The 45817-nt window shown below is 68.3% G+C and carries 47 protein-coding genes and 1 pseudogene; 22 read left to right on the top strand and 26 right to left on the bottom strand.

The genetic code is table 11. The annotated features are described in order from the left end of the window. Positions 1 to 97 precede the first annotated feature (97 nt). Together CH341_RS04415 and fcl are read left to right on the top strand one after the other, a co-directional pair. Entirely contained in the window at positions 98 to 1354 is a 1257-nt protein-coding gene (locus CH341_RS04415) for a hypothetical protein (protein WP_146604368.1), read from the top strand. 91 nt (positions 1355 to 1445) lie between these two features. Next, positions 1446 to 2411, top strand: coding sequence for a GDP-L-fucose synthase (gene fcl / locus CH341_RS04410; protein ID WP_111417815.1), 966 nt, complete (start codon positions 1446 to 1448; stop codon positions 2409 to 2411). A gap of 127 nt (positions 2412 to 2538) precedes the next feature. Here fcl and CH341_RS04405 read toward each other — a convergent pair whose 3' ends face one another. Continuing rightward, the gene (locus CH341_RS04405; protein ID WP_111417814.1) at positions 2539 to 3516 is read right to left on the bottom strand and encodes an NAD-dependent epimerase/dehydratase family protein; all 978 of its coding nucleotides are present in this window, start codon (positions 3514 to 3516) and stop codon (positions 2539 to 2541) included. Positions 3517 to 3734: 218 nt separating this feature from the next. Here CH341_RS04405 and galE point away from each other — a divergent pair, with 218 nt between their 5' ends. From galE to CH341_RS04380, 5 genes are all read left to right on the top strand, one after another. After that, entirely contained in the window at positions 3735 to 4727 is a 993-nt protein-coding gene (gene galE / locus CH341_RS04400) for a UDP-glucose 4-epimerase GalE (RefSeq protein WP_111417813.1), read from the top strand. Positions 4728 to 4901: 174 nt separating this feature from the next. After that, the gene (locus tag CH341_RS04395; RefSeq protein ID WP_111417812.1) at positions 4902 to 5573 is read left to right on the top strand and encodes a ParA family protein; all 672 of its coding nucleotides are present in this window, start codon (positions 4902 to 4904) and stop codon (positions 5571 to 5573) included. A 157-nt stretch (positions 5574 to 5730) separates the two neighbouring features. Next, positions 5731 to 6603, top strand: coding sequence for a M23 family metallopeptidase (locus tag CH341_RS04390; protein WP_245430875.1), 873 nt, complete (start codon positions 5731 to 5733; stop codon positions 6601 to 6603). A 141-nt stretch (positions 6604 to 6744) separates the two neighbouring features. Further along, positions 6745 to 7146 carry a hypothetical protein gene (locus CH341_RS04385; RefSeq protein WP_111417810.1) on the top strand — a complete coding sequence of 134 codons (402 nt, stop codon included), beginning with the start codon at positions 6745 to 6747 and terminating at the stop codon, positions 7144 to 7146. 43 nt (positions 7147 to 7189) lie between these two features. Then, positions 7190 to 7498 (top strand): hypothetical protein, encoded by a 309-nt coding sequence (locus CH341_RS04380; RefSeq protein ID WP_111417809.1) that lies wholly within the window; start codon positions 7190 to 7192, stop codon positions 7496 to 7498. Positions 7499 to 7560: 62 nt separating this feature from the next. Here the strand turns inward: CH341_RS04380 and CH341_RS04375 are convergent, their stop codons facing one another. The 4 genes from CH341_RS04375 to CH341_RS04360 all read right to left on the bottom strand — a co-directional run bounded on the left by CH341_RS04375 (position 7561) and on the right by CH341_RS04360 (position 10592). Continuing rightward, positions 7561 to 8217 (bottom strand): hypothetical protein, encoded by a 657-nt coding sequence (locus CH341_RS04375; RefSeq protein ID WP_111417808.1) that lies wholly within the window; start codon positions 8215 to 8217, stop codon positions 7561 to 7563. Between the two features lie 394 nt (positions 8218 to 8611). Further along, entirely contained in the window at positions 8612 to 9106 is a 495-nt protein-coding gene (locus tag CH341_RS04370) for a hypothetical protein (RefSeq protein WP_111417807.1), read from the bottom strand. Next, complete coding sequence (gene flgJ / locus CH341_RS04365) at positions 9103 to 9477, bottom strand: flagellar assembly peptidoglycan hydrolase FlgJ (protein WP_111417806.1); 375 nt, start codon at positions 9475 to 9477, stop codon at positions 9103 to 9105. Before flgJ ends, CH341_RS04370 begins: the two co-directional genes overlap by 4 nt. After that, positions 9477 to 10592, bottom strand: coding sequence for a flagellar basal body P-ring protein FlgI (locus tag CH341_RS04360; RefSeq protein ID WP_111417805.1), 1116 nt, complete (start codon positions 10590 to 10592; stop codon positions 9477 to 9479). The genes flgJ and CH341_RS04360 overlap by 1 nt, the downstream gene beginning before the upstream one ends. 221 nt (positions 10593 to 10813) lie before the next feature. Between CH341_RS04360 and CH341_RS04355 the strand changes: the two genes are divergently transcribed. Both CH341_RS04355 and dksA read left to right on the top strand, forming a co-directional pair. Beyond that, complete coding sequence (locus CH341_RS04355; RefSeq protein WP_111417820.1) at positions 10814 to 11233, top strand: flagellar assembly protein FliX; 420 nt, start codon at positions 10814 to 10816, stop codon at positions 11231 to 11233. 299 nt (positions 11234 to 11532) lie between these two features. Next, positions 11533 to 11949 carry an RNA polymerase-binding protein DksA gene (dksA, locus tag CH341_RS04350; protein WP_111417804.1) on the top strand — a complete coding sequence of 139 codons (417 nt, stop codon included), beginning with the start codon at positions 11533 to 11535 and terminating at the stop codon, positions 11947 to 11949. 93 nt (positions 11950 to 12042) lie between these two features. On the opposite strand, the gene CH341_RS04345 is transcribed toward dksA, so the two are convergent. The 3 genes from CH341_RS04345 to CH341_RS04335 all read right to left on the bottom strand — a co-directional run bounded on the left by CH341_RS04345 (position 12043) and on the right by CH341_RS04335 (position 15001). Then, a complete protein-coding gene (locus CH341_RS04345; RefSeq protein WP_111417803.1) occupies positions 12043 to 12393 on the bottom strand; it encodes a hypothetical protein in 351 nt (116 codons plus the stop codon). Between the two features lie 145 nt (positions 12394 to 12538). Then, positions 12539 to 13273, bottom strand: a complete 735-nt coding sequence (locus tag CH341_RS04340) for a superoxide dismutase (protein WP_111417802.1) — start codon at positions 13271 to 13273, stop codon at positions 12539 to 12541. Positions 13274 to 13420: 147 nt separating this feature from the next. Continuing rightward, positions 13421 to 15001, bottom strand: a complete 1581-nt coding sequence (locus CH341_RS04335) for a tetratricopeptide repeat protein (RefSeq protein ID WP_111417801.1) — start codon at positions 14999 to 15001, stop codon at positions 13421 to 13423. Positions 15002 to 15459: 458 nt separating this feature from the next. Here CH341_RS04335 and greA point away from each other — a divergent pair, with 458 nt between their 5' ends. Then, entirely contained in the window at positions 15460 to 15942 is a 483-nt protein-coding gene (gene greA / locus CH341_RS04330) for a transcription elongation factor GreA (protein WP_111417800.1), read from the top strand. A gap of 226 nt (positions 15943 to 16168) precedes the next feature. On the opposite strand, the gene CH341_RS04325 is transcribed toward greA, so the two are convergent. Continuing rightward, on the bottom strand, positions 16169 to 20080 hold the full coding sequence (locus CH341_RS04325; RefSeq protein ID WP_111417799.1) for an ATP-binding protein: 3912 nt from the start codon (positions 20078 to 20080) through the stop codon (positions 16169 to 16171). Positions 20081 to 20197: 117 nt separating this feature from the next. Next, a pseudogene (locus tag CH341_RS35715) lies at positions 20198 to 20296 on the bottom strand (IS5/IS1182 family transposase); the annotation flags it as partial. 138 nt (positions 20297 to 20434) lie between these two features. Between CH341_RS35715 and CH341_RS04315 the strand changes: the two are divergent. The 4 genes from CH341_RS04315 (at position 20435) to CH341_RS04300 (ending at position 24108) form a co-directional block, all read left to right on the top strand. Continuing rightward, a complete protein-coding gene (locus tag CH341_RS04315; RefSeq protein ID WP_111417798.1) occupies positions 20435 to 21181 on the top strand; it encodes a class I SAM-dependent methyltransferase in 747 nt (248 codons plus the stop codon). 336 nt (positions 21182 to 21517) lie between these two features. Then, entirely contained in the window at positions 21518 to 22501 is a 984-nt protein-coding gene (locus tag CH341_RS04310; protein ID WP_210208179.1) for a Bug family tripartite tricarboxylate transporter substrate binding protein, read from the top strand. A 151-nt stretch (positions 22502 to 22652) separates the two neighbouring features. After that, on the top strand, positions 22653 to 23306 hold the full coding sequence (locus CH341_RS04305; protein ID WP_111417797.1) for a nucleoside deaminase: 654 nt from the start codon (positions 22653 to 22655) through the stop codon (positions 23304 to 23306). 58 nt (positions 23307 to 23364) lie between these two features. Further along, positions 23365 to 24108: a methyltransferase gene (locus CH341_RS04300; protein WP_111417796.1), complete on the top strand. Its 744-nt coding sequence runs from the start codon at positions 23365 to 23367 to the stop codon at positions 24106 to 24108. An 11-nt stretch (positions 24109 to 24119) separates the two neighbouring features. Here CH341_RS04300 and CH341_RS04295 read toward each other — a convergent pair whose 3' ends face one another. Then, positions 24120 to 24506 carry a hypothetical protein gene (locus tag CH341_RS04295; protein WP_146604367.1) on the bottom strand — a complete coding sequence of 129 codons (387 nt, stop codon included), beginning with the start codon at positions 24504 to 24506 and terminating at the stop codon, positions 24120 to 24122. Positions 24507 to 24692: 186 nt separating this feature from the next. On the opposite strand from CH341_RS04295, the gene CH341_RS04290 reads away from it, so the two are divergent. Continuing rightward, a complete protein-coding gene (locus CH341_RS04290) occupies positions 24693 to 25124 on the top strand; it encodes a hypothetical protein (protein ID WP_111417794.1) in 432 nt (143 codons plus the stop codon). Positions 25125 to 25354: 230 nt separating this feature from the next. Then, positions 25355 to 27046 carry a methyl-accepting chemotaxis protein gene (locus CH341_RS04285; RefSeq protein ID WP_111417793.1) on the top strand — a complete coding sequence of 564 codons (1692 nt, stop codon included), beginning with the start codon at positions 25355 to 25357 and terminating at the stop codon, positions 27044 to 27046. A 31-nt stretch (positions 27047 to 27077) separates the two neighbouring features. Here CH341_RS04285 and CH341_RS04280 read toward each other — a convergent pair whose 3' ends face one another. The 5 genes from CH341_RS04280 to CH341_RS04260 all read right to left on the bottom strand — a co-directional run bounded on the left by CH341_RS04280 (position 27078) and on the right by CH341_RS04260 (position 30688). After that, a complete protein-coding gene (locus CH341_RS04280) occupies positions 27078 to 27986 on the bottom strand; it encodes a haloalkane dehalogenase (RefSeq protein ID WP_245430874.1) in 909 nt (302 codons plus the stop codon). A gap of 11 nt (positions 27987 to 27997) precedes the next feature. Then, positions 27998 to 28612: a TetR/AcrR family transcriptional regulator gene (locus CH341_RS04275; protein WP_111417791.1), complete on the bottom strand. Its 615-nt coding sequence runs from the start codon at positions 28610 to 28612 to the stop codon at positions 27998 to 28000. Between the two features lie 113 nt (positions 28613 to 28725). After that, complete coding sequence (locus CH341_RS04270) at positions 28726 to 29286, bottom strand: cache domain-containing protein (RefSeq protein ID WP_245430873.1); 561 nt, start codon at positions 29284 to 29286, stop codon at positions 28726 to 28728. Between the two features lie 31 nt (positions 29287 to 29317). After that, positions 29318 to 29929: an acetate uptake transporter gene (locus CH341_RS04265; RefSeq protein ID WP_111417789.1), complete on the bottom strand. Its 612-nt coding sequence runs from the start codon at positions 29927 to 29929 to the stop codon at positions 29318 to 29320. 516 nt (positions 29930 to 30445) lie between these two features. Next, positions 30446 to 30688: a DUF2442 domain-containing protein gene (locus tag CH341_RS04260; protein WP_111417788.1), complete on the bottom strand. Its 243-nt coding sequence runs from the start codon at positions 30686 to 30688 to the stop codon at positions 30446 to 30448. Positions 30689 to 30830: 142 nt separating this feature from the next. On the opposite strand from CH341_RS04260, the gene CH341_RS33585 reads away from it, so the two are divergent. Beyond that, complete coding sequence (locus CH341_RS33585; RefSeq protein WP_146604366.1) at positions 30831 to 31601, top strand: hypothetical protein; 771 nt, start codon at positions 30831 to 30833, stop codon at positions 31599 to 31601. A 161-nt stretch (positions 31602 to 31762) separates the two neighbouring features. Here the strand turns inward: CH341_RS33585 and CH341_RS04255 are convergent, their stop codons facing one another. The 3 genes from CH341_RS04255 to parE form a co-directional block, all read right to left on the bottom strand. Beyond that, complete coding sequence (locus tag CH341_RS04255; protein ID WP_170149466.1) at positions 31763 to 32239, bottom strand: DUF2199 domain-containing protein; 477 nt, start codon at positions 32237 to 32239, stop codon at positions 31763 to 31765. Positions 32240 to 32519: 280 nt separating this feature from the next. Next, entirely contained in the window at positions 32520 to 33071 is a 552-nt protein-coding gene (locus CH341_RS04250) for a GNAT family N-acetyltransferase (RefSeq protein WP_111417786.1), read from the bottom strand. Positions 33072 to 33203: 132 nt separating this feature from the next. Beyond that, entirely contained in the window at positions 33204 to 35294 is a 2091-nt protein-coding gene (gene parE, locus CH341_RS04245; protein ID WP_111417785.1) for a DNA topoisomerase IV subunit B, read from the bottom strand. 209 nt (positions 35295 to 35503) lie between these two features. Here parE and CH341_RS04240 point away from each other — a divergent pair, with 209 nt between their 5' ends. From CH341_RS04240 to CH341_RS04225, 4 genes are all read left to right on the top strand, one after another. Then, positions 35504 to 36847 (top strand): S8 family serine peptidase, encoded by a 1344-nt coding sequence (locus tag CH341_RS04240; protein ID WP_111417784.1) that lies wholly within the window; start codon positions 35504 to 35506, stop codon positions 36845 to 36847. A 13-nt stretch (positions 36848 to 36860) separates the two neighbouring features. Further along, positions 36861 to 37148: a hypothetical protein gene (locus CH341_RS04235; RefSeq protein ID WP_111417783.1), complete on the top strand. Its 288-nt coding sequence runs from the start codon at positions 36861 to 36863 to the stop codon at positions 37146 to 37148. Between the two features lie 175 nt (positions 37149 to 37323). Beyond that, the gene (locus tag CH341_RS04230; protein ID WP_425376147.1) at positions 37324 to 37872 is read left to right on the top strand and encodes a DedA family protein; all 549 of its coding nucleotides are present in this window, start codon (positions 37324 to 37326) and stop codon (positions 37870 to 37872) included. A gap of 136 nt (positions 37873 to 38008) precedes the next feature. Next, positions 38009 to 39004 (top strand): MBL fold metallo-hydrolase, encoded by a 996-nt coding sequence (locus tag CH341_RS04225; protein WP_111417782.1) that lies wholly within the window; start codon positions 38009 to 38011, stop codon positions 39002 to 39004. Positions 39005 to 39206: 202 nt separating this feature from the next. Here the strand turns inward: CH341_RS04225 and CH341_RS04220 are convergent, their stop codons facing one another. After that, complete coding sequence (locus CH341_RS04220) at positions 39207 to 39557, bottom strand: helix-turn-helix domain-containing protein (RefSeq protein WP_111417781.1); 351 nt, start codon at positions 39555 to 39557, stop codon at positions 39207 to 39209. After that, complete coding sequence (locus CH341_RS04215) at positions 39554 to 39943, bottom strand: type II toxin-antitoxin system RelE/ParE family toxin (RefSeq protein WP_245430872.1); 390 nt, start codon at positions 39941 to 39943, stop codon at positions 39554 to 39556. Before CH341_RS04215 ends, CH341_RS04220 begins: the two co-directional genes overlap by 4 nt. A gap of 228 nt (positions 39944 to 40171) precedes the next feature. On the opposite strand from CH341_RS04215, the gene argC reads away from it, so the two are divergent. Further along, positions 40172 to 41230 carry an N-acetyl-gamma-glutamyl-phosphate reductase gene (argC, locus tag CH341_RS04210; RefSeq protein ID WP_111417779.1) on the top strand — a complete coding sequence of 353 codons (1059 nt, stop codon included), beginning with the start codon at positions 40172 to 40174 and terminating at the stop codon, positions 41228 to 41230. A 53-nt stretch (positions 41231 to 41283) separates the two neighbouring features. On the opposite strand, the gene CH341_RS04205 is transcribed toward argC, so the two are convergent. The 5 genes from CH341_RS04205 to phaC form a co-directional block, all read right to left on the bottom strand. After that, positions 41284 to 41700, bottom strand: coding sequence for a hypothetical protein (locus tag CH341_RS04205; protein ID WP_111417778.1), 417 nt, complete (start codon positions 41698 to 41700; stop codon positions 41284 to 41286). A gap of 251 nt (positions 41701 to 41951) precedes the next feature. Next, entirely contained in the window at positions 41952 to 42350 is a 399-nt protein-coding gene (locus CH341_RS04200; protein ID WP_111417777.1) for a type II toxin-antitoxin system VapC family toxin, read from the bottom strand. Further along, positions 42347 to 42598: an AbrB/MazE/SpoVT family DNA-binding domain-containing protein gene (locus CH341_RS04195; protein WP_111417776.1), complete on the bottom strand. Its 252-nt coding sequence runs from the start codon at positions 42596 to 42598 to the stop codon at positions 42347 to 42349. Before CH341_RS04195 ends, CH341_RS04200 begins: the two co-directional genes overlap by 4 nt. Before the next feature lie 107 nt (positions 42599 to 42705). After that, entirely contained in the window at positions 42706 to 43395 is a 690-nt protein-coding gene (locus CH341_RS04190) for a CBS domain-containing protein (RefSeq protein WP_111417775.1), read from the bottom strand. Positions 43396 to 43623: 228 nt separating this feature from the next. Continuing rightward, positions 43624 to 45399, bottom strand: a complete 1776-nt coding sequence (gene phaC, locus CH341_RS04185; RefSeq protein WP_342634997.1) for a class I poly(R)-hydroxyalkanoic acid synthase — start codon at positions 45397 to 45399, stop codon at positions 43624 to 43626. Positions 45400 to 45817: the final 418 nt, after the last annotated feature.

Raw genomic sequence — 45817 nt, 5'->3', positions numbered from 1 at the left:
AGGGCTTCATCGACGCCGAAACCCTCCTCCGTCTCGCCAAGCGATACGAAAAGACAAACTACGGCGCATACCTCAAAAGAGTCGTGGACGTCGATCAGTGACGTCGCTGACGGGCCGTGCGGCCGCAGCCGCACACGGCGTGGCCGGATCGAGGGCGACGTCTGATCCGTGTGCCGGGAGAGAGGACCGGGCGCTCCTCGCCGTCCTGATTCCGTTTCTTCTCGTCGGGCTGCCATTGTGTCGTCTCGGGTATGGAGCAGACAACGACTCCTACCTGATGCTCGACGCCGGTCTCTCGACCTGGGTCGAGGGCGTGCCCACGATGTCGCGGCATCCCGGCTACTGGCTCTACGAGCTGCTCGTCTTTTTGCTCGATCGTCTCGGGGGCGCGTCGGCCGTGAATCTGGCCACGCTCACCGTCTCGACCATGGTGCTGTGGCGTCTGTGGCGCCTCGCCGAACCGGTGCCGATTTCCTGGCGCGTGCCGCTCCTGCTCTGTTTGGCTCTGAATCCGTGGTATTTGGCGGCCTCCACCAGCGCGATCGACTACAATTATGCCCTTCTCGCAGTGATCGTCTCGGTCGAGGCCGCCTTGCTGGAACGTCCTCTGCTGCCCGGGCTGTTCGGCGCGATGGCGCTCTGGTTTCGGCTCGGCTCGGTTTTCCCGATGCTCGGAGCGTTCGCGGCTCTGTTCCTCTCCGGGCCGGATCGACGTTCGCTTTACAAGACAGCGATCGGTGCGACCGTGTGCATCCTGTTGGGCGGCTCGCTCTATGTCGCATCATGGATGGTCTCGGGTCGGAACCTGTCGTTCCTGCAGGCGCATGCCGGGCCGGAGGAGATGTGGTCGGCCACGATGTGGCTCGGCCGCGTGCTCTACAAGCCTCTGGGACTTCTCGGGCTGCCCGCCACCCTTTTTGCTGCTGCGCTCGTGGTTCTCTGGTGGAGTGACGTGGCGGGGCTGGTGCGCACCACGGGGGCGGAGCGCCGGCTGTGTTTCGCGGCGGCCGGTGTCGCCGCGGGGGTGGGGTCGCTTTATCTGCGCTATCCGATCGAGACCAGTTACCTGCTCCCGGCGCTCGCCTTCGGGCTTGTGCTGTTCGGCGTCGCGTCGCGTGGCCGGCCTCCGGTCTTCGGCTGGGTGCTGCTCGGCCTGGTCGTGCTCGGAAACATCGTGGTCGTTCAACTCGCCGCGCCCGACCGTCCCGGAAGTGCGACGTCCGCGCGCCTGGATTTCAGGTTGGCACCCGGCGTCCTCGTCACCGATGTCCGGGACCGGATCGCCCTGATCGGATGCCGCAGCTTCTCCTGCTGGCTGGGACGTCGCGCGACATCTCCGGACGCGCGGTCGTAGCGCATTCTTCGCGTTGCAGTGCAGGGCTCGTGATGATAAAAGTGATAATAATGATATAGTCGTGTTATCGCAGTGACGGAATCCCCCGGCCATGCTGGACAGCAGCCACTCCCTCGTCGGAACACGAATATGGGTCGCCGGCCACGCCGGCATGGTCGGATCCGCGCTGGTGAGGCGGCTGGCGAGCGAGCACTGCACGGTGCTGACGGCGGACCGGGCCGTCGTCGACCTCACCCGACAGGTCGACGTGGAGAACTGGCTCCGCGCGGCGCGGCCCGACGTGATCGTCCTGGCCGCCGCCAAGGTCGGTGGGATCCTGGCCAACAGCTCCTATCCGGCCGACTTCATCTACCGCAATCTCGCCATCGCCACCACGGTCGTCGAGGCGGCACATCGCATCGGCGTGCAACGACTGCTCTATCTCGGCTCGTCCTGCATCTATCCCCGGGGGGCGCCCCAGCCGATCACCGAGGAGGCGCTGCTCACCGGGGCGCTGGAGCCGACCAACGAGTGGTACGCCGTCGCGAAGATCGCGGGCATCAAGCTCACCCAGGCCTATCGGCGTCAGCACGGCCGCGATTACATCGCCGCGATGCCGACGAACCTCTACGGGCCGGGTGACAGTTTCGATCTCTCGAACGGCCACGTGCTGCCGTCCTTGATCCGGAAGGCCTGGGAGGCGCGCCAACGCGGCGACCGCGACCTGGTGATCTGGGGGACCGGAACGCCGCGCCGGGAGTTTCTTCACGTGGACGATTGCGCGGACGCGCTCGTGCACCTCCTGAAGACCTATTCGGGTGATCTTCATGTGAATGTCGGCTCCGGCGTCGACGTCACGATTCGCGAACTCGCGGAGCTGGTCGCCGCGACCGTCGGCTTCGAAGGCCGCGTGGTCACCGACCCGACCAAGCCCGACGGCACCCCGCGCAAGCTGATGTGCTCGGCACGCCTGGCCGCGCTCGGCTGGCGCCCGCGCATCTCACTCGAGGAGGGGATCCGGTCGACGGTCGCCTGGTTTGTGAAGTCGTCGAGGGCTCCGGTCCCGGTGGATGCGTGACTGCGGTGCTCAGGACGAAATCCGGAGCGCCGCGTGACGGGAGGCGACAGCGCGGCCCCATCGCCGGTGGCGACCCCCGCCTCGCGGCTGCCGAGACGGCCGTGCTGTCGTCCTCTTGTCCCTGCCGTCAGGGCATGACGCTCTCTCGCTGCATCATCGCAACCTGCGATGCGATCCACGGATAGGTCGCGGCGAGACCGCGCCGCAGCGGCCACTGGGCGCGCCAGCCGAGCGACTCGATTCGGCGATTGCTGAAGTTGCGCGACTGCACCCCGACAGGACCGTCGACATGGCGGATGCGGATGCGCTTGCCGGCGATCTCGGCGGCTGCCGTCACCAACTCGTCCACCGTGACGTATTCGGGGTTCCCGATGTTGACGGGCCCCTCCAGGTCCGATTGCGTGAGGCGGAAAATTCCATCGACCATGTCGTCGACGAAGGTGTAGCTGCGGATCGCCGAGCCGTCGCCCCAGACCTCGACCTCGCCGCCGTCCGCCGCGCGGGCGACCTTGCGGCAGATCGCGGCCGGCGCCTTCTCGCGGCCACCCTGCCAGGTTCCTTCGGGGCCGTAGCAGTTCTGGAAGCGGGCGATTCTGACCTGCATTCCGTATCGCCGCGCATAGGCCAGCGCGATACGCTCGGAATAGAGCTTCTCCCAGCCGTACTCGTTGTCCGGTTGCGCCGGATAGGCGCCGCTTTCGGTCATCTCTGGCTCGCCGGTCGCCATGTCGCGATAGACGCAGACCGAGGACGAATAGAAATAGCGCGGCACGCCGAGGCGGGCCGCCGCATGCGTCATGTGGACGTTGACCAGCACATTGTTGTGCATGATCTCGCACTCGGCGCTGTGGATGAATCCCATGCCGCCCATGTCGGCGGCGAGCTGATACACCTCGTTCGGGATCCCGCGGGGAGTCCGCAACGCCTCGATGCACTGGTCGGGGTCACGAAGGTCGAGCCGGCGGAACTCGTCGGCCGCCGTGGGGTCGAACTCGGGCGTCTTGAGGTCGACGCCCCGGACCCAATAGCCTTGGCGTTTCAACCGTTTGACGAGGTGACTGCCGATGAATCCGCCGGCCCCGCACACGACTGCAGTTCTGACCATCCTCGCTCCGTTTCGTCGGGCGCCCGGCATCGTCCGTACGCTGGTGTGTCGGTAAAGACACGCTTCGCATCATCAATAACATAACATGGTTCGATTGGTGATAGTGTGAGATCGTCGCGCAAGAGCGGATTTGGTATGTGGTCGGGAACTGCACCCCCCGGCGCGTCGTGCGCTCGATGGTGCACGTATCCAGCATTCATGATCGAGGTCGAGAACGGATGAGCATTCTCGTGACCGGCGGCGCCGGGTATATCGGCAGCCACATGGTACACGCCCTGGTGGACGCCGGAGAGCGGGTCGTGGTCCTCGACAATCTGTCGACCGGGTTCCGTTCCTCCGTTCCGCGGGAGGTGCCTCTGGTGGAAGGCGACACGGGCGATGCCGGGCTGGTGTCGCGGCTGATCGCCGAGCACGGGGTCGACGCGATCATCCACTTCGCGGCCTCGATCGTGGTCCCGGAGTCGGTCGCCGAGCCGCTGAAGTACTATCGCAACAACACCGCGAATTCCCGCAGCATGATCGAATGCGCGGTGCGAGGTGGTGTGAAGCATTTCATTTTCTCGTCGACCGCCGCGGTCTACGGCAATCCGACGCGCGTTCCGGTCGCGGAGGACGACGTCTTGGCGCCGGTGTCGCCCTACGGGTCGTCCAAGCTGATGACGGAGATCATGCTGCGCGACGCGACGGCAGCGCACGGTCTCGGCCACGTGGTGCTGCGCTACTTCAACGTCGCGGGTGCGGACCCGCTGCTGCGGACCGGCCAGTCCACCAAGAACGCGACGCATCTGATCAAGGTCGCGGTCGAGACGGCGCTGGGCCAGCGTGGCAAGATCGACGTCTTCGGTACGGATTACGCAACTCCGGACGGCACCTGCGTGCGGGACTACATCCACGTGTCGGATCTGGTCGCTGCACATGCGGATGCGCTTCGCTACCTGCGGGCCGGGGGCGCGCCGGTCACGGTGAACTGCGGCTACGGGAGGGGCTTCTCGGTTCTCCAGGTGATCGAGACCGTGAAGCGGGTGGCGGGCGTGGATTTCCGGGTCGATCTGGCGCCGCGCCGGCCCGGCGATCCGGCCTCGATCGTCGCGGCTTGCGATCGCGCCCGCGAGTTGCTCGGATGGCAGCCGCGCCACGACGATCTGCAGACGATCGTCGAGCACGCGCTGGAGTGGCAGAAGAGGCTCGCGACCGCCGCCGCCGGACGATAAGCTCATCCTTGCCGAAGCGGCCTTGCCGCTATGGCAGGACGCGCATCGCTGCGATCGTCGAGTTGGACCGCTGGACTGGAACCGCCTGCGGGCGATACGGTATACGACCGTCATGACGAGCAACCATCACGGACTGTTCCGCTGACCGCGCATCCTTCACACGAGATCGGTCGGATGGCCGGCAAGCCTTATGTGATCGCGTTCGCGCAGGGGAAGGGCGGGGTCGGCAAGACGACCATCGCCGTCTCGGTGGCGTCCGAGCTGCGGAAGCGCGGCGCCGCGCTCGCTTTGGTCGATGCCGACCCGCAGGGGTCGGCCTGCCGCTGGGCGGAGGTCGGCAAGCTCGGATTTCCGGTCTGGCGCATTCCGCTCGACGAGCGGCCTGTGCCGACCTGGGTCGCGCAGCTGCAGCGCGTCACCTCGCGTCTGGTCCTGATCGACTCCGCGCCGAACGATCGCGCGCTCGGCGCCTGTGTGGCGCTGGCCGACACCGTGATGGTGCCGTGCGGTCCGTCGGGCCTCGATCTCGATGCCACGTTCAGGACGATCGGAATCATCCAGGAGGTGCGTCGCAGGCGTCCGAATGCGATGCGCGTGATTCTCATCCCCAACCGGGTCGATCTGCGCACGCTCGAGGGACAGCAGATCTCCGAGGAGTTGAAGGCCACGGGTGAGACCGTCTGCGCACCGATCGGCAGCCGCACGGCCTTCGTCCGTGCTTTCACGACCGGACACGCCGTCAACCAGTTCGCGCCGGGGAGCCCGGCCGACCGCGACATTCAGGCGCTCTGCAATACGTTGGAAAGCGTGACCCGGTCGAAGCCCCGGGAAGTCAGGCATGCCTGACGAACGGGGACGCACGGTGTCGCCGAGTTCCCGCCGGCTGCGCCGGGCGATCCTGCTGATCGTGGTGTCGTGGTGCGCGGTCGCTCGGGGGGCTTCGGCCGACGAGCCGCCGCGGCTCGTCCTGCCGGTCGCCTGTACGCTCGGTCGAACCTGCGTGGTGCAGAACTTCGTCGATCATGACAAGGGCCCGGACGTGCGTGACTACGCCTGTGGCCGGCGCGCTTACGACGGCCACGACGGAACCGACATCCGCGTCCGGACACGGCGTGAGATGGAGGCGGGCGTGGACGTGGTCGCGGCGGCGAAGGGTCGCGTGGTTCGGACGCGCGACGGCATGGCCGACACGGTGGGACGGCCGAAGGAGAATGAACTCCAGGGCCGCGAATGCGGCAACGGCGTCGCCCTGGATCATGGTGCCGGCTGGGAGACACAGTACTGTCACCTGGCCCGCGGCAGCGTGGCGGTGAAGTCGGGCGACCAGGTGGAGCCGGGCGCCCGTCTCGGGCGCATCGGCATGTCGGGTCGGACCGAGTTTCCTCACCTCCACTTCACCGTCCGGTTTCGCGGCAAGGCCGTCGATCCGTTCGCATTCGGTGCGGCCGAGGGCGCGTGCAGCGGCGGGCAGGCGCTCTGGCGGCCCGGGTTGGAAGAAGACGTCGCGTATCGGCCCGGTGTGGTTCTCGATGCCGGCTTCAGCAGTGCGCCCGTGACGCTGCAGGCGGTCGAGGCCGGCAGTATTGCCGATGCACCACTGCGCCCGGTCTCGCCGGTTCTCGTCGCCTATGTCCGTGCGATCGGACTTCGCGCCGGAGATGTACAGCGCATCACCGTGCTGGGACCGGACGGAGAGATCCTGGTCGACAACACGGCCGAAGCGCTCGACCGCGACAAGGCGCAGTCTCTCCTGTTCGCCGGAAGGCGGCGCACCGTCGAACCATGGCGGGAAGGGGCCTACACGGCGACCTACACGGTCCAGCGCGACGGCCGGATCGCTGTCGAGCACCGGTTCGACACGCGCCTCGCGCCGTAGACCTCGCGACGCGATCGCGAGCCGCCGCGGTCGGGCGGAACATGTCGCCGTATCATTCATTCATCCTGCGACGTCACGCGCCGGGAGGCGACATCCCAGGTTGATTGTCGATGGTAATGCTATCGTGTATGATGTGAAACGATGAGGTATCATTCGCAGCGCATCTCGCGCCTCGCCCGTCTCCTGTTCGTCGTGCTCGCGGCGGTGGCTGCGATGGACGGATATGTGGGGCTGCGATTCGGCTGGGCCGACGAGCCCGGCCTCCGCCGCAGCCTGCCGGGCGGGACCTCCCGCGTCCTCGCTGTTGCGACGACCACGGTCAGCGAGCCGGACGACGAGTGGTCCGATGCTCCGGCCGGCCCTCTTCGATGGTCCTACGTCGAAACGGGTGGCGGCGACGAGCGGCCGATGCTGCGGAGCGCGGCGCTTCCGCGGATGGGGGAGCCGGATGGGCGCACCGTCCGCATCACACGGCCGCCCGCCCGTGGACCGCCGGCCCGGAGTGCCGACCTCGTCCGCCGAACCTCTTCATCATTCATCTGACGCGTGTCTTCGGTACGGAAGTCAGCGTCGTGGAAGAACCACCATGCGCACACAGACTCGCAAAGGACAGGCTCACAAGGAGCAGGTCACCATCGCGGCGCTCCTCAATCTGATCCGTCTCATGGGAGCCGAGCTCGTGGTCGCTGATCCGCGCGACATCCCTCGGCTCGAAGCGGCCGTCCGGCGCAAGATCGGGCGGATCGATCTGTCCGCCTTTCCGCCCGAGGTCGCCCAGGCCGGCCTCGCCGAGGCGCGCGCGCTCGTCGATCGAACCCTCGCGGCTGTCCGGCAGCAGACGTTGCGGCGCTGCGAGGCGAGCCGCAAGACGGCGCAGCGTCGGCGCCTCAACTGACATCCTCGAGAGCCGGACGCCCGGTCCGTCGGGCGACCGGCTCCGGCCGCTGGGATAGTCGTTCAGCGCGCCTGTGAGGAGAGTGCGGCGGGCTCGATCTCGAGAGGGCAGGGCGCCGCGTGGAGCGTGATCCTGAGCCTGAAGCCGGTCGACTTCGTTTCCGCATCGATCGCCAGTGCTGCGGTCGGGGGAAGGCCATCGAGCGCCTTGCGCTCGATGATCTCGTCGCTCGGCAGCCGCATGCCTCTTTGCCGGACCTGGGCGAGCAGCAGGCCGGCTCCGTGCTCCGGCTGAGCCTCGATGTCGACGACACCGATCTTCGGCAGGCCCCTCTCGCGATGGCAACGCTGGTCCTCCCAGGCGACGGTGTCCCGGCCACCGGCCGCGACATCGAGGTCGGGCCACTCGGCTCCAGCCACGCCGAAGAATCGGGAGTCGATCGCGTGGTCGGAGATCCGGATTCTCACCCTCAGACGAAGTTTCGACGTAGCTGCCGTCGCTGTCGCGGGACGCGCGGCGACGGCCGCCGTCACCCAGTGCCGGACCCCGAGGGTCGCTCGGCTGTGATCCGCCTCGGCATGCGCCTTGTCTGCCACAAGCCCCAGTGTGACCAAGCCCGCGACGGCGAGGCGGATGGAGCGGGCGTTCGGAGAGGCGCCGGGCCCGGCCGGCGAGCCGTTCAGCGGCACACCCGCGGCCGGACGGTCCGCGGCCCGCATGTGGGGACGGCTGCCTTTGCGCACCCCGCCACGTCCCGGACACACGGCGTTCGGCGCCAGCGATATCCGTAAGGGTAGGGCTGCGCCCAGAACGAAGCGAGCTCGACGTCGGCGGTTGGGAGAGGAGCCAGCGGAAGAGCGTGCGCCGGTGCCGTCGCGGCCACGGCACAGGCGAGGAGAACGGCGGGCAGGATCGTCCGGAGCATGAGCTGACCTCGGCGTCGGAATGTCGGGCCCGACAGGCCCGAGCATTCACATGTGATAGGCAACGCCGACGATAACATCAGCGGCGCGCAAATTCACCGGCCGTCGTCGGGGATGGTCTACCGGATGCCGCGTGGCGATCGGCCCCGAGTAGACGGGGCGCGCCGTCGATGGTTCGTGGGGCCACGTCTTACAGAGTCCGGCACACCGACAGCGGTCGGGCGGTGCGAAGATCGACCGCGGGCGTGCGGCCGGAGGCGCCGTAGGTCTGTGGCGTGGCTGTCCGGGTCATCTCTCCGGCGACACCCCGCACGATCCCTTCGGACACCGCATGCGCCGTGGCGAGCGCGGTGAGGTTGCGCTGCAAGCGGCCCTGGAAGGCCGCATGGCGGGCCTTCACGCTGTCCAGCTCGCCGCCGAGCTCGGACCGCAGCTTCGGAAGGCTGTCGCGCAGGCGGAGGCTATCGGAGAGATAGCGCCGGGCGTAGCCGGTCTTGGTCTGTGCCAGGCGTGCGACCTCGGACAGCCGGCCGGCTCGGACCAGCCGATCCTCCTCCTCGATCACCTCGGCCAGCGCCGCGATGGTCTGGTCGAGCATGCGGATCACGTCGCGGGCTTCGTCGGCGGAGGTGATCGTGCGGGGAGCCGTGTCCCGGGACTCGGCGGTGGTCGAGGCTTGGGTCATTGGATGCTCGTCTTGGTTTGAGCGGCGGAGCGGGCTTCCTGCTGGCTCAGGAGCGTCGAATAGACGTGCTTGGCGAGGCCGATGCCGCCGGCCTTCGCGAAATTCTTCGAGTATTCGTCGACCAGCATGGAGCGCCACACGCCGGTGCTCTGCGAGTTGCCGAGCGGGCCGTCCTCGCCGATGCTGGTGAACATCGTCTGCATCATCGAGTTGAGGAACATCGCCTCGAAGTCCTGGGCCTGCGACCACGCCTTCTCGGCGGACGTCTGCGGCGCCTTGTGCGGCATCACGGAGCTGGACGGCAGCGTGCCGGTGCGGGCGCCGTCGAGCAGCATGGCCCCGGCCGCCGGAAGGCTCGTGGCCGATGTCATCACATCACCTCCAAATCGGCCTGGATCGCGCCGGCCGCCTTGATGGCCTGCAGGATGGCGATCAGGTCGCGCGGTCCGATACCGAGAGCATTGAGCCCGTCGACGAGCTGCTGCAGCGAGATGCCTTCGCGCACCACCGCGAGCTTACGGCCGTCTTCGCTGACCCCCACGGAGGTCCGGGGGACGACCTGGGTGCGGCCGCGCGAGAACGGGGCCGGCTGGCTCACCTCCGGCGATTCCGAGATCGTGACGGTGAGGTTGCCCTGGGCCACCGCGACCGTGGAGACGCGAACGTCGCGGCCCATCACGATGATGCCGGAGCGCTCGTCGACGATGATGCGGGCGAGCTGGTCTGGATCGACCTGGAGCTGCTCGATCTCGGTGAGCATTGCGACGACGTTGCCGGTGTACTCCTTCGGCACGCCGAGCTGGACGGTCGAGGGGTCGATCGGCTCGGCCACCGGCATGCCGAGGAAGTCGTTGATGGCGGCGGCGATTCGCTTGGCGGTAGTGAAGTCCGGATTGCGGAGTGCCAGGCGCACCTGGGTGAGCCGGTTCAGTGCGAACTCGATCTCGCGCTCGATGATGGCGCCATTGGCGATGCGGCCGACGGTCGGCACGCCGCGCGTGATCTTCGCCGCTTCGCCCTCGGCCATGAAGCCGCCGATGGCGAGCGAGCCCTGCGCCACCGCATAGACGTTCCCGTCGGCGGCGAGCAGCGGGGTGATGACGAGGACGCCGCCCTGCAGGCTCTTGGCATCGCCGAGCGCCGACACCGTGACGTCGACCCGCGTGCCCTGGGTCGAGAAGGGCGGCAGATTCGCCGTCACCATCACGGCCGCGACGTTGCCGGTGCGCAGGGTCTGGCCGCGAATGTTGACGCCGAGGCGCTCGAGCATCGCCTGCAGGGACTGCTTGGTGAAGGGCGAGTTGTTGATCGTGTCGCCGGTGCCCTGCAGACCGACCACCAGGCCGTAACCGATCAGCTGGTTCTGGCGCACGCCCTCGACATTGGCGAGGTCCTTGATACGCGAGGTGGCGCCCGCCGGCGGCCCTGCGAGCAGGGTCGCGGCCAGGACGATCGCGGCCAGTGCGGTAGTCAGGATTGCCCGCATCGCTTGCTCCTCGGACGGCGTGACGCAGTCCCTGTAGCGAGGAGCGTGCCAGTCGCAGCGCTGGTGAGTCGCGTTGAGATATCGAGAGAATTTTACGCGTGCGGCCGGCGCCCGGGGCAGGAAAGGGCGGTCGGCACGGTCGACCCGGCAGGAATTGCCGGGCCTTTACGACCCGTTAACCATTGCGGCGCTCAATGGGCCGGCTCGGAGGAATCGTCGCCATGCGCATCACCGGACCCAATGGAACGACCACCACCGGCTCCGCGTCGTCGGTGCGCCGCACCGGATCCGGCACCTTCATGCTTCCGGACTCGTCGGGTTCGCCGGCGCCGTCCGCCACGGCGGCGTCGCGGCCGCTCACCGGGATCGACGCGCTCATCGCGCTTCAGGGAGTCGAAGATCCGGCCGAGCGACGCCGGCGTGCCGTGGTGCGCGGGAGGTCGGCCCTCGATATCCTCGACGAGATGAAGCTGGCGCTGCTCGCCGGCAATCTGGACCCGAACATCCTGGCCCGGCTCGGCGCCATCGCGGCCGGACTGAAGGAGAGCACCGGCGATCCGGGGCTCGACAGCGTCCTGGCCGAGATCGAGCTGCGGGTCGAGGTCGAGCTCGCCAAGATGAAGCCCCTCAGTCGGTTGTGAGGTCCACGGGCGACGACCGCTCGGCCCTGGGCGTCGCGCGGCGAGGATTCGGCCTCCGGTCGCATGGCGCCGCCGAGCGACCGACGCCGGTATCGAGCGGCAGTGCGACGGGGTGGGATCTGCCGCCGACCCCCGTCCCGGCGGCGTATACTTTGATCTTCGATCGCGGGCGGAACTAATCCAATCTGTTGTTGTCGTTATGTCGCAACGCTTGTATATAGCGTGCCGATCAGACGATGAATCGACCAGAGAAGTCGACGAGGAAGGAAACGGGACGGCCGCGTGGGAGTGAGCGTGTCATGCGCCTGGAGACCAACGGGATATATAGGCCTACGGACAAAGAACCCTTCATGAATGAGCGGCAGCGCGAGTACTTTCGTAACAAACTGCTTGCTTGGAAGGACGATATCTTGCGGGAAGCGAAGGAAACACTTCAGCACCTGCAGGACGAGAACCAGAATCACCCGGACCTCGCCGACCGTGCATCCTCGGAGACCGAGCGTGCGATCGAACTCAGGGCGCGTGACCGCCAGCGCAAGCTGATTGCGAAGATCGACGCCGCGCTGCAGCGCATCGAGGACGGGACCTACGGCTACTGCGAGGAGACCGGCGAGCCGATCTCCATCAAGCGGCTCGAGGCCCGGCCGATCGCCACCCTGTCGCTGGAGGCGCAGGAGCGGCACGAGCGGCGCGAGCGGGTCTACCGCGACAACTGAGGTCGTGCTCCGGCGCGACCGATCGCCCGATCCCGGACGCCTCGCCGCTCGGCGGGGCGTTTTGCTTTTACGAACAACGCGTTCGCGGCTGGATCAGGGCCGCGGCCGGTAGGGACGGACCCGCACGGTGGGGGCCCGGCCGACGCGGCGCGGCGCCACGTAGCCGGGCGTCGCGATGGTCGGATCGATGAACGTCACGGTCGCGGTCGAGGGGATCGCGCCCGGGGCGCGGACGCAGCTCTTGGCCGGAACGCAGGTTCCGTCGGGGCCGCAGATCGGCCGGCAGTAGGTGAACGGCTGGGCGTAAGTGTAGTCGTAGGTGCCATAATAGTGCCGGTAGTCGCAGAACGGGGCGCAGCCGGCGGCGGTCTGGGCGGCGGCGGCGCCGGGCAGTGCGGCCGGCAGCAGGAGGCCGAGCAGGGCGGCGGCCAGGACTCTCGACATCGAAACCTCGCTGATTCGCGGGGAGCGGACCGAACCCACCCTGTTTAAAGCAGTTTTCGCCGAAGTGGGACTCGTGCGTCGCCGGTTCGAGCGAGAATCGTGCGGGCCCGCGCCCCGGCGCGAGGCCGGGACGCAGGCTCGATCGTCAGATCGCGAGAGAACCGGCCTTGGCGGCGGCGTAGCGCTCGCCGACCTTCGACCAGTTCACCGTGTTCCACCAGGCGGCGAGGTAGTCGGGACGCCGGTTCTGGTAGGTGAGGTAGTAGGCGTGCTCCCACACGTCGTTGCCGAACAACACCTTTTTGCCCTCCATCAGGGGCGTGTCCTGGTTCGGCTTGGATTCGAGCGCGAGCTTGCCGTCGGGCGTCACGGTGACGAAGACCCAGCCGGAGCCGAAGACGCGGGCGCCCGCGCCGTTAAAATCGCTCTTCAATTTGTCGAAGCCGCCGAGATCCCGGGTGATCGCCTCGGCCAGCGGGCCGGACGGCGCGCCGCCGATGGAGCCGCTGCCGCCGGGGCCCATCACCTGCCAGAACATCGTGTGATTGGCGTGGCCGCCGCCGTTGTTGCGCACCGCCGTGCGGATCGACTCGGGCATCTCGGACAGCTTGGCCAGGATGTCTTGCAAAGGCATTGCAGCCACTTGGCCGTGATCCTTCACGGCCGCATTGAGGTTGTTCACATAGGCCTGGTGATGCCGGTCGTGGTGGATTTCCATCGTCTTGGCGTCGATATGCGGCTCCAGCGCATTCGCCGGATAGGCCAGGGGATCCAGGCGGAACGGGCCGGCGGCGGCCTGGGCGAGCCCGAGTCGGGGCGCCAGAACGGTCGCGGCGACGATGCCGGTCCCGACGAGAAAGCTTCGACGATCCAAGAACATGGGGGTCTCCTGAAGGATTCGTGGGCGATCCGGCGCGGCGGCGGGCCGGCAGTCGCGGCGTGCAGGCTAGCGGGTCGGCCGCGCCCCCGCGAGGGCTTCCGGGGGCTCACACCGAAGCGTGATCGGGGGCAAATACTGGCCGTCGGATCAAGGGGTTGCGAGACCTTGGACAGCGTCCCGCACGGCCCCTGCGATACTGGTCCAGTCGCCGATCCGGGGTTGTCGGAACAGGGTCGCGGTCGGGTACCAGGGCGAATCCGGGCGTCCGGACAGCCACCGCCAGTCCGAAGAAAACGGCAGCAAAATAAAGACCTTATGACCCATCGCCCCGGCCAGATGGGCGACCGCGGTGTCGACCGAGATCACCAGGTCCAGGGCCGCGATGGCGGCCGCCGTGTCGGCGAAGTCGCGCAGCGTCTCGCCGAGCCGCAGGAGCTGCGGACAGCGCTCCAGCACGGTCTCGTCCTCCGGCCGCAACTCCTTCTGGAGGCTCACGAATTGCACCCCGTCCAGGGCCAGCAGGGGGGCCAGCGTCGACAGCGGGATCGAGCGGTGGCGGTCGTTGGCGAAGCCCGGATTGCCGGCCCACACGAGGCCGACCCGCAGCCGCGGCCCGCCTCGCCGCTCCCTTGCCGGCTCCCTTGCCACCCCCTTGCCGCCCCCTTCGCCGCCCCCTTGGCCACCGGCGCCGGTGGCGAGGCGCGCGGCCAGGGCGGCGACCCGGTCGGCCGGCGGGACCAGATAGGGCACCCGGGCCGGGATGGTCTCCAGCGTCGTCCCGAAGGCGGCGGGGAGGCTGAGATAGGGGCAGTGCAGATCATGGGCCGGCGGGGCGGTGCGGTCCCACACGACGACCGTGATGGCGAGTCCGGCCAAACTGTCGACAATCGGCTTCAGCGGTGCGGTCACGGCACAGATCACCCGGGCGCCGCGCTCGGCCAGCAGCGGGGCGTAGCGGAGGAACTGCAGCGTGTCGCCGGCCCCCTGCTCGGGATGCAGCAGCACGGTGCGGCCGGCGACCGGCTCCTCGCCCTGCCAGGCCGGCGCCGCGAAGCGGTCGCGCAGCTCGGCGAACTCCGGCTTCGCCAGCCGGGCCGCGTAGCCGGCGAACCCCTCCGCCAGCCGGCCGGTGAGGAGCTGCAGCAGCGCGACGTTGAAGCGGATGTCGGCGCGCCCCGGCGCCAGCGTGAGCGCCTTTGCATAACAGGCCATCGCCTCGTCGAAGCGCCGCAGCTCGCGCAGCGCGTTGCCGCGCCCGTAGAGCGCCTCGGCGTTGTCCGGATCGAGCGCCAGCGCGCGCGCATGCGCGGCTTCGGCCTCCTCCGGGCGGTCGAGGCCGCTCAGCGCGTTGCCGCGATTGTGGTGCGCGGCGGCGTGGTCGGGCGCCATCGCGATCGCGGCGTCGCAGGCCGCCAGCGCCTCCGCGTCGCGGTTCAGGCCGCGCAGCGCGACGGCGAGATTGCACAGCGCGTCGGGCGAGTCCGGGCGCCGCTCCACCGCGGTGGCGAGCAGCAGCACGGCATCGGCATAGGCCTTGCGGGCGCAGCAGATCAGGCCGAGCTGATGCAGGGCGTAGAAGTCGCCGGGGTCGGCCCGCAGCGCCGCCACGTAGGCCTGCTCGGCCTCGGCGAGCCGCCCGGCCTCCTGCAGCCGCACCGCCTCGATCACGGCGGGGCGGGGCGGCGGATGGGCGGTTCGGCCGTTCGGACGGTTCGGGCTGTCGGTCATGCACCGGCTCTCCGCGGCAGCGGAACGCGTCGCCGCGCTCCGATCGAGCCAGCCTCTGGTTAACGAACCGTTGCGGCCGCGCCGACGCGGCGGAGCAGGGTTGCCGTCGCGGCCGTCGAAACGCCGCGCCGGCTCCCCATATCTGCGGCCGAGCGCCCGCCGTCCCGGCGGGTGTCGTGCGCGTGTGGGTGGTGATGCGTCGAGAAACGAGAGTGCCGCGCCGCCGGCTGCCGGGTCTGCGGCGGTTCGACGAGATCGAGGACTGGATGGCCGGCGACGGCCAGCGGCGGCGCCAGGGCCGGGGCGGGGCGGCCGACGCCCTTTAGCGCCGTGATCGGGGTGTCGTGCGACGAAACCCCGGTCCGCACTGCGCCGCTCCGCGCTCCGCTGTGCGGCGTGCGGGCGACGATCTGTTACGATCGCATCGGGTCGCGATTGGTTCAGTCAGGAGATCTCGCTTGAGCGTCGCCTTCACCCGCGAAGACAGTGCCGCCACCGCGTCGGAGACGCAGCTCCCGGACCGGCCGATCTCGCCGCATCCCAACCTGGTCACGGCGGCCGGGCTCGCGGCGCTGGAGCGCCGGCTCGCCGAGGCCCGTGCGGCCTGCGCGGCCGCGCAGGCGATCGAGGACGTGAACGAGCGGCGGCGGCAGGAGGCCGGCCCGCTGCGCGACGCGCGCTACTTCGCCGAGCGGGTCCGCACCGCCCGGGTGATCGCCGATCCGACGTCGACCGACGCGGTCGCGTTCGGCAGCACGGTGACGTTCCGCCGCGCCGACGGCCGCGAACACACCTATCGCATCGTCGGCGAGGACGAGGCCGACCCCAAGGCCGGATCGATCTCCTTCGTCTCCCCGGTCGCCCGCCTGCTGATGCGCAAGGCCGTGGGCGACGTCGTCGGCGCCGGCGATCAGGAACTGGAGATTTTGGACATCGCGTAGGGGGAGGGGGGAGCGCGCGACGGAGCGCAGAGACCTACGCGCGCTGGCCGCGACGTCACTGGTAGCCCGGGTTGAGTGAAACGAAACCCGGGATCCGCGGCACGGTCCGGTCGCGCGGCTCATCCGGCCGACGATCGGCGTCGCGTGCCGTCCGGCGCGCGGGTCGCAGCGACTCTGAAGCGGCGACAGGTGACACAGGCTGTGGTGCGACCCGGGCTACGGCTTGCTAACCGTGATACAGCACACCCATGATTTTCCGGATGGCAACGACCCGGCGGAATCCACGCCTATCCTTGCCAACCGAGAGTACCTGGGAGACGCCGAGGCCACCGATACTCTCAAACTGTCGCAGGTTCGATAAATCATCCGGAAGGACTGCGCCAACACGCTTAAAGATACTTGAGCCGTCATCCAGCGATAACGCAACAAGCTCTCCCTCGTGGTTGCCAAGGGAGGACAGCTCTATGCACTCCGCACCGAGAACAATCTGCTTGTTGAGCGCAAGCGGAACCGCACTCTCGTCGACTACTCTGTAGGCGATCCGAACACGTTCGAAGACGCGTTGTGCATCGACCTCGACGGCCTCCTCTGGCCCCTGTCCAAGGGTGAGATCGTGGTCGAAGATGATGCCGACTACTTGATGAATCGAAACCTGCGTTTCTGGGAGAAAGACCGTTTTCGGTGTCTTCGACCGGGGGTCGACCGTCTCGGCTGTCAGGCCGATCGCGCCCCCGTCTTTTCCGCGAAGGAACCGGCGCGCGTACACGCTCGCCCCATGTCGAGCGATCACCAACCGCCTGTCAGCGCAAGGCCCCGGGACAGCTTCGGCAATCGCGAGCGCTCCTGCCGGTGCCGCGAATCCAAAATATGGACGCCGCAGATAGAACATGACCTTTCCATCAAGCAGTTGACGGTCGAGCGGCTCAGCGATCTCTTGCGTCTCGCCTTCCGGCGCATTCTGAGTGAATGCGGCCAAGTCGGGACACACCTCCACTCTCAATATCGGATTGATGAACGGGGTGAGCGCGGGCGGCGAATCAGCGCGCACAGTGTCAGGATGGGCGTCCCGGCGCCGCCATCGGTAGCACTCTTCGTGCATTTGTTCGGCGAGTTCCAGGAGCGTCGCAAGGTCGTCTGTACACTGCGCCACATCAGCTGCTCGAATCTCCTGACGCCTCCCGTGATGTGACTTGTTCATCAGTATCAGAACCGGAGAGCCATCCTCCAATGCCGGGTGAGCGACGAACCGTCGGAAGACGTGCGCGGCAAACATTCCTTGGGGGTTCGCACTCACGACCGTACGCAGACGCGCCACGAGCGGAGCAAGCGTCGGACTCGGAGTCTGCATTACCCATTCTGAGTGGGCTGGATCATCAAAGAGATCGCCAACCTTCGCCTCTAGATAGACCCGGCATGCATCAACGAATGCGCGTGCGGGCTCCTCGGCATTTTTGTCAGCCTCATGCGCCTCGCGACGTTTGGTGATTTCGGCGAGCGGTGGGGTCGTTCGGATGACCGGCTGCAGGAGCGTCGCGGGATGCACCTCGAAATGTATGACCCCACCGGCAACGGCAAACCGCGCCATGCACAAGGCGAATCGTGGATCATACGACGTGACGATCAGTTGAGCGCCGTTGCGTACGAGCATGCCCAGAGAGGTTGCGAGCCGCTCCCGGTTTTCATCGTCGAGCAGTTCCTGCGGATCGTCGAGAAGCATGGTGCGCAATCCGCCGCGCGTATTGAGCACGTGTTCCCAGAACGCAAGATAGAACGATACCAGACTCGCCCGGAGTGCGGATGCATTCGTGACGTGTTGCGCCGGTGCGGATACGCCTCCCGTTCGCACCGTGAGGTCGATCTCTCCCTTTCGTCCCATGGCCGTATCAACAAGTTCATGGGCTGTGTCGGGAAATGCGCCGAGATAGATCCTATTGCGCCACGCCGCGGCTTCCGTGCTGAGGAGCCTCCGAAGTACGTTGACCTGCTGGTCAGCGAGATCTCCGAGCGCAAGGAGGTCGGTCAGGGCGTCCTGTGCCGTGTCGTACTCGGTGAGCCGCTTTTCGGCCGACCGACGTGCCTTCAGAGAGGCTTTCAATCGTGAGCACTGGGTCAACGCGTCGGCAATCGGCTTCGCGGCTCGAACAGTGCGATCGAGATCGAGGAGTTTTCCGACCAGCGTCTCCGACTCTGCGGACTCCCCCTCTTTCGGCCGCCGGCCGAGGACGGAGGTGGCGACCTTGCGCACCAAGATGTCGTTGTCTTGTCGCCAGCGCGCGAACCGGAGCGCTTTGTCCAACCGCTTCAACGCCGCTTCGAGCGATCGACACGCGGTTGGCAGGACAATGGGCAACTCCTCCGCGAGTGGCGCTCGCTCTGCCGTGACCCGATCGTAGGCGGCCGCAGTCCCAGATTGAAGGCTAGCAAGAACCCCTCCGAATGAATCGGATTTGAATAACTCGTCGACGATCGCGGTACGGAGGAGATCACACGGATGTTCTGGGAGGTCGACCGAGAGCTCAGGCCTCAATGGCTCAGGCAGGCTCTGCAGCAGGCGACCAAGCACGCCCCCGGACCACTTCGAGAGCGTTTGGGACAGCAAGGCTGCATCGGTTGCGACGTCGTGAATATGCGTCAGAACCGGCCGACCGCTGACGGGATCAATAGCACCTGCGAGAGGGCTCCCGCACACAACGCATGTGCCTTCGTCTCTCGCGGGATCGGGGTGCTCATCTCTCCATGTGACGATGTGGGCGTAGAGGCGGGCGCGAGCTGCAGTCGAAGGATCCCGTGCGAGGGCTTCTAAGGTCTTGCCGGATTCGAGAATTGTAGCGATTTCGGCCGTCGCTTCATCGATCTGTTCGCCGGATAAGGCCTTGAGTGCATTGAGTCTGGAAACTGCGGGAAGATCACTGAGGCGTTTGACGCAATCCAGGGCCAACCCGATGTTCTGCTCCAGGTTGGTTCGTAGCGCGGAATCGGCCGGATCAAAATTGCTTCCGAGTATCGAGCGGGCGGATTGGTACGCAGCGGTCTTCTTGTGTTCGAAGTGCTGTACGATCTGCTCGACAACTGCTTCAATTCCGGCATCGTTAGACGGACTTGGAATATCGACGGACGGGGCAATCGCCGGATGCAACTTCACGAGCGCAGCCAAATCGGCCTGAGCCGTGCTGTAGGAAACATCCGCTTGTTGCAATTCTCTCGTTTTCGCCTTTCGAAGATCGTCAGCGATCTTCTTCTTCAAGCGTCTCGCATGATCAGCAAGATCGACGAGACCCGAGAGCCCAGTGAGCTGTGAGACGGCACGGCCGAGTTCGGACTCGCTTCCGACTTTAATGAGGGGCAGGAGCGCCGGCATCACAGAGCCGATACGCACAGCAATGGGATCGATGCCGAGCACCGAAAGATCCGGTTCGTCTTCGGTGAGCTTGCCTAGCGGCGACCGTCTCTGAGTCCGACGGATCTGCGGAACGGCTGCGCCATTCTGGTCCACGAACGTCAGTTCAACCCAGGTATCGGCCGGAACCCACGCTCGATCCGGTCGGTACTGATCGGTGTTCGGCATAGGGGTGACTGGCGACAGGCGGTGGGCCGTCGGTTCGGCGTCCTCGCGGTCCGGCTGAACCCAGCACTCGAACTCATCCTTCGCCTTTTCTGGCTCTCGTTGCGGCCGAAGGATCTCGCCCGTGAGCGCCCACACAATGGCGTTGATAAGCGATGTCTTCCCGGAACCATTTCTCCCTTCGAACAAGGTCGGCAAACTCGAGAAGTCGTGCCGATAGTCCGGAGGGGCTGCGTCCGGTGTGCCGAATTTGTGCAGGCCCGCAAATCGATGCGCTTCGACTGTCTTTAGAGTCAGACGGCGACTGTTTGCGTTAGCTGGCCGTGCAGGCAGAACCGGCAGTTCAGGTGGTGGTTTAGACACTGCATCGACGAAGTCCTCGCCGTTCGCTGCAATGACGTTTGCTTTCCACGCGCTCGAACCCCGTTCGCGGTACCACTGAAGCGCACTGCGCTCTCGGTCGCCCAACGTAAATGGCTGGCCGTCGGCAACGAGTACTGCCCTGCCGCTGACAAGGTCGGCGAGCAATGAATCCAGACTATGCAAATGAAGCGGTTTGGCTTCGAAGTCGGCCATTGCCCCAGCCCATGCCCCAGGGTTATTCCGTTATGGATGCGAAAGCGATTCGCTCGCCTAAGTGTAGGCTGCCGATTGATGTTTGCCGATCTCTAAGGTTGAGACTTAATTGAGCCATTAAGCGGCGGTGGTAGCCAGGATTCCGCCAGCGAGAAAGTTTCTGGCGAGCTTGTCGTAGCGCGTTGAAACACGGCGGAAGTCCTTCAGCCGCAAGAATCTTTGCCATAACGGATCCTCGCCTTTTCGGGTCAAGAATACGCCACGACTCTCCGGGACTAAACACCTACGGCTGCGGCCCGTCGGGCCCTCGGCCCTCGACCGACTCTGCTCACACCCCCCAAAAGGACTTCCGCCGTGGACATCCCGCGGATCTTCACCGTCAGCGAAAGCGCGCATCGCATCCACAATCCGATCACCGCGGACAAGCTCGCGACGCTCGGCGCGGCGCTGCGGATGGAGGCGGGGGCGCGGGTGCTCGATCTCGGCAGCGGGTCGGGCGAGATGCTGTGCACCTGGGCGCGCGATCACGGCATCGGCGGCACCGGCATCGACATGAGCCCGCTGTTCACGGCGCAGGCGCACCGCCGCGCCGTCGCGCTCGGCGTCGCCGACCGGGTCACGTTCGTGCACGGCGACGCCGCCGGCCATGTCGCCGCCGCGCCGGTCGACGTGGCCGCCTGCGTCGGCGCCACCTGGATCGGCGGGGGCGTCGCCGGCACCGTCGCGCTGTTGGAGCGCAGCCTGCGCGCCGGCGGCATCATCCTGATCGGCGAGCCGTTCTGGCGGCGGCTGCCGCCGAGCGAGGCGGTCGCCAAGGGGTGCCTCGCCGGCGCGATCGCCGACTTCCTGCTGCTGCCGGACCTGCTCGCGTCCTTCGGCCGGCTCGGCTTCGACGTCGTCGAGATGGTGCTGGCCGATCAGGACGGCTGGGACCGCTACGAGGCGGCCAAGTGGCTCACGATGCGCCGCTGGCTCGACGCCCATCCCGACGACGCCTTCGCCCCCGAGGTGCGCGCCACCCTGACCGCCGAGCCCGTGCGCTACGCCACGTTCACGCGCGAGCATCTCGGCTGGGGCGTGTTCGCGCTGATGCGGCGCTGAGGATTTCGCACACGGTCGGCACTGTCTCGCGGCGGCGTGGCTCCCGCATTGCGCCCTGCGGGCTCCATGCGGGCTACGGACTCCCGCTGCGGACGGCGCCGTCTTGCCGCTTGGCAGGCGGCGGCGCGCGGATCATTCTGAGGCCGCCCCCGGCGGCGGGCGCCGCGCGGTCGCGCGGGCCGGCCGCGCGCACCTGCCCGTGTTCGCCTGCCCGTGCTCGACGTCCTCGCGCCTCCGTCCATGTCCGTTCTCGTCCTGGTTCTCGTTCGTCCTGCGCCGTCTCGGGTCATGCGCGTCCGCGGCCTCGTCCGGCCGGGCGCGCCACAGGGGAATGCCATGCTGCCGATCGTCCGCGCGCTCGCCCTGGTGGCCGGCGTGATCGCCATTGTCCCGTCCGCCATCGTCCCGTCCGCCTCCGCCCAAAGCTTTCCGTCGCGGCCCGTCACCTTCGTGGTGCCGTTCGCGCCGGGCGGCTCGACCGACACGGTGGCCCGCATCGTCGCCCAGGCGGCGAGCGGGCCGCTCGGCGTGCCGACCGTGGTGGAGAACCGCACCGGCGGCGCCGGCGTGGTCGGCTGGAGCGCGGTGGCGCGCGCCAATCCGGACGGCCAGACGCTGCTGACGCTGGAGATGTCCTACACGATCGCGGCCGGGCTGATCCCGACCCTGCCGTTCGACGCCAAGAAGGGCTTCGTGCAAGTGACGACGGCGGTCGAGAACCCGCACGTGATGGTGGTCAACCCCAACCTGCCGGCCAAGACGGTCGCCGAGCTGATCGCGCTGCTGAAGGCCAATCCCGGAAAGTATTTCTTCGGCTCGGGCGGCAACGGCACCAACACGCATATGGGCGGCGAGCTGTTCAAGAGCCTGGCCGGCGTCGACCTGGTGCACGTGCCGTATCGCGGCGCCGGCGCGGTGCTGCAGGATCTGGTGGCTGGCCAGGTGCAGGTGCTGGTGACGTCGCTGCCGACCGCACTGCCGCTGATCCAGTCGGGCCAGCTCCGCCCCCTGATGGTGGCGGGCGCGACGCGCTCGCCGGTGCTGCCGGACGTGCCGTCGGCCCCGGAGGCCGGCCTGCCCGGCATGGTGATGACGTTCTGGGTCGGCTTCGCGGCGCCGGCCGGCACGCCGGCGCCGATCGTCGAGCGCCTCAACAAGGACATCCTGGCCGGGCTGGCGCTGCCGGAGACCAGGAAGCGCCTCGCCGAGCTCGGCATGGACCCGGTCGGCAACACGCCGGCGCAGGCCCAGGCTCTGATCGACAGCGAGATCGCCCGCTGGAGCGCCATCGCCAAGGCGGCGGACATCAAGATGCAGTAGGGGCCGCGGAACTTTCCGCTGACGAACACGTTCTGTTGAATGGCTCGGGGGCGCGCCGTTCCCGTCTGCATGTCCCGGGGGCACGCAGTCCCGGAGTCGCGAGGGCGATCGCGTTGACCGCGGACGCTCGGGGCAACGGAGCAGCGACCGCATGGTGACGTCACGCGACGGCGAAGACGAGGCCATGATGGCGCGTTGCGTCGCGCTGTCCCGGATCGCGGTCGGCAAGGGCGAATACCCGTTCGGGGCCGTCGTCGCCCGCGAGGGCCGCATCGTCGCGGAAGCGATCAATCGCACGATCCGCGACGGCGACGTCTCGCGCCACGCCGAGGTCATCGCGCTGGCCCGGGCCCAGAAGGCGATCGGACGCCGGGAGCTGCGCGAGTGCTCCCTCTATTCCAACGTCGAGCCCTGCGCGATGTGCTCCTACTGCATTCGCGAGGCCTGGGTCGGGCGCGTCGTCTACGCGCTCGGATCGCCCGTGATGGGCGGCGTGTCGAAATGGAACATCCTGCGCGACGACGGATTGTCGGGCCGCATGCCGCAGGTGTTCGATGCGGCGCCCGAGGTGGTGAGCGGCGTGCTGGTCGAGCAGGCCCAGGCCGCCTGGCGGGACTGGAGCCCGCTCGCCTGGGAGATGATCACGCTGCGCGGCCTGATGACGGATCCGAGCGCACGGCCGGAGTGCCGGACCAGGGCCGCCCGTCCCCGCTCGCTCTGGCACCACCTGGTCGCGCTGATCGAGCGGCCGCCCCGTCCGTATGTCGATCCGACATCCGCCGCCGAAGGACACGCCGACCTGTGACCGGTCGACGCCGCTGCTTCGACGTCTCCGCCCCCCTACGCCCACACAGGACAATCATATGGACTCGTATGTCGGCGATACTGCGAACGCCCTCGATCGTCGCGGCACTCCGCACGGCCCGTTTCGTCGCCTGCTCCGGCGTTTCATCCATTTCTTCTCGTATCATCTGATCCTGTCGCGCAAGAGCGCCCGGGTGGCGAACGCCGCCGGCTTCCGGCTCACGGTGCGGCCGACCGTGTTCCATCCGCGCTACTTCCTGAGCAGCGAGCTCTTCGCCGCCTTCATCGACAAGATGGACCTGACCGGCAAGCGCGTCCTCGACGTCGGGACCGGGTCCGGCATCCTCGCGCTCGCCGCCGCCCGCGCCGGGGCCGAGCATGTCGTCGCCGCCGACATCAATCCCAACGCCGCCCTGTCGGCCGGCGAGAACGCGGTGGCGAACGGCCTCGGCGGCCGGGTCGGCGGCCTGTGCTCCGACCTCCTGTCGGCGATCGCGCCGCGGCCGATCTTCGACGTGATCCTGTCGAGCCCGCCCAAGCACGCCGGCGAGCCGAGCGACCTGGCGGATCGCGGCTGGCATGCCGGCCCGCAATATCGCGACGTCAAGAATCTGTTCGACCAGGCGCGCGACCGGCTGAAGCCGGACGGGCGGCTGTTCGTCATGGTGTCGTCGGACTCCGACCTCGATCTGTTCGGGTCGTTGATCGAGAAGGCCGGCTTTCGAGCGCGCCTCGCCTACGAGCACTCGATCGTCATCGAGTCGATGATCATCTACGAGCTGTCACTGCCCCGGGGTGCGTAGGTGCGCCGGGGTCACGAGGCGGTGGGGGAGCGGGCGCCGCGCGGGGCGGCGCTGCCGGTGATCTCGGGAGACGGGACCGAGGGACGCCGCAGCGGCCGCGGCTCGGGGATGTTCAGGCGACGCACCGTCAGGTCGCCGATCTCGACCGCGTCGAAGCGCGCCCGCCGGACCGAGAGGCGGCCGATCGCGAAGGCGCCGACCGCCAGCGCGCCGATCGCCACGGCACCGAGGGCCAGCGCCCCGACCGCGCCCATGCCGATCGCCCCCATGCCGATCGCCGCCCGCTGCGCGCCGGCGGCGGTGCGGAGCGACACTGGTCCGGATGCGGCGCCGGGCCGGCGCGGGACTGCGAAGCCGGGGCCGGAGAGGCTGCGGGGCAGGGACGGGACGGCGCGCATGGGGTTCTCCGGTCTGTCGCGGGCGGCCGGCGTGGCGCGCCCGCTCTCGCCGCCAACGTCGGGCCGCGGCACGGTGTTCCGCCGCGGCGGCGGGCCGTCACAGAACCGGCCGCCCGGTCGGCCAGCATGCCGATCGCGTCGGCGGAGCGAGGCGGTCCGGCGGATCGTGCCACGGGGAGAGCCATCATGAGCGACGACACGGCGGCGCGGCCGCGACGGCCCGTCTGGGTCTGGATCATCTTCGTCTGGTTCGTATTCTCGGTCGTCTGGACGCTGCTGTCGTTCTACCTGATCGAGACCGGCGCGCTGCCGCTGGAGCCGGCCCAGAAGGCCTATTTCGAGCGGCTGACGACGGTCGACTACGCCGCCTCGATCGTGCTGGCGCTGCTCAACGTCGCCGGCGCGGTCGCGCTGTTCATGCTGCGCAAGGCGGCGCTGCCGCTGTTTCTCGCCTCGGTGGTGCTCGGCCTGCTGGTGCTGGCCTGGCAGACGGTGGCACGCGGCTGGACCGAGGCGACCGGCGGCTCCGGCCTGGTCGGCAGCGCCATCGGCTACGCCCTGCTGATCGCCGTCTGCCTCTACGCCTGGCGGCTGACCCGCCGCGGCGTGCTGCGATAGGGCGGGCCGGCCGCCCGCCGCGGCAGGGACCCGGGCGGGCTGAAGGCATGCGCCAGGCGCCGCCCGGCATCCTGCCGAAGGTCTAGCCCGTTAGGAATACCACAACACCGTTCTGCCAATCCGAGGGCCCCGCGACCGGTGTCGCGGGGCAGACGACCCCGTGGGCATTCCGGCCCGCGGCGGCGCGGCGTGGCGCGCCGGCTCCGGTCGTAACCCTTGGACCTTCGACGATGTCACTGCTCGACAACCTGCGGATTCTCTCGAAAATCATCGGCGTCATCCTGCTCCTGGCGGCGGCCTCGGCCGGCAGCGCCTGGTATGCCGGGTCGAACATGGCGGCCATCGACAGAGACTATTCGGGCTTCCTGCAGGGCGACGAGGCAGGGATCATCTCGGCGGTGCGCTCGACCCGCGACCTCTACCGCTACGAGATGCTGCTCTACCGTATCGTGGCCGAGACCGACGACGCCCACGTCCAGGCGATCCTGCCGGAGATCGGCAAGACGGCCGAGGCCGTCAAGCAGAGCTACGAGGCGGTGCGGCAGCGGGTGCCGCGCATCGCCGCCCAGGTGGCCGGCTTCGAGCGCACCTTCGGCGACGTCGTGACCGCGACGGGGCCCGTGATCGCCTTGGCGAGCGCCGGCGACAAGGCCAAGGCGGCGAACCTGATGCGGACCGGCGTCGATCCGCTGCTCTCCGGGCTGCTCCAGGAGATGGTTCCGGCCGGTGTTCGGCTCGACCGCGAGATCACCGAGGGCGTCGAGGGGCTGCATGTGCAGGCGCGGCAGGCGATCCTCTACATGGGCCTGATGACGGCGGCCGGCGTCACGGTCGCGCTGCTGATCGGATTCATGATCGCCCAGTTCGGCGTGGCCCGACCCGTGGCGGCGCTGACCGCCGGCATGCGGCGGCTCGCCGAGGGCGACTTCGAGGTCGTGCTGCCCGGTGTCGGCCGCAAGGACGAGATCGGCCAGATCGCCGACGCGGTCGAGGCGTTCAAGGTCAAGGCGGCCGAGCGGGCGCAGCGCGAGGCGGAGACCCAGCGCGCGGTCGACGCCCGCGCGGCGGCGCTGCGCAAGACGGAGATGCGCCGGCTCGCCGACGGCTTCGAGGCCGCCGTGGGCGGCATCGTCGAGACGGTCTCGTCGGCCTCCACCGAGCTCGAGGCGGCAGCCGGCACGCTGATGCGCACGGCCGAGACGACGCAGTCGCTCGCCACCTCGGCGGCCGCCGGCTCCGAGCAGGCCTCCGCCAATGTGCAGAGCGTCGCCTCCGCCACCGACCAGATGACCTCGTCGGTCGGCGAGATCGGCCGGCAGGTACAGGAGTCGACCCGCATCGCCGCCGACGCCGTGCAGCAGGCCGGGGAGACCGACGACCGCATCGCCGCGCTGTCCCAGGCGGCGCAGCGCATCGGCGACGTCGTCAAGCTGATCACGGCGATCGCCGAGCAGACCAACCTCCTGGCGCTGAACGCGACCATCGAGGCGGCGCGGGCCGGCGACGCGGGCAAGGGGTTCGCCGTGGTGGCCCAGGAGGTCAAGCTGCTCGCCGCCCAGACCGCCAAGGCGACCGGCGAGATCGGCGCCCAGATCGCCGGCATGCAGCAGGCGACCCAGGACTCGGTCGGCGCCATCAAGCAGATCGGCGGCACGATCGCCCGGATCGCCGAGATCGCCGCGTCGATCGCGGCCGCCATCGAGGAGCAGGGGGCCGCGACCTCGGAGATCGCCCGCAATGTGCAGCAGGCAGCGCAGGGCACGGCCCAGGTCGCCGCCAACATCGCCAGCGTGAACCAGGGCGCGATCGAGACCGGCTCGGCCTCCTCGCAGGTGCTCTCCTCGGCCCGGTCGCTCTCGGGCGAGAGCAACCGCCTCAAGCTCGAGGTCGGCAAGTTCCTGGAGACGGTGCGGGCCGGGTGACGGTGTCGCCGCCGCGCGGCGCGGGCCGCGCTCAGGGCCGGGGGAGTGCGGACGGCGCGTCGGTGCCTCTCGCCTCCACGGCGACGATCCACTCCGCGACGGTGCGGCCGATCGTGTCCGGGTGGTCCTCCTGCAGGAAATGCGCGCCGGGACCGAGCGGCACCACGCGGCAGTCCGTGAGGGTCGCGGCGAACTCCGCCGCGAAGGCCGGCGAGACCAGGGCGCCCGGATCGCCGACGAACAGCAGCTTCGGATAGCGCGAGGCGCGCAGCGCCGCATGCGCCTCCGCCAGCAGCGCCCACACGTCGGCGGGCTCGCCTTCGATCGGCAGCTCGTTGGGGAAGCGCCAGACCGGACGGCGCGTCTCGGGCGTCGGGAACGGGGCCCGGTAGACCGCCATCTCGGCCTCGGAGAGCGTGCGCTTGACGCCGCGCGGCAATACCCGTTCGACGAAGACGTTGTCGTGCAGGATCATCGCCTCGCCGGCGCCGGGCGTGCGAAACTGCTTGAACGTCTCGCGCGCCGCCGGAACCTGATGAAAGTCCTCCCAGCGCGGCGCCGGACGGATGAACTCCATGAAGGCGAGGCCGCGCACCAGGTCCGGCCGGCGCGCCGCCAGATGGAAGGCGAGCGCCGTGCCCCAGTCCTGCGCCACCAGATAGGCCTGCGTGATGCCGAGCCGATCCAGGAAGGCGTCGAGGAAGCGGGCGTGGTCGGCGAAGCGGTAGGCGATGTCGGGCTTGCCGGAGGCGCCGAAGCCGATCAGGTCCGGCGCGATGCAGCGCGCCACTGGCGCCACGTGCGGGATGATGTTGCGCCAGATGTAGGACGAGGTCGGGTTGCCGTGCAGGAACAGCACGGTGCGCTCCCGCGGCATCGGCGTCTCGCGATACGCCATGGTGGAGGAGAGGACGGGGATCTCTGACAGGGCAGGGGTCATGTCGGCTCCGGTCATGTCGGCTCCTTGGGCTCGGGGGTGGACACTGGGGCGAACACGGTGGCGAAGACGATCGCCTTGAAGCGCTCCAGCGGCGCCGGCCCGCGCTCGACCTTCATGCGCAGGATGGCGCCCTGCCACGAGGCGAGCAGGAACTCGGCGAGCTCGTCGGGGTCGAAGGTCGTGGCGATCTCGCCGGCCGCCTGCGCGGCGGCGATGCAGCGCGCGAAGGGGACGCGCCACTCGGCGTAGATGGCGGCCAGGCGGGCGCGCAGCGGCTCGCTCTGCGGCGCCGCCTCCAGGCTGAAGTCGCCGATCAGGCAGCCGCGCGAGAAGCCGTCGCGCTCCAGCCGCCCCGTGATGATGTCGAGATAGCGCCGCAGCTTGTCACGCGGCGTCAGGGTGGGGTCGTCCATCGCGTCGCGGACGAGGCCTTTCACGTGGGCGAAGTAGCGGTCCAGCACCGCCTCGGCGAACGCCTCCTTGGAGCGGAAGTGGTTGGTGAACGAGCCCTGCGGCGCGCCCGCCTCGGCGACGATGTCGCGCACGCTGGAGCCGTTGTAGCCGGTGCGGAACATCACCCGAAGTCCGGCGGCGACGATGTCGTCCTTGAGAGATCGCTTGGGCATGAGCTGATAATACGTACGGACGTATTAAAGTCAAGCGGCCTGTTGCCCACGCCCGCTGCGGCCGGGAGACGCCCGGCCGCAGCGGTGGATCGCCGATCGATACCCTGGATCAGTCAGTGCGCCGGATACTTGGCCGGGTCCGCCATCTTGTCGGTGAGCTTGGCGAGAGCGGCGGCCGAGGCGGTGTCGTCGTAGACGCCGGCGGCCACCTGGAGGCCGGTCGAGAAGGCGATGTCGGCGCCGAGCGCGTAGGAGATTTTTCGCGACACGCCGCCGGCGCCCGGCCGGGTCCACAGATACTCGACCCAGCCGCCGCGCTTGTCGCCGCCGGCCTTGCACAGATCCTTGAAGATGAGACGGCCGTTGTTGTCGGTGATCTGCATGATCGGCCGGCCGACCAGATCCGGCCGCAGCGGATGCGCCACCATGCGGTCGAGCCGGCAGTCGTAGATGAACACGTAGGAGTCCTTCCACACCCAGCGGCCGCTGGCATTGTTGAACTCGGCGATGCCCGAGGCGCCCTTCTCGTTGAGGAAGCGCGAGGCCGCCCCCACTTTCGCGACCACCTCCTCGGGCGACGCCGCGTCCTCGGCCGCCGCGGCGATGCCGGGCAGGAAGCCGGCCGCACCGGCGAGCGCCGCCGCGGCGGCCACCATCAGTGTCCTTGCGCGCATGATGACTCTCCGACTGTTCGCTCGTGTCGCGTCAGGCTGTTGCGCCGGCGACCTTCAGGGTCGCGACCGGTGCGGCGGGCGCGCGGAGCCACGGCTTGCCCACCGGCAGGACATCGCGGCCGAACACGTCGGCGAAGATCAGATGCGCCATAATGTACCAGGCCATGGCGGCGCACAGCATCAGCTCGTAGCCGGCCACGACGGTCAGCTCGGGAAAGCCGAAATGGGCGAGATCGAGCAGCACGAAGCCGCCGAGCAGCAGCGTGAAGGTGAGCGCCAGCGCGCCCGAGATGCGCAGCGCCCCGACCCACAGGATCGCCGTGAACAGCGTCCAGGCGATCAGGAACCAGCCGATGTCGCTCTTGCTGGAGACGTAGAGATTGTAGTGGTTGCCGATCAGCAGCAGCGCCAGCGCGATCCAGAAGCAGCCATAGGCCGTGAAGGCGCAGTAGCCGAAATTGTTGCCGGTCTTCATCTCCTGCAGGCCGGCGACCATCTGGGCGAAGCCGCCGAAGATCAGCCCGAGCCACACCACCGGGCCGATGCCCATCCAGCCGACATTGTGGAACTGCAGCACCATCGTGGTGAGGCCGAATCCGGCCAGCCCGACCACGGCGGGATTTCCGACTTTCTGCTCTGCCATGCGACGCACTCCCCCTGAGCGGCCCGCGACGTGACGCAGCGCGAGCGCGCCCCCAACTATGCCGAGGCGGCCGGAAGGCTGCAAGCAAAGGGTGTGTTCGTGGTAGTGCGTGAATTATAGTTGTTGTCTCATGTGCTGGAAATTCTGATCAGGACCCCGGTGGCGCGATCGAATGTCGACCACGAGCACCCGTAGCCCGTGCCCGTAGCCCGTAGCCCGGGTTGAGTGAAACGAAACCCGGGATCCGTGTTGCGGCCCGCCCCGGATGTCGCTCGCGCTCCATCCAGGCTACGAAGCGGGCGGCCGACGCGCGCAGCCCTCGCTACCGCCAACCGCTCTCATACGGATTTTGTGCGAGCGCCTCGGTCATTCCGGGACGGCGCGAAGCGCCGGACCCGGAATCCAGCCACAAACACGGCAGTTGCCGCTGGATTCCGGGTTCGCACCTTCGGCGCGCCCCGGAATGACACGGAACTGATCAGGCGGACTTCGTATAACGGCTTGAAAGCTCGCGGCTCAGCTCGCCTTCAACAGGCTCGCGACCGACACGTCCTCGTCGAGATCGGGCCAGTGGATGCCTTGGCCGCGGCCGATCAGCCGCCAGTGGCCGCGCTGCGCCGCCGTCGCGTCGACGAGGCGCGGAAACCACACCAGCGGCGCCGCGACCTCCCGCCCGTCCGCCAGCGTGACCACCAGACGATCGTCCGTCACGGCGACGGCCACGGCGGTCGGATCACGCTTCACGGCCGAAATGGGCATGCCACGCCTCCAGGAACGACAGGCGAAAGTACATAATGTAGATTGACCTCGGAACTCGGCAGATCGAAGCGCAAATCATAGAGCGCGCCGCGGCCTCGGTTCGATGGGCAATCAAGCACTCTTTTTTGAGGGCAGCTGAAAGATGATGATTTTCGATTTCATTTCCCAAGCTGAGATCGAAGACCTCCCGGATCATGACCCGCCTGCGGCTTTCATTGAATTCGTTCGGATTGCCAAGGCGAGGTTAAGAGAAAGAACCTCGGAGATCAGTTCCGACGATCCCGGCGGATGGGATGAGCTTCAAGAGGCCCGCCAGGGTTTTATGAATGTAGTGGTCGCTGCTGCAAAAAACTACAGTATTGAGCCAATTGCATCGCTTTCAGTTCCGCGAATTAAAGATTTCGATGCTGATGCTCATCGGCAGTTCGGGTCTGATCTGGATCATTATTTAACTCAGATTCTGCTTGATAATAATTCTAGAGTAAAGAAGGACTCTGTTTTAATATCTCCGGATACGAAAAGTGCGATCCGTACTTATATATTTCACCTGCGAGAGTTGATTGAGAAAGCGGAGGGTGTTGATGAAATCCGACGGAACGCGCTTCTTCGAAAGTTGGATGAATTCGAATCCGAGCTCGAAAAAAGACGGTTGAGCCTTATGGCCGTCACGGTTCTGGCAATTACGCTTGTTAGCGCTCCGGGTGGATTTGGTGCGACTGCCGATTTGGCTAATAAGCTAATTACTAATATATTGCGGTCTGTTGGTGAAGCAAAGCAGGCGGAAGACGAGATGCGGCGATTGCCATCTGCGGTTTCCCCAATGGCGATAACCGGACCCAGGAAAGAAGCGCTCCGCTCGTCCGAAGCGGCTTCCCATCGTCCAGCCGATCTGGACGATGATATTCCATTTTAGGCGTAGGATGGGTGGAGCCGCAGGCGATACCCATCATTGGCGCGCCATCGCGTCGGTGGGTATCGCCTTCGGCTCCACCCACCCTACGACTGCGCTCCAGCCGGGCTACGTCGCTGCTGTCGCTCAGTCTCCGTGAAACAGGTTCCGCTCGGCGATGGCGATCACGTGGGCGAGGGAGATACCTCGCGCTGCTCGACGGCGAGCGGATGGTCGGTCGGCTCGAGCTCGACCAGCGGGGCCAGGCCGGGATCGCGGACGTGCAACATGGCCTTCAGGCCGAGCGTGCCCGGCTCGTAGGAGGAGAGGGCGCTGGCCAGCCAGGTGACCACGGGAGCGGTTCGGGCGCGGTCCGGATCGTCCCAGCTCTCGCCGAGCCGCTGATAGTCGTCCTCGGACACCGAGCACCAGACGATCCACTGGAAGTCCTCCGGGCGACCGATGATCGGCAACACGATCAGGCCGCGGATGTAGAACTCGCGATCGTCGATGATGCAGCAGTCAGCGTTGATGACGGCGCGGCTCTCGCGCTCGCCGTCCGGCAAGGCGTCATAAGGGCCCGGTGTCGGACTCCCCCACGCGAGCGGCAGCCCCTCCTGCGGCTGTCCGCAGCAGCGGCACGTCCAGGTGTAGTTCAGCATGGCCCCGCCCCTGTCATACGGTAATGCAACCGGAGGTAGCATAACCGGCGGCGGCGGAGAAGAGGGCAATAGGGGACAACCGACGGAGTCATGTCGGCGTGCATCACCTTCGGCTCCCCCGCCTGACGCATCCTTCGAGGCCCGGCTCCGCCGGGCGCCTCGGGACGACCGGGCGAGGCTCGACCCGACGAAGCGGCCCTGCCGCAGGACCGTGCGTGACGATCCCGGACGTCGATCGCCGTTCATCCAGGCGTGGGATCGAGCCCGCGTCCAGCCGCGCCTACATCGCGTCGCGTCTCATCAGGACGGCGGGCAGGCTCACGTCTGCGGTGAGGGGCACGGCGAGCGGGGCGATCGGGAGGAAGCCGGAGCGTCGGTAGAACGTTTCGGCGTTCAGGGTCGAGAAGCAGAGGAGGGGGCGGAACCCGGCGCGCGCGGATTCACCGATGCAGTGCTCCAGCAGCCTCGTTCCGATGCCTGTTCCGACCCGGGCCGGATGGGTGGCGAAGTGGCGGATATGCGCCTCGCCATCGGTGAGCGTGCCGGTCCCCGGCCGCTCCGCCGTCCAGCCGCCGCAGCCGACCAGGGCGCCGTTCGCAGTCTCGGCCACGTAATAGGTGCCGCAGGCCAGCAGGCGCGGGTTTGCGCGCGTCATCAGGGGCAGCGCGCGGCTCAGAAGCCCGGCCTCGTACCGCGGCGCGAGGAGGGCCGTGTAGCTTTCGGTCAGGAGGGCGCCGAGCGCCGGCGCGTCATCGGGGTGCGCGGACCTGATCGAAACGTTCGTCGTGCCTGACATGATCCGCAGAGCCTGCGTGCACGGGTGGACGTTCATCCTGGCGCCGAAGGTGAGGGCGGCACCCCCTCACCCGGTCCGCCTCCGGCGGCCCGACCTCTCCCCGTCGGGGAGAGGTGAAGCGCAGAGGCGCGGCCGCGTCCCCGGCTCACGACGAATGCCGTGCTCCGCTCACACGTCCAGCATCTCGTCGGAGGCGAACTCGGCTTTTTCCTGGATGAAGGCGAAGCGGGTCTCGGCCTTGGAGCCCATCAGGCGCTCGACCGACTTGGCGGTGTCGGCGCGGTCGTCGGCCAGGAGCTTGACCCGCAGCAGCGTGCGGGTCTTGCGGTCCATGGTGGTTTCCTTGAGCTGGGCCGGCATCATCTCGCCCAGGCCCTTGAAGCGGCCGATCTCGACCTTGGCGTTGGCGCGGAACTCCTTCGCCAGGATCTCGTCCTTGTGCTTGTCGTCGCGGGCGTAGATCGTCTTGGCGCCGTGCGACAGGCGGTAGAGCGGCGGCACCGCGAGATAGAGGTGCCCGTCCTCGATCAGCTTCGGCATCTGGCGGTAGAAGAAGGTGATCAGCAGCGAGGCGATGTGGGCGCCGTCGACGTCGGCGTCGGTCATCACGATCACCTTCTCGTAGCGCAGATCCTCGTCGCGATAGCTCGCGCCGGTGCCGCAGCCGAGCGCCTGCACCAGGTCGGCGAGCTGCTGGTTCTGGGCGAGCTTGTCGCGCGTCGCGCTCGCCACGTTGAGGATCTTTCCGCGCAACGGGAGGACCGCCTGCCGGGCGCGGTCGCGCGCCTGCTTGGCGGAGCCGCCGGCCGAGTCGCCCTCGACGATGAAGATCTCCGAGCCTTCGGTCGCGGTGAGCTGGCAGTCGGCGAGCTTGCCGGGCAGCCGCAGCTTCTTGACGGCGGATTTTCGCGCCGTCTCCTTCTCCTGACGGCGGCGTAGGCGCTCCTCGGCGCGCTCCACCACCCAGTCCAGGAGCTTGTTGGCCTGGTTCGGGTTGCCGGCGAGCCAGTGGTCGAACTGATCCTTGACGGCGCTCTCGACGATGCGCTGCGCCTCGCCGGTGGCGAGCCGGTCCTTGGTCTGGCCCTGGAACTCGGGCTCGCGCACGAACACCGACAGCATCGCGCCGGCGCCGTTCATCACGTCGTCGGAGGTCGCGGCGGCGGCGCGCTTGCCCTGGCCGACGCGCTCGGCGTGGTCCTTGAGGCCGCGCAGCAGCGCCGAGCGGAGCCCGGACTCGTGGGTGCCGCCCTCGGGCGTCGGGATGGTGTTGCAATAGGAGGAGACGAAGCCGTCGCCGTCCGCCGTCCAGGCGATCGCCCACTCGACCGCGCCGTTCTGGCCCGGCCGCCCGGTCTGGCCGGTGAACAGGTCGGGATGCACCAGCGTCTGCCCCTCCACGGCGTTGGCCAGATAGTCCTTCAGGCCGCCGGCGAAGTGGAACGTCTCCTCGGTCGGCACGCCCTCGATGCCGGCCAGCAGGCTGACGTCGCAGTGCCAGCGGATCTCGACGCCGCCGAACAGATAGGCCTTGGCGCGCGACATCTTGAACAGGCGCTGCGGGCTGAAGCGCGACTTCGGGAAGATCGTCGCGTCGGGCTTGAAGCGCACCCGCGTGCCGCGCCGGTTGTTGATCTTGCCGAGCTTCTCCAGGTCGCCGACTGGTTTTCCGCGGGCGAACACCTGGCGGTAGAGCTGGCCCTGGCGGGCGACCTCGACCTCCAGCCGCTCGGACAGCGCGTTGACCACCGAGATGCCGACGCCGTGCAGGCCGCCCGAGGTCTCGTAGACCTTCGAGTCGAACTTTCCGCCGGCGTGCAGCATGCACATGATGACTTCGAGCGCCGACTTCTTGGGGAACTTCGGGTGCGGGTCGACCGGGATGCCGCGGCCGTTGTCCGACACGGTCAGCCAGCCGTCGGCCTCCAGCGACACCTCGATGAAGGTCGCGTGGCCGGCCAGCGCCTCGTCCATGCAGTTGTCGATCACCTCGGCGAAGAGGTGGTGCAGGGCGCGCTCGTCGGTGCCGCCGATATACATGCCGGGCCGGCGCCGCACCGGCTCCAGCCCCTCCAGAACCTCGATGTCCTGCGCCGTGTAGGTGCCCTCGGCGGCGTTGCGGCGCACGTCGAACTTCGGGTCCGGCTTGGGCTCCGCCTTCGGTGCCGGCTTGGCCGGCTCGGTCGGACGGCGCACGGCCGGAACGCCTCCGGCGGCGAACAGGTCGGAGGACTCTTTCTTCGAGACGGGTTTGGCCATCGGGATGTCGGTCGGACTGTCTGTTCAGGATGTGTTCGAATCGGTGGCCCGCACTATGCCACGCGTCCGGGCGAAGATGTGGCGCGTTCGTGGCGGGATACGCCGCGACGCGGCAACTTCCGATTTGCAACAACCTGCCAGGGTTGTGAATTGCCGATCAATGCAACCTCGCCATACTCCCGCGGTGTCCTACGACAGGAGGAGATGGCATGCGCATCCCCGTGCTCGCGATCCTGCCCGCCCAAGAGCCCCTGGTCGAATCGGCGATCGCCGCGGCGGACCGCCGCGCGTCGCAAATTCCCCTCGACGCCACGACGATGCCGCCTGGCCTGACCCTCGACCCCACCTTTCCGGCCGTGCCAGTGGGAAAGGGCGTCACCGCAGGGGCGACGCTGGAGACGCTGGCGCCGGCGCAGTCGCAGAACTTCGCGGTCCGCGGCTTCATCGACGCCGAGGATCCCGGCGAGATCCCGACCGAGAGCGGCGGCCGGCCGCTTTTCGCCGATCCGGTCATCGCGCCGTTCCTCACCTGCGGCGGCACGCCGCCGGTCGGCAAGGCGGCCGACGTCGCCACCAAGCTGAACGTCCCGACGCTCGCGGCCCGTGGCCTCGACGGTGACGGCGTCGCGGTGGCGATCATGGACACCGGGATCAACCTCGCCCATCTGCAGCGCAAGCTCGGTGCCTTTCCGCGCTTCGACGCGGGCAATTCATGGACGCCGGCCGGGGCCACCTCGGGTCCCGGCAAGCATCCGGTCGATCACGGCACCATGTGCGCCTACGACGTACTGATCGCGGCGCCGAAGGCGACGCTGCTCGACTACCCGATCCTCGCCACCACGGCGCCGGGCGGCTCGGTGACGGGCAGCACCTTGAGCGTCGCCCTTCAGGCCTTCGCCCAGCTCATCGCGTTCTGGGCCGTCGCCTTCGCGCCCGGTGGGGCGCTGCGCTACAAGGCCCTGGTGGTCAACAACAGCTGGGGCATCTTCCATCCGAGCTGGGATTTCCCGCCCGGTCATCCGGGCCGCTACATCGACAATCCGAACCACCCGTTCAGTCTGATCGTCGGCGTGCTGGCGCGGGCCGGGGCCGACATCCTGTTCGCGGCCGGCAATTGCGGCGGCGAGTGTGCCGACGGCCGCTGTCAGGCCCGCACCACCGAGACCATCATGGGTGCCAATGCCAGCCCCGACGTCCTGACGCTCGCCGGCTGCGACGTCACCGACACGCGGGTCGGTTACTCGTCGCAGGGCCCCTCGATCGCCGGCATGTTCCAGCAGAAGCCGGATGTCACGGCCTACACGCATTTCCTCGGGTCGGAGGCGTTCGGGCAGGGGGCGCCGGACAGCGGCACCTCGGCGGCTTGCCCGGTGGCGGCCGGATGCGTCGCGGCGCTGCGCACCCGCCTGTCGTCGCAGGCGATGCCGCCCCGGAACCTGTTCGCGCAGATCACCACGACGGCCCGCCAGGTGCAGGGCGGGCCGGGCTGGAACAGGAATTACGGACACGGCATTATCGACCCGGATGCGGCGGGCCAGAGCGCCGGCGTGTGAGCGGAGGCGCCCGATGGGCGAGCCCAGGACGGCGCTGATGACGGTGACGGGCCGAGGCGGGCCGCCGACGCTCGCCGAGGCGGCGACCCAGCTCGGCCTCGGTCCCGCCGATCTCGACGCCGGCTTCGGCGTCGTCCCGGTCGATCCGGAGCGCGACCTCTTCGCCGTCGAGGTGCGCGCCGACCGCGTTCCCCCGGCCGGGCCGGCCGGCGAGGCCTATCGTGGGCCGTTCTCCAACCCCGATATCGCGCCCTTCGGTCCGCCCCAGCCGGCCGGTCCTGGCAAGACCGGTCGCCGCTGACGCGCCGTCCGGCCGCCGCGGGGCGCGGCAGTGCGGCGCGTGACAACCGGGGGCCGCCGTGAAATCATCCCGAACGGTGGCGCCGCCGGCGCGGCCGTGGGTTTTTCGGGGCAGGGCGCCCGGCGGCGCGTCACGGCGCCGCGCCCCTCGCGCAGCCGGGAGCCTACCCCCGTCGATGCTCGGCTCCCATCTGTTCCCGGACATGATCGAACAGTACACGCAGATCCTGATCGACTTCGTGCGCGCCAACCAGGCGTGGGGCGCGCCGGTGGTCGGCCTTTTGGCTTTCGCCGAGTCGCTCGCCTTCTTCTCGCTGATCGTGCCGGCCTGGGCGGCGCTGATCGGCATCGGCGCGCTGATCGGCCTGGGCGGGCTCGAGTTCTGGCCGATCTGGGTGGCGGCCGCCATCGGCGCCGCGCTCGGCGACTGGCTGTCCTACTGGCTGGGCTTCACCTTCAAGGACAAGGTCGCCCATGTCTGGCCGCTGTCGCGCTATCCCGACCTGCTGCCCAGGGGCGAGGCCTTCATCAAGAAGTTCGGCGTGGCGGCGATCTTCATCGGCCGCTTCTTCGGGCCGCTGCGCGCCTCGGTGCCGCTGGTCGCCGGCATCTTCGTGATGCCCTGGTGGCACTTCCAGGCGGCGAACTTCTCCTCGGCGTTCGTCTGGGCCGCCGTGCTGCTGGTGCCCGGAACCCTCGGCTTGAAGTGGTTCACCGGAGCGTGATCCGCCGTGTCGTGCGCACGCCTCCGTCCCATCGTATGAGGACGCTGCGCGGCTCCGGGCCTCTCCACGGTCCTGAGCAAACCCCCGCATCCCCTTGATCGACGCGACAGACCGCAAACGACCTGGAGTGAAGAGGATGAGCGACATGACCCGACGCACGATCCTGGCCGGGGCCGCCCTCGGCGCGGCCGGCGCAAACCTGCCGCTGACGGCGCAGCCCGCGGCCGCCGCCGTCCCGACGGCGACCAGCCAGGCGCCCGGGGTCTACCGCTACAAGATCGGCAGCCTCGAGGTGACGGTGGCGACCGACGGCGCCCGCACCTTCCCGATGCCGGACGGCTTCGTGAAGAACGCCAAGAAGGACGAGATCGACGCCGCGCTCCAGGCCGCCTACATGGAGCCGGGCAAGATGACCATCGTGTTCAACCCGCTGGTGGTGAACACGGGCGGCAAGCTGGTGGTGATCGACACCGGCAACGGCCCGGCCGCTTTCGAGCAGTCGAAGGGCGCGGTCGGCCAGTTCCACAAGAACCTCGCCGCCGCCGGCATCGATCTCGGCGCGGTCGACGCCGTCGTCATCTCGCATTTCCACGGCGACCACATCAACGGCCTCTTGACCGCCGACGGCAAGCCGGCCTTCCCCAATGCCGAGATCCTGGTGCCGCAGCCCGAGTGGGCCTACTGGTCCGACGACGGCGCCATGAGCCGCGCCTCGGACGGCCTGAAGCCGAATTTCGCCAATGCCCGCCGGGTGTTCGGCGCGCTCGGCAACAAGGTCACGCCCTACGCCCACGACAAGGAGCTGGTCACCGGCATCACGCCGATCGCGACGCCGGGCCACACGCCGGGCCACACCTCCTTCGTGCTCGCCTCCGGCAACGCCAAGACGCTGATCCAGTCCGACGTGACCAACCATCCGGCGCTGTTCGTGCGCAATCCGGGCTGGCACGCGATGTTCGACATGGATGCCGACCAGGCCGAGAAGACCCGCCGCCGCCTGTTCGACATGGCCTCGGCCGAGAAGCTCCAGGTGCAGGGCTTCCACTTCCCGTTCCCGGCCGCCGGCTACGTCGAGAAGGACGGCGCCAGCAACTACCGCCTGGTGCCGATCGCCTGGAGCCCGACGCTCTGACGGCGTTCGGCCGGGCTGCGGCCGCGCGGCCCTTCCACCCCGGGGCCCACCGTCGCTGCGCCGGACCGCCTCGCCGGGCCGCCCTGGGTCCCGGCTCTGCGCTGCATCGCTTCGCGCTGCACCGCGTCCGGGACACGGGACGGGGGGAGCAAGCCGCTTGCGGCGCGCTTTGCCGAGACGTGGCCGAAGCCCCGTGAGGTCGTCACACGGCCGTGGGTCTGAACGTGATCCGTCCGGCCTCGCCGGTCCGTCGGTGGGGCTTCACGACGATCTCCACGTCCTGGGCGAATGCGGTGAGCATCTTCAACAGACGTTCGGCCGAATAGTCCTCGAAGTCCCCCCGCAGGAGGCGGGACAGATCGGGCTGGGAGATGCCGACGAGCTTGGCGGCCTTGACCTGGGTGAGGCCGCGATCCTTGATCGAACGGTGCAGCTCGGCGACGATGCCGGCCTTCAGCATCCGCTCTTCGGGGTTGGGCAGGCCGAGGTCGGCGAACACGTTTCCGCTGCCGACCTCGTGCGCGGGCAGCCGCGTGCTGCTCTTCCTGGTCATGGCGTGCTCCCTGGTTTCCCCCGGTGCGCCCGGTAATGCATCTCGGCATCGCGCAGCCGTGATCTGATCAGATCGATCTCGTGGAGAGGAGTGGCGACGCCCGTCTTGGCCTTCTTCTGGAAGGCGTGAAGGACGTAGACCACACCGGAAAATCGCACTGTGTAGACGGCCCGATAGGTGTCGGTGTCGAAATCCTCGATCAGCTCCAGGACCGTACGTCCGCCGAATCCCTTCAGTGCCTTCGCGCCGAGCGGCTCGTCGCCCTCCTGCACACGGCTCAGGGCGTAGCCCATGCGGTTCCGGACCTTCTCCGGGAATCGCTTCAGGTCCTTACGGCTGGAGCCGATGAAGATGCAGGGTTTCGGGTCGGGGCGTTCGATCCTCACCTCTCGATATGGGGATACCCCCATAACCTTGTCAAGGAGATGAGTTCGTCCTCGTGGATGCGAGGAGCGCGCCCGCGGAAAGCTCCTGCCGCGCTGGCCGACCGCGTGACGCGAAAGCGCATCCCGGCCCCGCGATCCGCCGACGGGGTCTTTTCCCTGTGGCATCGAGGGGCTATGTCTCCGCCGCATTCTGCGATCCGGCAGATCTGCGATCCGGAAGGACACGTCATGGCGGACAGGGCGAATATCGGCATTCTCGGCGCCTCGGGCTACACGGGCTCGGAGCTGCTGCGCCTGCTGCTGCGCCATCCGCGCGTCGACATCGCCCTCCTGACCGCCGACCGCCGCGCCGGCCAGGCGATGCGGGACGTGTTCCCGCAGTTCTCGCCCTACGCGCTGCCGCGGCTCGTCTCCATCGACGACACCGACTGGCCGAGCGCCGGGCTCGACCTCGTCTTCTGCGCCCTCCCTCACGGGACGACCCAGACCGTGATCGAGACGCTGTTGGACAAGGCGCCGAACACCAAGGTGGTCGATCTCTCGGCCGATTTCCGGCTGTTCGACCCGGAGGCCTATGCGCGCTGGTACGGCCATGCGCACCGGGCCGAGGCGTTGCAGCGCGAGGCCGTCTACGGGCTGGTCGAGGTCTACCGCGAGAAGATCAGGGGCGCCCGGCTGGTCGCCAACCCGGGCTGCTACACCACCTGCGCCCAGCTCCCGCTGCTGCCGCTGATCCGGGCGGCGGCCATCGATCTCGACGCCATCGTGATCGACGCCAAGTCGGGCATGACCGGGGCCGGGCGCGCCGCCAAGGAGGCGATGCTGTTCTCCGAGGTGTCGGAGGGCTTCCACGCCTACGGCGTCGGGCATCACCGGCACATGGCGGAGCTGGACCAGGAGTTCTCCAAGGCGGCGGGTCGCGAGGTGCTGCCCACCTTCACGCCGCATCTGGTGCCGATGAACCGCGGGATCCTCTCGACCATCTATGTCCGCGGCACCGAGGGCAGGGGGGCCGAGGAGCTCTACGCGATCCTGGTCGACGCCTATGCGGACGAGCCCTTCGTGCACGTGCTGCCGTTCGGCGAGATGCCGCAGACGCGCCACGTGCGCGGCTCCAACATGACCTTCATCGGGGTCGCCAAGGACCGCGTGCCGGGCCGCGCCATCGTCTGCGCCGCGCTCGACAACCTGGTCAAGGGCGCCTCGGGCCAGGCCGTGCAGAACATGAACCTGATGCTCGGCTTCCCAGAAGCCCTCGGCCTGGAGCAGATCGCGCTGTTCCCCTGAGGGAACGGTACGACGCGCGGATCGGCGCGCTGCGCCGCCTCGTCCGGCGGCGGTCAGGCGCTCTCGGATCGGCCGGCCCGGTCCGGGAACGGGACGGCGAGCTCGACCCACAGGCGGTCGAGCTCCTCGGTCAGCGTCTGCTCGAAGGCGGTCGGATCGGGGAGGTTGTGCAGCTCGAGGCGGCGGCGGGCGAGGCGCCAGCGGTCGGGGCTCGCGGTCTCGTCGCCCCAGCTCCAGCCGGAGAAATCCTGCCGCGCCACCGCCTGCATCAGGCCGTCGATCGCCCAGGCGTGCTCGGCCGCGTAGAAGGCTTCACGCACCGTCCGGGTGGCGGCCGCCGCGCAGGCGACCACCGTCTTGCTGGCCAGGAGATTCCGTCGCGCGATCCGGACGCCGCAGCTCTCGCGGCGGTTGTCGTTGGCGGCGGGGCGGCGGAACGCCGTCTTGCTGGCGACACGCTGGGCTCGCAAGGCACGTCTTCCCTGTCGTCGTCGGTCCGTCGGGTGGAGGATCCACCGCGCGAGACCGAGTCACGGCCGCCCCGCTCGGGCCGACGGCCCGCCGCAGGAGCGACTCTCCATTCCAGGATCTAGCCGATAGGACTTACGAGACCGCTGTCCGGGTCGACGCAATTCGTCGTTCGGGAGCGGGCGGACGTTCACCAATCGGCGCGTCGGGTGGGGACAGTCACGGTTCGGCCACAGTGCGGGGCGGGGTCGTCTCAGGCGAGGAGCCGCGCGGGCTCTCCCGCCTCGGCGAGCCGCGTCACGGCCTGCTTGTCGAAGGAGACGAAAGTCCGCCCGCTGAGCCAGCGCCCTTCGTGGGCGATGACGCCGTCGGCGAAGTCGCCGCCTCGGTCGAGCAAGGCGAGGCCAGCGTCCACGGCCGGCCGGTTCACGGCGACGGTGGGGCTGTCGATCAGGCGGCGGAGAGCATCGGAAATCTCGGCTGCCGGGATCCGGTAGCCTTTCGACAGGACCCAGACCAGCTCGCACAGCACCGGCGACGGCACGGCGACGAGCTCGGCCTCCGCCAGCAGCCGCTGCGCCACCGCGCTCTGGGCGGCATCGTCCTCCGTGAGGGCGCGGACCAGGACGTTGGTGTCGGCCGTGATTCTCATCGCTCGCCGGCCCAGCCGCGCGTGGCGATCTCGTTCATCTCCTCGACCGAGAGCGCCGGGCCGCCGGCCCTCTTCAGCCGCCCGAACACGTCCGAGATGGCGCCGCCGCGACGCTGCGCCGCCACCACGACACGGCCGTCCGGAAGCTTCTCGACCGTGACCTTGTCGCCCGGGCGGACGCCGAGATGTTGAAGCAGATCCTTGCGCAGCGTCACCTGACCCTTCGCCGTGACGGTGAGGGCGCTCATGCCGGTCTCCTCCGAGCACAGGGATCGTCTGCTGAAAGTAAGGCGATATTTCCTTACTTTCAAGATCCCGGCGCGGTCGGACGCCCGACGCGTCACACGCCGGCGCCTCACACCCCGGCGACGACCGGGCGGATCACCAGGTTGTCGTTGACCGACTTCACCCCCGGGGTCTCCTCGATCACCACCCGCAGAGCCTGCTTCTCGGCCGGCGAGTCGACGACGCCCCAGGTGTCGACGACGCCGTCCGTCACCGTGACGTTGACGAGGCTGGAGGCCAGCCACGGCTCCGCCTCCAGGCGGGCCATGATCTGCTTGCGCAGATCGGCGTCGGCGATCGGGCTCGTCGCGGCCTGGCGGCGCTGGGTGGCGAGCGCGTGCAGCAGGTTGGCGCGGCTGACGATGCCGACCAGCTTGCCGCCCTGCAGGATCGGCACCCGCTTGATGCGGTTGCGCTCGAGCAGGCTGGCGATCTCGGCGACCGGCGTGTCGGGCGTCGCGGTGACCAGCTCGCGCGTCATCACGTCGGCGGCGCGACGGGCGTGCTCCTTGACGTATTCGGCGGCCAGCACCTCGCGGCCCATCAGCAGCTTCAGCCACCACGAGCGCTCGTGACCGGTGCCGGATTCGGCGCGACGCAGCAGGTCGCCTTCGCTGACGATGCCGATCGGCCGTCCCTCCGGGTCGACCACCGGCACGCCGCTGATGCGGTTCTTCAGCAGGATCTCGGCCACGTCCTGCACGGACGTGTCGGGCGTCACCGTGATGACGCTGGTGGACATGATGTCGGAGGCTTTCATGGCGGGACTCCTGGCGTGCGAGATTGTTCGATGTTTCTTGTCCGGCCGATGGAGAGCGGCCGAAGAGACACGGTCGTCGACAGCAGTCTCGACCGGCCGCCGCCGGGCGCATTGACGGCGCGCAACTTCGTCACGCCATGCCGCGCGGAGCCGCCATGCGCCCGCTCACCTCTCCCCAACGGAGAGAGGGTGAGGCAGCCGCCGTTGCGAGCACGCACGTCGTCCTGATCAGCTCCGCACCTTCACGTAGCTGCCGGGCGCGTCCTCGATCGGCGGGAACTCGGCGGTGCCGGGAATGCGGGCCGGCACCTCGGTCGGGTCGAAGTGGCGGATCCACTCCAGCCAGTGCGGCCACCACGAGCCGGGATGCTCGGTCGAGCGCTTGATCCACGCCTCGACGCTGTCGCCGCTGTCGCCGGAGGGCCGCGCGCCGGTCCAGTACTGGTATTTTCGTCCGGCCGGCGGGTTGATGATCCCGGCGATGTGGCCGGAGCCGGCGCAGACGAACTCGACCTCGCCGCCGAACATCGCGGCGCCGATATAGACGGACTCGGCCGGCGCGATGTGGTCCTCGCGGGTCGCCACCGTGTAGATCGGCACCAGGATCTTCTCGAGGTCGAGCGCCGTGCCGTCGATCTCCATGCGGCCCTGGCTGAGGTTGTTCTCCAGGTAGCAGTTGCGCAGGTAGAACGAGTGGTTGGCCGCCGGCATCCGGGTCGAGTCGGAGTTCCAGTACAGGAGGTCGAACGGGAACGGCTGCTCGCCCTTGAGATAGTTCGAGATGATGTAGGGCCAGACCAGGTCGTTGGAGCGCATGAAGTTGAAGATCATGGCCATCTTCTCGCCCTCGAGGTAGCCGATCTCCGCCATCCGCCGCTCGATCGCCTCGATCTGTCCCTCGTCCGAGGTGAACAGCTTGAGGTCGCCGCCCTTCTCGAAGTCGACCTGGGCCGTGAACATGGTGGCCGAGCGGATCCGCTCCGCCGTGGTGGTCGCCGACAGATACGCCATCGTCACCGACAGCATGGTGCCGCCGACGCAGTAGCCGAGCGTGTGGGCGGAGGGCTCGCCGGTGATCTTCAGCACGACGTCGAGCGCCTCCAGCGGACCCTGGCGCATGTAGTCCGCGAAGGTCTTGGCGCCCAGGTGCTCGTCCGGATTGACCCACGAGATGATGAACACCGTGACGCCGTTGTCGACGCAGAACTTGATGAACGACTTCTCGGCGTTGAGATCCAGGATGTAGTACTTGTTGATCCAGGGCGGCACCATCAGGAGCGGCGTCTTGAGCACCGTCTCGGTGGTCGGCGTGTACTGGATGAGCTGCATCAGCTCGTTCTGATAGACCACCTTGCCGGGCGTGACGGCGAGGTTGCGGCCGACCTCGAACTGCGAGTTGTCGGATTGCCTGATCTTCAGCTCGCCGTGGCCGGCCTCGATGTCCTCGGCCAGCATGGTCATGCCGCGCACCAGATTGTCGGCGTTCGACTTGAGCGTCAGGCGCAGCAGCTCGGGATTGGTGAAGACGAAGTTCGACGGCGCGATCGCGTTGACCATCTGCTTCATGTAGAAGTCGGCCTTGCGCCGGGTCAGCGGATCGAGGCCCTCGGCGTCCTCGACCAGATGATTGGCGAGCCGGCTGGTCACCAGATAGGCCTGCTTGAGGAAGTCGAAATAGGTGTTGCTCGACCACTCGGGGTCGGAGAAGCGGCGGTCGCGTGGATCCGGCGTGGCGATCGGCGGATGGCTCTCGCCGGCGAGCCGCCGCATCGTGTTGGCCCACAGATCCAGATAGGCGTGGCCGATGGAGGTCTGCAGCTCGATCGCCCGCTTGGCGTCGCGCATCCAGTACTCCATCACCTTGCCGAAGGTCGTCACGATGTCGACGACCTGCTGGGGCGGCTCGTCGTGGATCTTGCCTTCCTCGCGCGGCTTCATGAAGGCGGCCAGGGCCCGGCCGCCTTGTTCCATCATGCGGGCCACGTTGGTGGCGAACTTCTCGATGTCGACATGCGGCGGCGTCTGGTCGGCCTCCGGCTTGGCGGCCTTCTTGGGCTTCTCGGGCTTGACGGCGTCGACCTTGGCGGCCGCGACCTTGATGGGCTCGACCTGGGCGGCTTCGACGGTCGGCGCAGCCTTGAGCTCGAGCACGGCCTCCAGCCTGGGCTCGGACCGGGTCTCGACCCGGGTCTCGACCTGCGCCTCCGCCAACCGGGCGGCCGGAGCGGCCTCGGGCAGGGGCGGCGGGGCGCCGGCCGCCTCGGCGGCGGCCGCGATGTCGGCTGTCGACGTGCCGGGACCCTCGTGGGGCGGCTCGGCCTTCTCGAACCCGGCCGGCGGCGTCGCCTCGGCGAGCGGTGCCGGCTCGACCGCGGATTGGGTGGGGCCGGCCGCGCCGTTGCCGGCGCGGTCGAGATGCGGC

It is taken from the genome of Rhodoplanes roseus, from assembly GCF_003258865.1.
Classification (GTDB): Bacteria; Pseudomonadota; Alphaproteobacteria; order Rhizobiales; family Xanthobacteraceae; genus Rhodoplanes; species Rhodoplanes roseus.
The sequence above is the reverse complement of the archived record's forward strand: the minus strand, read 5'-3'. Positions and strand labels throughout refer to the sequence as shown.

Bases quoted from the DNA above. Each gene is read 5' to 3' on its own strand.
- fcl (WP_111417815.1), top strand. From the start codon at position 1,446: ATGCTGGACAGCAGCCACTCCCTCGTCGGAACACGAATATGGGTCGCC.
- CH341_RS04405 (WP_111417814.1), bottom strand. From the start codon at position 3,516: ATGGTCAGAACTGCAGTCGTGTGCGGGGCCGGCGGATTCATCGGCAGT.
- galE (WP_111417813.1), top strand. From the start codon at position 3,735: ATGAGCATTCTCGTGACCGGCGGCGCCGGGTATATCGGCAGCCACATG.
- CH341_RS04395 (WP_111417812.1), top strand. From the start codon at position 4,902: ATGGCCGGCAAGCCTTATGTGATCGCGTTCGCGCAGGGGAAGGGCGGG.
- CH341_RS04385 (WP_111417810.1), top strand. From the start codon at position 6,745: ATGAGGTATCATTCGCAGCGCATCTCGCGCCTCGCCCGTCTCCTGTTC.
- CH341_RS04380 (WP_111417809.1), top strand. From the start codon at position 7,190: ATGCGCACACAGACTCGCAAAGGACAGGCTCACAAGGAGCAGGTCACC.
- CH341_RS04375 (WP_111417808.1), bottom strand. From the start codon at position 8,217: ATGCGGGCCGCGGACCGTCCGGCCGCGGGTGTGCCGCTGAACGGCTCG.
- CH341_RS04370 (WP_111417807.1), bottom strand. From the start codon at position 9,106: ATGACCCAAGCCTCGACCACCGCCGAGTCCCGGGACACGGCTCCCCGC.
- flgJ (WP_111417806.1), bottom strand. From the start codon at position 9,477: ATGACATCGGCCACGAGCCTTCCGGCGGCCGGGGCCATGCTGCTCGAC.
- CH341_RS04360 (WP_111417805.1), bottom strand. From the start codon at position 10,592: ATGCGGGCAATCCTGACTACCGCACTGGCCGCGATCGTCCTGGCCGCG.
- CH341_RS04355 (WP_111417820.1), top strand. From the start codon at position 10,814: ATGCGCATCACCGGACCCAATGGAACGACCACCACCGGCTCCGCGTCG.
- dksA (WP_111417804.1), top strand. From the start codon at position 11,533: ATGCGCCTGGAGACCAACGGGATATATAGGCCTACGGACAAAGAACCC.
- CH341_RS04345 (WP_111417803.1), bottom strand. From the start codon at position 12,393: ATGTCGAGAGTCCTGGCCGCCGCCCTGCTCGGCCTCCTGCTGCCGGCC.
- CH341_RS04340 (WP_111417802.1), bottom strand. From the start codon at position 13,273: ATGTTCTTGGATCGTCGAAGCTTTCTCGTCGGGACCGGCATCGTCGCC.
- CH341_RS04335 (WP_111417801.1), bottom strand. From the start codon at position 15,001: ATGACCGACAGCCCGAACCGTCCGAACGGCCGAACCGCCCATCCGCCG.
- CH341_RS04325 (WP_111417799.1), bottom strand. From the start codon at position 20,080: ATGGCCGACTTCGAAGCCAAACCGCTTCATTTGCATAGTCTGGATTCA.
- CH341_RS04310 (WP_210208179.1), top strand. From the start codon at position 21,518: ATGCTGCCGATCGTCCGCGCGCTCGCCCTGGTGGCCGGCGTGATCGCC.
- CH341_RS04305 (WP_111417797.1), top strand. From the start codon at position 22,653: ATGGTGACGTCACGCGACGGCGAAGACGAGGCCATGATGGCGCGTTGC.
- CH341_RS04300 (WP_111417796.1), top strand. From the start codon at position 23,365: ATGGACTCGTATGTCGGCGATACTGCGAACGCCCTCGATCGTCGCGGC.
- CH341_RS04295 (WP_146604367.1), bottom strand. From the start codon at position 24,506: ATGCGCGCCGTCCCGTCCCTGCCCCGCAGCCTCTCCGGCCCCGGCTTC.
- CH341_RS04290 (WP_111417794.1), top strand. From the start codon at position 24,693: ATGAGCGACGACACGGCGGCGCGGCCGCGACGGCCCGTCTGGGTCTGG.
- CH341_RS04285 (WP_111417793.1), top strand. From the start codon at position 25,355: ATGTCACTGCTCGACAACCTGCGGATTCTCTCGAAAATCATCGGCGTC.
- CH341_RS04280 (WP_245430874.1), bottom strand. From the start codon at position 27,986: ATGACCCCTGCCCTGTCAGAGATCCCCGTCCTCTCCTCCACCATGGCG.
- CH341_RS04275 (WP_111417791.1), bottom strand. From the start codon at position 28,612: ATGCCCAAGCGATCTCTCAAGGACGACATCGTCGCCGCCGGACTTCGG.
- CH341_RS04270 (WP_245430873.1), bottom strand. From the start codon at position 29,286: ATGCGCGCAAGGACACTGATGGTGGCCGCCGCGGCGGCGCTCGCCGGT.
- CH341_RS04265 (WP_111417789.1), bottom strand. From the start codon at position 29,929: ATGGCAGAGCAGAAAGTCGGAAATCCCGCCGTGGTCGGGCTGGCCGGA.
- CH341_RS04260 (WP_111417788.1), bottom strand. From the start codon at position 30,688: ATGCCCATTTCGGCCGTGAAGCGTGATCCGACCGCCGTGGCCGTCGCC.
- CH341_RS33585 (WP_146604366.1), top strand. From the start codon at position 30,831: ATGATGATTTTCGATTTCATTTCCCAAGCTGAGATCGAAGACCTCCCG.
- CH341_RS04255 (WP_170149466.1), bottom strand. From the start codon at position 32,239: ATGCTGAACTACACCTGGACGTGCCGCTGCTGCGGACAGCCGCAGGAG.
- CH341_RS04250 (WP_111417786.1), bottom strand. From the start codon at position 33,071: ATGAACGTCCACCCGTGCACGCAGGCTCTGCGGATCATGTCAGGCACG.
- parE (WP_111417785.1), bottom strand. From the start codon at position 35,294: ATGGCCAAACCCGTCTCGAAGAAAGAGTCCTCCGACCTGTTCGCCGCC.
- CH341_RS04240 (WP_111417784.1), top strand. From the start codon at position 35,504: ATGCGCATCCCCGTGCTCGCGATCCTGCCCGCCCAAGAGCCCCTGGTC.
- CH341_RS04235 (WP_111417783.1), top strand. From the start codon at position 36,861: ATGGGCGAGCCCAGGACGGCGCTGATGACGGTGACGGGCCGAGGCGGG.
- CH341_RS04230 (WP_425376147.1), top strand. From the start codon at position 37,324: ATGCTCGGCTCCCATCTGTTCCCGGACATGATCGAACAGTACACGCAG.
- CH341_RS04225 (WP_111417782.1), top strand. From the start codon at position 38,009: ATGAGCGACATGACCCGACGCACGATCCTGGCCGGGGCCGCCCTCGGC.
- CH341_RS04220 (WP_111417781.1), bottom strand. From the start codon at position 39,557: ATGACCAGGAAGAGCAGCACGCGGCTGCCCGCGCACGAGGTCGGCAGC.
- argC (WP_111417779.1), top strand. From the start codon at position 40,172: ATGGCGGACAGGGCGAATATCGGCATTCTCGGCGCCTCGGGCTACACG.
- CH341_RS04200 (WP_111417777.1), bottom strand. From the start codon at position 42,350: ATGAGAATCACGGCCGACACCAACGTCCTGGTCCGCGCCCTCACGGAG.
- CH341_RS04195 (WP_111417776.1), bottom strand. From the start codon at position 42,598: ATGAGCGCCCTCACCGTCACGGCGAAGGGTCAGGTGACGCTGCGCAAG.
- CH341_RS04190 (WP_111417775.1), bottom strand. From the start codon at position 43,395: ATGAAAGCCTCCGACATCATGTCCACCAGCGTCATCACGGTGACGCCC.